Here is a 57,671-nt window from a genome sequence, read left to right on the forward strand (position 1 = left end):
TCGGTAGCGGTGAAAGCAGCGAGTCCTTACCGTTCGGCTTTGGAATTGTCACCTAACAGCCGGGTTGCGTCTAAGTTTGTCCACTGCGCCCACGATTATTTCCAAAGTTTAGATTTGCCCGTAGAGATCATTCCGCTGTACGGTTCGGTAGAGCTAGGACCGATTACAGGCATGTCTGAGGCGATCGTAGATTTGGTTTCTAGTGGCAAGACGCTGCGCGAAAACGGCTTAATTGAAACTGATATTTTGTTTGAGAGTACCGCCCGACTGATCGCCCATCCTCTCAGCTACCGCACCAATACAGGCAACCTCCACGATTGGATTGAGAAGTTGCGGGCTGCCAGCTTAGTTAGCGCTTAGCCTCTGGGTTCATTGCCTCGGCTAAATTTGTGGCAGGCTCGACCGCGCTACATTGGAGGGACTTGCCCTTTTCTGGAACTTAACGTTTAGGTCTTAGCATGGCTGGTTCATTGCCTCGGACGGAACAGCGGCGATCGCGCGAAAATGACTGGCGGCTGTTTCTCAGATTAGTGCCTTATGCTCGGCGCAGTGGTCGCTTGCTTGCCACCTCTACGGTGCTTTTGGTGCCGCTGGCGATCGCGGGAGCCATTCAACCCATCATTATTGGGCAGGCGATTTCCTTTATTAAGCAAGAACCAGCAACTTTTGATTTTCTGCAAAACCAGCCACTTCTGGATGGCATCAATATCCTGGCGGGTTTGCTGCTCCTGACGATTGTGGTGCGCCTGGTTTTGGACTCGATCCAAGGCTATTTAGTGCAGAACTTGGGCCAGCAGATTACGGCTGATATCCGGAATGACCTGTTCGATCATGTCACATCGTTAGCGGTGCGCTTCTTTGATCGCACTCCCGTAGGTCGCTTAATCACCCGTCTTACTAGCGACGTGGAAGCCTTGGGTGACGTGTTTGCCACTGGAGCCGTCGGCATTGTCAGCGATCTGTTCAATATGGTCGCGATCGCGATCGCCATGTTCAGCTTGCAATGGCAACTAGCAGCAATTTTGGTGGTGATGCTGTTGCCTGTGACAGGACTAATTATTTACTTCCAGAAAGAGTATCGCCAAGCCAACTACAAAGCCCGGGAAGAACTCTCAGCCCTCAACTCCACCCTACAAGAAAATATTGTCGGCATCGGCGTGGTGCAACTGTTCCGCCGAGAAAAATTCAACTCGGAGCTGTTCCGCAATATTAACCAGCGATACGTCAAAGAAGTCGATCGCACCATTTTTTACGACTCGGCAGTTTCGGCCACCTTGGAATGGGTCTCACTCGTGGCGATCGCGGCAGTGCTTTGGTTGGGTGGCACCTTGATTCTCCAAGGCAATTTAGCCCTAGGTACGCTTTCAGCTTTCGTGATTTTTGCCCAGCGCCTCTTCGACCCACTGCGACAATTTGCCGAAAAATTCACAGCAATTCAATCGGGTTTTACTGCAGTTGAACGGATTAGCGACATCTTGAATGAACCCATCGAGATTCGCGACCCCGTCGGAGTCACGCCCAAGCTACCGGATGCCGCCACTAAAGGGGAAATTCGCTTCGAGCATGTCTGGTTTGCTTACAAAAATGATGAGTACGTGCTCAAAGATCTGGACTTCACGATTCGTCCTGGAGAGAAAATTGCCCTAGTCGGACCAACAGGAGCCGGGAAAAGCTCGATCATTCGGCTGCTGTGCCGCTTGTATGAACCCACTCAAGGCCGAATTTTGGTCGATGGCATTGACGTTCGGAATTTGCCTCAACACGAGTTGCGACAGCACATTGGCGTGATTCTGCAAGACGGCTTCCTCTTCGCCGGAGATGTCAAAGGCAATATTTCCCTGGGCGAAGATTACCCCTTTGCAGATATCCAAGATGCCGCCGAGCGAACCAATGTCGCAAAACTAATCGAGCAATTGCCTCAAGGCTACGACACCATTTTGAGGGAACGGGGCACCAACTTATCGGGAGGCCAGAAACAGCTCTTAGCCTTTGCCCGCGTCGCTATTCGGAGCCCTCAAATCTTGGTGCTAGACGAAGCGACTGCTAGTTTAGATGTCAGTACCGAAGCTTTGATTCAAGAAGCACTAGACCGTTTGCTCGTAGGCCGTACCGCCATTATCATCGCTCACCGACTGTCCACCATTCGCAACGTCGATCGCATCTTTGTACTCAAACGTGGCCAGCTAGTAGAATCCGGTAGTCATGATGAATTACTCGAACTCAGCGGTTTATACGCTAGCCTCTACCGACTCCAAATGCTGGAGTCCTAACACTATTGATACTCTTGAAGATTTTGTCTGAGTAATGTGTTCCCTAAGAGTTGAGACGGTGTAGGGAAGTGGGTCGGTGCGGCGGCGATCGATCGCGCTGGGGGAGCAAGAAACTCCAACTCACAGGCCGCAAAAAGCATCAGCTTGGAGTTATAAGTACTAGAACAGGTTACTAGTTCCGCTTCCCAGGTCTTTCCTGGCAGAGATAGGTCTTCTAGGCCAGTCGAGCGCTGGCTAACTGCGGTCGGTTCTAAGGATTGAAGCCAATCCACATCAACCAAATCGTCAATTTGCAAAGGTTCTAGCGCTACCGTAGCGGTCTCAAGCTGAGTGACTGCCCCTGCCTCTACTACAGGCAACCCCAACGAAAGCGAAATGCGCTGAGGGGCAATATCAGATTGGAGAGCGATCGCGAGCATGGCAGTGATTGAAACGGTGCAGCCGAGACAAGCTCCGACTGTTAACCACTGCTCCAATTTCATGTTCATTCTGACTTCCCAATCGCAGGTTGATATCTATTGTAGATACAACACCCGATCCGAGAATTCTGTATTCAAACGCCTTAATTTTGTAAAGTTTTTGCCAGTCTAGCGATCGCGCTTGCGTTACAATGTTTTTTCACTCGCCGAGGGATAGCCCAAACCCTGACGGAGCAAAGGTCAGCAGTCATCTAACCTCGGTGTTTCCGGCTCTGCTTTTCTGCTTCACCGATGAGCCAGTAACCATAGGAAGTGGTAGCAAAGAAGGTAATCAACAAGAGCCAGTTGGTCGAATTAAATGCGAAGTCCATAGGATTTTCCTAGAGTTTAAGTTTCGGAGAGAACGACCGCTCATTGCAGTAATGTCTGTAAGCCTGCTACTCATCGTTAAGCAAAGTTAACTGCCTCAGTCTTTTCTCGACCTGCCTCTAACAGGTATTCGCCTGCAACACCCAAAAAGTCTAGGCTGACGGGTGCAACTAGCATGACTGCTTCTAGGATTAACTCCACAAATAGCCGTTTCCAATGCTTACGTTGCAATTTCATGGCCTACCTACCTTCTGGGGGTTAGAGTGGGTGGGAGGAGAGCAGGCTTGAGAAGATCGTTATCTGCATCAAGTTGGGTTCATAGTAAAAATTCCAGCTCTGGGTTAAATGCGAGCCTTTACTGAAATCTTTGTCTCCCCCAAATTAGCTCCAGTAAAATCACGAGCCGTATTCTCCGCAGCCTTCACTCAAGAAAAATACCAAAGGCGATCGCTATTACTGAAATACCTTGGATAGCGAAGCCCTTAATTAAGACAACAAATGGGCTGCCAGAATTCCGCCTACAAAACCAAACAAATGCCCCAGCCAAGACACACCACGGCGTGAGGGCAAAATGCCCCAAATCAAACCACCATAAAACAGGCCCACAAACAGCGAAACCATACCAGTCCAAAGACTGCGCTCAAAGTAGCCATATAAAAGTAAAAACCCCAAGTAACCAAAGATTAAGCCACTCGCTCCTAGATGCACTGAGCGGGTGGCACCAAACAGCCAAACTCCCAACCCACTGACGAGAACCGTTACGGCACTCACCACAAAGAAGTAGTGAACATCTTGGAGCATCACCAGCCAACCTAGAGTCACAAGGGGCATGCTGTTAGCCGCTAAGTGCTTAAAACTGCCATGCAAGAACGGAGCTAGAATAATGCCACTTAGTCCTCTGAGGCTACGGGGTCGAATGCCAAACCGATTCAGGGCTCCTTGAAAGATCAAAAAGTCAATAATTTCCAAGGCCCAAATTAACAGCAGTAGCCCCCCCAGAATGGTGGCTTGAGTTTCAAAGTTCTGTTCTAAGTCAGGCAGTTGTTCTGAGATTTGATTAATCTCCTGCGCCCAGGCTGGAAGATTGGTGTCAGTAGTAATTAAGTTCAGTTTTAATTCCATGCCATCCGCTGCCACTCTACCTCTCCATAGGTTCTACTAATATCCCGCCACGTTAATTTCGTACCTAGGGCTGCTGTGCGCAATGTAGCCCTGCAAACTTAATCTGGTTCAGGGTTAGGGAACTCCGCCTATCGACCAATTTCCTTAGGTGGAAGAAAACAGAAACCAGCCAAGCTAAAGTGTATTCAACAAGGGAACGGGAAGCGAGCCCAGTCCTCCTCTTACTAGATACTCAGTTAGCCAGATTTCTCCAATACAAAACTTATTAGCCTCTAGACGCCAATCTAGAGGTTATTTTTTGCTTATTTCTGCTGCAACGGGCCGACTGTATCAAAAGAAAAACCCCGGTCCCTACCGAGGTTTTAGAGAGGAGAAAGGTCCGAAATATTAAATGCCCTATTAATTGATACAAGTTCCGTTTGGTCAATTCCTAGACAATTTTCTAAATTGAGTGATTAACATAGAGCTGCCTAGGTTAATCACTCTTACGTCAGAAGTCGATAGATTAGGAAATCGGTGCAGCAAAGCTTTACAGTCTTTTTGTTCTGACTTCGTAACTTCATCCGGATTGACCCACTGAAAATCAGATCCTTAAAGTGAAGATGAAGAATTTACCTAGCCCCGGTTCAGCCTACAGGCTCGGGGTCTTTTTACCAATTGATAATTGATGATTAACCTGTCAGGGAATCCGAGATCAAGCTAACTCCGCAAACGCTGTGATTAAGTTGAAGTAAAATCCCTTAAACAGCGCAAAGAGGTCTTGATAAGTTTTAGAGAGACTAGGAGCAGAGTCGTATTATTGTGTTACCTGGATCGGGGACTGCACCTCATTTAAGCTATCAATTGCTCGGATCACCTGCATTGCTAGCACAGCCGTACCAAAATTGCTCGCTTTATACACTGCTGAAAGCAACACACGACAGTTGAGTACACCTACAATCATTTGTCGCAAAATAGGCGATCGCACATCATCTAGGTAGGCTAATAGATGGGCTTAACTCAACTACTCTGCGCTTTCAGTGCAGAGGTTGAATGGGACTGAAAGCCGAAGTTAACTACTCCACCAAAAAGTTGTCGTTATTCTGATTCGATGGTTGCCGATGGTGCTCCAGATACTCAGCTAGGAGTTCCTTGAACTCCACACTCCATAGGCAATTACCCAAAAATGTTTCCCCAGTAGCGCTTCTCTAACTCTGGGTTACTCCTATTGCAGATGTTGCAGAGGACGCGAAGGTCTACGTTGAAGCCGTTTGACGATTTTACTCATCAATTTCGACGGAGGATGCGCAATGTGTAGATGAACGTGCTCCTAACTAACTGCTCCTTTCAGAATCTTGATGTCCTCCGCATCGCAGATTTGAATGATCAGTTCTCGACGCCGTTTCTGAATCTCGCCTTTGAGGAAGTGGTAGAGGTATTTGGCGACCCAGACAAAGTGAACCTTGAATCAGGTAACACTGTGACTTCCTTTTCGTTGTTCAGCCACGACATTTTACATCAAAGCTACCGTCTTTAGGAAACGTCAGATCTGGCCCAGGATTGTGTAGGAGCTAAGGCTTCTCACTAAAGTGGGCAATTTTGGACTAGCGTCTTGAAACAATAAGAGGTCACTTATGACGATATTCCTTGTGCGATCGTTTGCTGAGCATAACTTTCGTGCACCAATCGAGATATTCAATACCTCAATGTTTTAGAAAAGGTAGTAGTTTCATATAATCTTTTCGATATCCTAGATTCAAATCCTAGATCTTTGAATTTTTCATGAAGTACTACAAGGCTAGTTGATAAAAATATATAGTATTACCAAGTAAATCAGAAGGAATACTGAGAAACAAAGCTTTGGTTAAGCAAATTTTCAGTTTATAGGATTAGTGATTTAAGAAACAGCTTCTTAAGTTTCTTAGAAGATCTACACCTTCCTTCAACTAGTGAAATGAAGGTAAGAGGGTTTGAGAGCTTTGCTCAAGAGTACAAGATGTACTTATGAGGATAGAAAATGCTATGGCCGGAAGTATTTTATTAGAAGCAGTGCACTATTCCTGTCGGTGAGGTGATCTCTATTTCCCATTTGACTCTCTTGCTCAGGGAAAGACGAATGGGTATGCTTCCGGTAATTTCTTGAATCCTCATAGCAATTCGTGTCCTAGTCCAAAGTTGTTTTGATATAAAAGGGTATCTGTTATGTCTGTATCGGAGCCACAGGTTACTATTCTCGTAGTACAACGTGAGCGTTTCAGTTTAACTCAGCGCTCTTTAGAGAGCATTTATGCAAACACAACCATTCCCTTCAAATTAATTTATGTAGACGGAAAGTCTCCCCGTCCTATTAAGGATTACCTGGAAGACCAAGCTAAGCAGAAAGGATTCTGTTTAATCCGCGAAGAAAAGCTGCTTGCTCCTAATCAAGCCCGAAACCTGGGCTTAGCCAAGGTGGATACTAAGTATGTTGTCATCATGGACAATGACGTTTTGGTGACACCAGGTTGGCTAAAAAATTTAGTGAAGTGTGCAGATGAAACAGGGGCTTGGGTTGTAGGACCAACATATCTTCAGGGAGAAATAGAAGATCAAGTCATCCACATGGCCGGTGGTTTAGCCCACTATAAGCAAGCAGGTGAGCGACGCATTTTCTTTGAGCAACATAGTCTCGCAGGCAAAAAGTTACCAGAAGTTCGTTCTCTGCTAAAGCGTTCACCAACCGAACTTGTAGAATTCCATTGCCTTTTAATTCGGGTTGAAGCTTTTGAGCAGCTTGGTCTATTTGATGAGAAACTACTAAGCTCGCCAGAGCATGTTGACCTCTGTCTTTCAGTGCGTGAGCTAGGACAAAGTGTGTACTTCGAGCCAAATGCAATTGTGAGCTACGTCCTGCCAGTTTCATTTAAGTGGTATGACCTGCCCCTGTACTTCTTGCGCTGGAATGATGTATGGAATAGAACCAGTCTTGAGCATTTTCGAAAAAAGAGAAATTTGTTGGAAAATGATCCCTTTATTGCCGGGCATTATCGATGGTTAACTCGCCATCGGCTTATACTTTTTAGACCCATTCGTAAATTTATTCAGCGCTTGTTTCCTAATAGAAGCGGTCTCAAGGTTGTACAACTACTAGACACAATCGCCAGCTATCTTTTCGTAGATGAAGTTAGAAATAAAACTAAATCCTCTGCCAATGATATGGCCTCAACCAGCGAGACAAGTGCTCGTTCTCCCGTCACGCTCAGCTAAGATCTTGGATCTTGTTTTGACTTAGGGTAGGGTTTGCTTAAGAGCCGTAGTTCAGGCGTGCCTGAACTACGGCTCAGCCAAGTTAAGACAAATAATTCTCGGAGGTTTAAGTTAGAGACTGACGTGCCAGCTAGGTACATTACCCATAAAATCTCCCCTTCTCAAGAAATATATGACCAGCATTGAGGCTACAGGAAGCTTTTTGAACCAAGATGTACCCGAGTGTTTTACTAAACTCAAATAAAGCCTGAACTCTTTGTAGCGAGGCTCAGGAATTGTTTTAAACTCATAATAAATCTGCTCCCATAGGTTGAATTCGTTTTGATAATTTTGAGATAAAAATTGAAATAAACGCTTCAAATGCTCTAGGTTTCTTTCTTTTTTGACGCCATAAAAATTATTTTTTCCATGTACTCTATATTTAACTAGAGACTGGGATAGGTAAAACTTCCTGGCTCCTACAATTGAAGCCCCAAATACCAAACAATCATCTGCACGGGTTCGCCAATCCTCTAAATAAGGAATGGGCAAAATCTTTTCAAGCGTAGCTCTACTCATTGATAAAGTTGAAGTGGGGGAACCCAGCCATCTTCTACGGTGAAGAGTTGAAATGGCAGAACACCCTAAATCACGATCGCGTTCATAATAAAACACGAATTGGGTCTCTCCGCCAAAGCGCTCAAACGCACAGAACAAAAAATCACACTTTTCGTTCTGCTCGTAAAACTTTAATCCTTCTTCAATGTAGTTTTCTTCGTAAATATCATCGGCATCCAAGAAAAATATGATGTCACCTGTGGACACCTCAAATCCTACATTAAAACACGAAAGTTGTCCTTGATTTTTATCTTTCAGGACTAACTTAATATTATTATGATTCAAAAAACTATTTTGTAGGAGTTGCTGAGAATTATCGGTTGAACAATCATCCACAACAATAATTTCATCAACTTTTCTGGATTGTTTTAGAACACTTTCTATAGCGTTTATCAAATACTGTTGATAATTGTAATTACTAATCAAAACAGAGATTTTCATGAGAAACAATTTAATTGCTTGACCCAAAAAGCTTGCTCTCTTCGTAATTGACTGACTTAAATATTATGAGATTGGAAAAACATTCTGCAAAATTTTTTTAGCTTTTTTTCTCGCCCGCAAAATCAATCCAGGTTGGGAAACTTCTGCAAGCCTCCTTTGTATTAATCTGTCTGTTTGTGCATCCCGAATCAAAAACTCTGGATGCTTAAGCGGAAAAATCATTTCTTCAAGGGAAACTTTAGCACGCCAGTCATCACTGTTTCTGGTGTTAGTTGCTTCAGGACCAAACCCAATATTTCTGATCATGTTGCTATTAGGGAGAATGCTAAGACCACTTTGAATCCAGCAGGCGAATCGCCACTGATAGTCCCATGTCGCTCTATACTTACCATCTACACAGGATTGAAAAACTTTGGTCCAGAACTTCACAGTTTCTGGATCTTGAAGTAAATCTGTCAACCAGTCCGAATCTCGAATTTCTGGCCACAGTTCCATATCGATATCTGAAAACTGGAGCCAAGCACGACGCCACGAAGCCCATCCCCAACAACTGCCGTAACGAGAAAAGCGGTAGCTATATCCGCCTCGCTCACTTTTAACTTGTTGGTTATTTCCAGAAATAGTCATAACCCGCTCATCGTCCCGGTATCGTTCGAGAAGATCTTGACAGAAACGGAAAAATGTTGGGCTTGGTAAAGTGTCATCCTCTAAGATGATCGCTTCCTCTACCGTTTGAAAAGCCCAATTTAAACCTGTTGTAAATCTCTCTCTTAAACCTAGATTAGTGTCAGAGTAGTTTTTCAGAACTTCACAATTCCAATCAACTTGATCGACAATAGCGCGAGTCAAGGCACATTGCTCTGCTTCCTCCGGACGATTGTTCCGAGGACCATCCGCAATCACCAAGAGTTTGGGCGGCTTCGCTTGACGAATGACTTCAAAAACTTTTTCACTAGTATTGGGCCGCTTGAAGATAATAAAGACAACTGGAGTTGTTAACTGCCAATCCATTAAGTCGCTCCTCACAGTTTTCGATCGCTACAAAATAAGTTTTTCAAGGCCTAATTCTTTAAAGTTAGCTATTCTAACCTTTAGATTACTGCCATATAGTTCGTAACGTAAACTGCTTTACTGAAATACATTCACGCAACTCTCAATCAATATTTTTCCATTGAAATTTGAACTCACGTACCATAATCTATACTTGGAGTTTTTTGCAGTTAAGCCCTAACTCCCACATTTATGGGGGTTTTAGTCATGCCAAAGTATTCGCTTTGCTCAGTCCGCAGTTTATCGCCCAGTCTTCCTCTAGGTAGCTCAATGTCGTCGTAGGTGAGCGCTTGGTCTTTGGGCACATCCCGCTTCAAACGGCAGCCTTCGGCCAAGCCCATTGGTAAGAGGTTTTGGGCTTGGGTAACATCGGAGTTCTCGCACTGGCCGTAGGTCATGTAGAAGCCAATGCCATCCAGGGTTTCTCCCGCTTTCAGGTCAATCTTGGCAGTGGTAACCACATCCACGACAGGACTGCCCAAAGGAGCCATGACGGGATCTTGGAACAGCACGGCGCGAGCCACCGAGAGAGGAACTTCAAAGTGGCAGAGGTGGTAGGGCGTGTAGAAACTGTAGAGAGGGCCTTCACCCAACTTGTACAGGTTTAGGTAGTGCTGCTGTTTGGGGTCATCGTGGGTGCCGAAGACAAACACTCCTGGGCCTGGTTTAGTGCCAACTACATAGTCCACAATGCCGCCCAGCTCTTTCAGTTGATCTACGTCGTACATGTGGGTCATTTCATCAACATGACCAGTGTAGTCGTAGCCCAACATACCCCGCTTGGCAACTTTCATGCTCGTTGCGTTGGCAACGATCGCCTGCTCAAAGGAGATCTTGCTCCCATCGGCGAAACTAGTCACCATATGAGCTTTTTGGCCCCAACGCTTGGCAAACCCTTCTTGAGTGGTGGGGTTGCGGTAGGGGTCTTGCAAACCTTTGATGTTGCCGCACAGCAGGGGAGTTAAGCCAATGCTCTTGACGAAGCGGTACAGGTTCATCTGCACGCCTGGTTGGTCGCCATCACAGGCGGAGAGAATCACACCTTCCCGGTCAGCATAGACTTTGAGGATGGGGCCGATGGTGCCGTCGAGCTCGGCATTCATCAAGATCACATGCTTGTGGTGGGCGATCGCTTCCAGCACCACTTGAGCGCCAAATTCGATCGTGCCTGTAACTTCGACGAGTGCGTCAATACCTTCGGCTTGGCACAACAGCATCGCGTCATCAGTAACCGCATACTGACCTTGGGCGATCGCAGCCTCTAAATCAGCGACCGTGTTCACCACACGAACATCGGTGATGCCTGCTTCGGTGTAAGCCCGTTTGGCTCCATCCAGGTTGCGGTTAAAGATGGCGACCAACTCCATTCCTGGTACCGAGTTAGCAATTTGGTTGGCAATGCCTCGGCCCATGAATCCAGCGCCGATCATGCCGACTCGGACGGGGTTGCCTGCTTCAGCGCGGGCTTGTAACGCGCGATCGACAATAATCATGCCTGTGCTCCTACCATTACCGTTTCAAACAAGGGCCAAGATTGGTCTTTTTCCGAAATTTCTGTGACGGGCAAAGGCCATGCAATTTTGAAAAATGGGTCGTTATACCGCAAACCCCGCTCGTAGCCAGGAGTGTAGAATTCTCCTACTTGGTAAATTACTTCTGCCCCATCAGTCAGCGCCTGATAGCCGTGAGCAAACATTTCAGGCACATACAGCGCCCGACGGTTTTCTGCGGTTAGCTCAATGCCAAAGTGTACCAAATAGGTGGGAGAGTCTGGACGCATATCAATGATCACGTCATAGATTCCCCCCTGGGTGCAGCGAATCAGTTTGGTTTCAGCGGCGGGAGGAGTTTGATAATGCATCCCGCGCAACGTCCCCTGCTTATGGTTGTAGGAGAGATTGCACTGTGCCACAGTGGGCTTGAGGCCGTGGTCTTCAAACTCTTTGGCACAGAAGGTACGAGCAAAGAAACCGCGATGGTCGTTGCGGTGTTCTAGGTCAATGACAAAGGCACCCTTGAGTGGCGTTTCGGTGAATAGCATTACTGTCTCCAGAAGAAATCTTGGTCAATTTGCTGCGTCCGCAGGAGATATTCCAACTGTTTTAGGCGGGTGAAGCCTCTAGATAGGAAGGTGGCTTCATCCATGTCGATTTGGTCAAACAAATCAAACAATTGTTGAGCACCGCGTCGGGCATCCCACTCACACTTAAAGCCAGGCAGGATGGTGTTGATCTTCTCGAAAGAAACGCGATAGCTGCGATTATCCGCCACATTCGCGCCGAAGCTGAGCTGACATCCAGTAAAGATATCCGCAACGATTTCCGCAATCTCTTTGACGCGATAGTTATGCGCCGTATCCCCAACGTTGAAGATTTGGTTGTGGATAATATCGCGGGGAGCTTCCAGGACGCAGAGAAGAGCTTTAGCAATATCTAAAGCGTGAACCAAAGGCCGCCAAGGAGTCCCATCGCTGATCATCTTGATCTCTTTGGTCGTCCAAGCCAGACCCGCCAAGTTGTTCAGCACAATGTCGAAGCGCATCCGGGGAGAAGCCCCAAAGGCGGTGGCGTTCCGCATGAAGGTGGGAGAGAAGTTGTCGTCTGCCATCGGCTGCAAGTCACGCTCTACCAAGGTTTTGCAGATGGCATAAGCGGTTTGTGGATTGACTTCTGACTCCTCCGTGACATCTTGACCCGTTGCCACGCCGTAGACGCTGCAAGAAGACATATAGACAAAGCGGCGCACGCCAGCGGCTTTCGCCAATTCTGCCAGGCGTACCGAGCCTTTGTGGTTGATGTCGTAGGTGATGTTGGGGGAGAGCTGTCCGGTGGGATCGTTGGACAGTTCCGCCATGTGAACGATCGCATCGACGCCTTGCAAATCTTCAGCGGTGATGTGACGAATATCTTTGTTGAGGGTTTTAGCGGTAAGGTCAGTGGCGTTGTAGAGCCAGCCAACTTTGTAATATCCAGTGTCTACCCCAATCACCTCGTGACCGTGCTTCATCAGCAGCGGCGCAAACAGAGAGCCGAGATATCCTTCTGTGCCAGTGACCAATACTTTCATGGGTGTGAAAATCCTATACGCTTAACGCTGCCTGAAGATGTTGCGGTTGAGGAATTTGAGCGGCGATCGCTTTGCCAATTTCTAAAGAAGAGGTGGCTGCCGGAGAAGGAGCATTGCAGACATGGATGGAATTGGGACCAGGGACAATCAGAAAATCATCCACTAGTTTCCCGTCATTCATCAGGGCTTGTGCCCGCACGCCTGCATGGGTAGGAATCAAATCCTCAGAGCGCACTTCCGGAATTAGCTTTTGCAAACTGCGAACAAAGGCAGCTTTACTAAAGGAGCGAATAATCTCCTGGATGCCTTCGTCCGCATGTTTAGCGGCGAGCTTCCAGAAAGCAGGATAAGTCATGACTTCGGCAAAGTCTCGCAAGTCAAAATCGGTTTTCTTGTATCCTTCGCGCTTGAGGCTGAGAACCGCGTTAGGGCCAGCATGGACGGTGCCGTCGATCATCTTGGTGAAGTGAACGCCCAAGAATGGGAACGCTGGGTTCGGTACAGGATAGATCAGCGTTTTAACCAAGTAGCGCTTTTCGGGCACCAGTTCGTAGTACTCACCCCGGAAGGGCACAATCTTAGCTTTCGGATCAGCTTGGCCCATTTTGGCAACGCGATCGCTGTGCAACCCCGCACAATTCACTACAAACCGTGTTTCAAATTCGCCTTGATTGGTTTCGAGCACTTGGCGATCGCCTTTCTGGACAATTTTGGTGACTTTCGTATTCAGCCGCAAGTCACCGCCCTGAAGCCGAATTAGATCGACATACTTGAGGCAAACCTGTTTGTAGTTGACAATACCCGTCGTGGAAACGCGAATCCCAGCGATGCAGCTCACGTGAGGCTCAACTTCCCGGACTTCTTCAGCGCTGATTTTGGTAACGTTCAAGCCATTCTCTAAACCGCGCTGATAAAGATTTTCCAGGCGGGATAGTTCGCTCTCGTCTGTTGCAACAATGACCTTGCCACAAACTTCGTGAGCGATGCCGTGTTCTTGGCAAAACTCCACCATCGAGCGACTGCCATCACGGCAGAATTTCGCCTTAAAGCTGCCTGGTTTGTAATAGATACCAGAGTGGATAACTCCACTATTATTGCCCGTTTGGTGGAAGGCCCAATTACTTTCCTTCTCTAGGACCAAAATCTTGGCATCTGGATATTTGCGGCCTAACGCCATCCCAGTGGAAAGGCCAGCAATACCGCCGCCAATTATCGCGAAATCATACATAAAGCTATTTGCCCCTGAGCTGAGCCTTTAACGTTTGCATCTGTAAGGTAAGGAGTGGCTACCACACTTTCCAAGGAGCCTTACCACTCTTCCACAGCTCTTCTAGATATTGCTTGTCTCGCAACGTATCCATCGGCTGCCAAAAGCCATTGTGTCTATAGGCCGAAAGCTCGCCATCGGAAGCTAACTTCTGAAGCGGCTCTTTTTCCCAAATTGTCGAGTCGCCTGCGATGTAGTCAATCACTTCCGGCTCTAAAACAAAGTAGCCACCGTTGATCCAAGCGCCATCCCCTTCCGGCTTTTCTTGGAAATTTTCGATTTTGTTTTGCTCTGAGCCCAAGCAAATGGCACCAAAACGTCCAGGTGGTTGGGTTGCGGTTAGAGTCGCCAGAGTTTTCTGAGATTTATGGAACTCTACTAACTCCTGAACATTAACATTACTAACGCCGTCGCCATAGGTAAAGCAAAAGGTTTCGTTGCCAATATGCTCTCTCACCCGTCTTAGCCGACCGCCCGTAAGGGTGTCTTCTCCGGTATCTACTAGGGTCACCCGCCAAGGCTCGGCATAGCCACAATGCACGTTCATTTGGTTAAAGCGCATGTCAAACGTGACATCAGACATGTGCAAAAAGTAGTTAGCAAAATATTCTTTAATGACGTAGCCTTTGTAACCGCAACAAATAATGAAGTCGGTGATGCCATGAGCCGAGTAAGTCTTCATAATGTGCCAAAGGATCGGCCGACCGCCAATTTCCACCATTGGTTTAGGCTTAATGGTCGTTTCCTCGCTGAGACGAGTTCCGAGTCCGCCAGCCAAGATCACGGCTTTCATAGGGTAACCCCGTAGTTTTCAAGAAGACCAGTTGGTGCGTTTTTGTGCTTTCACGTAGACCGATGAGCGTTGATACGGGAACACGAACCGAAGCACTATACCTCTGCGTAGTAATACTAACCAAAGGTGAAGCGATCCACTGTAAAAATCTGATAAATCAGGCTAGGGTTTCTGTAAAAACTCAAAGAAACCATTTACATGAGCTTGTGATTCTATGTACAACCTATAAGTAAAGTAGTCGCTCCAACTTGAAACACTGTCACAAGGTGATTGTTGAATGCTAATTGATGCGCGTACCCTGCCTGCAGGCACAACGATTGAGTCTGATGTCTGCATTATTGGTGCTGGACCCGCAGGGATTACACTGGCACGCGAATTTATCGGACAGGACTTTCGAGTTTGTCTACTGGAGAGTGGCGGCGCTGAGCCGGATCAAGCCACGCAGTCCCTTTGCGAAGGGGAGAACAGTGGTGACTTATATCAAGACTTGTGTAAATCGCGCCATCGCCAGTTCGGCGGGACGGCCAATGAATGGCATATCACCATTACGCCAGAAGAAATTGGGGGGCGTTGCGGCCCTTTAGAAGCAATCGATTTTGAAAAGCGGGACGGCATTCCCTATACTGGTTGGCCTTTCGATCGCGCCTACTTAGACCCCTTCTACCAACGGGCTCAGCAGTTCTCTAAGATGGGGCCGTTTGCTTACCAGGCTGAAGACTGGGAAGAAGCCCAAAGTCCTCGCTTGCCTTTTCTCGAAGGTAAGGTAGCGACCGCAATTTATCAATTTACCCTTCGTGGTGTATTTACGCAGGAATACCGGGAAGAGCTGCGACAAGCCGACAATATCACCACTTACCTGAACGCCAATGTGTTGGATATTGAGACCAATGAAGTCGCCAAAACCGTGACTCGTTTGCAAGCTGCTTGTTTAGATGGCGATCGCTTTTGGGTGACAGCAAAACTATTTATTCTGGCTACAGGCGGTATTGAGAATGCTCGTTTAATGCTGCTCGCCGACCAGAATCAGAATGTTGGATTGGGCAATCAAAACGACTTGGTGGGACGATTTTTTATGGATCACCCGGGTCTCAGCTATATGTTTTTCCCTAAGCAACGGCAAATCTTTAACTCCACAGCTTTATACGATCTTCGAAGGGTAAAAGGGTCTGCGATTAAAGGCAAGCTAGTGCTAACTGAAGAGGTCAAACGGCGGGAACACCTGCTGAACAGTGGTGCGTTGATCCACCCCAGACCTAAAGGTTTCCGTTCTCAGGCGGTGAGTTCCCTGAAAACGCTGCTTTCCTCCGCGCGGCAAGCCAAAGTCCCCCCCCAACCTTTCAAACACTTAGGAAATGTTGTTAGCGGAGCTGATGAGCTAGCCCTCTCTGCTTATCGGCGCTTCAGGAAGATTCAGCCAATTCTACCGAATGATATTGAGGGCGGTTGGTCACATCTTCCGAATAAAGAAAAACAATTTGCGTCTTTCCAGATTAGCCAGATGATCGAACAGGCTCCGAATCCGGATAGCCGCGTCATGTTGAGTGATGAGCGCGATCGCCTAGGCCGCAGAAAGGTAAAACTGCACTGGACCTGGCATGAGCTAGATGTCTACAGCGTCAAGCGTACTTACGAAATTCTAGATGCGGAGCTAAGAAGGTCAGGCATTGGCAGATTAGAAAGCGATTGGCAGTTTGAAGGGAAAGACTTAACTGACACTAGTGCCCACCATCACATTGGTACGACCCGCATGCACAATGACCCCAAGCAAGGGGTTGTGGACGAGAATTGTCAAGTGCATGGCATTTCCAACCTGTTTGTCGCAGGTAGTTCTGTGTTCCCCACCGGCGGTTACGTCAACCCCACCCTGACGATTATTGCGTTAGCACTGCGTCTAGCCGACCACGTCAAGCAACAAATGGCTGCCAGAGTCGCCAGTATTAACTAAAGGGCTCCAGAACTTAGTCGGGTAAGTGAAGCTGAGATGCCTGATGGTACCTCAGCAAAACTCCCTATGCATGAAATAGCAGGGTTTCTAAACCGCGATCGATTATCAGTTCTGCGTGATCTCAGGTTGAAACTATGAAGGCTCAATAAAACGTGTTGGGCGATCGCGAAGAAAGAGTAAATTTACACCACACCTACTAGGCATAATCGCGTACGCAAAAGTAGCATGTAGCAGTTAAACAACGCGCTAAACAAACGGGGTTTCAAAAACGTACAGTACAGCAGTTTCAAACTAGCCATACTACAAAATCTTCCGAAGTCGCTGTATCAAATTTACGCGGCAAGCTATAAGGCTGGGTGCAGTCTCCATACATACCAAATTACGAGCTCTAGAGCCTAGCCGCACTGAAACACAGCATCAGATTCTCAGCCATGCTCTTGGATGTGATTGGAGCATCTTGGGTATAGCAGTTAAGCACGTTTAATGATGTGCGTCTTAATAAGTCAAAAGAGAAAATTTTAAGCTTATGGCATCAGGTTCTTGGACAAGGGCAAATAGTGCAGCCACTTCAGCAGGGCAGGCCGGGGCCCCTCTTTACCAATCTTTTATTTGACGCGGCCCTTCACCTCAAGCAAAACCCAGATTTCAAAGCAGCCCTAGGCACTAATCAATTCACCCTGATTGTCTAATCCGGTCAGTCTGATGTAGCCCTTCTGAGCTAGCGATTTGGGGAGCACTACCATCCTCGTTGCAATTTTTTACTCGTCCTAGATAGCTGCTGTTTGCTCTACAACCTCCCCTGCTGCTAGAGGGACAAGCAGTCACGACTCAACTTTGCAGATTTTGGAGAAATTCTATGCCACCTATTCGGATCGAAGCTGAAACCATGTCCTTGAGTACCTACCGGATTGAGGCGAATAGCAGTGCCTCTGGAGGGTCTCTGATCAGCTTGGTCGCTGGAGATAGTGCCGAAGTCGGGACTGCTTCCTTTACCTTTGGTGGCCCCGCAGGTCTCTACGACATTGTGATCGGCTATTACGACGAAACGGATGGCACCAGCAGCGCTTCTGTCTATCAAGAAGGAACATTGCTAAGTTCTTGGAGCTTTAACAAGAATTTAGGCAGTGGCTCAGCTACTAATCAAACTCGTACTCAGCGCACCATTGCTACAGGGGCCACCATCAATTCGGGTGAAACTTTTCTCATTCGAGCAGCAGAGAGTAGTGGCGAACCTGCACGCATTGACTACATCGAATTCATCCCCATCATACCCCCTGCCGATACAACCGCTCCCACTGCTAGCTTGACCGCAACGAATATCACCACTGCTGACAGCACGACTTACCAGTTCACGGTTACTTATGCCGACAACGCTGGAGTGGCGATCGCTAGCTTAGACTCTAGTGACATCCGCGTCATTGGCCCTAATAACTTTGACCAAATCGCCACCTTGATCAATGTGAGTGTCAACAGGGACGGCACCCCCCGCACAGCCACTTACCAAATTACTGCTCCGGGTGGCACTTGGGACTTAGCCGATAACGGCACCTACAGCGTCTCCATGCGAGCGAACCAAGTGCAGGATATCAATGGTAACTGGGTTGCCAGTGGCGCGATCGGCAGTTTTCAGACCAACATTGCGGCTCCACCACCACCTCCATCCGCAGAACCCAACTTTACTCCCATTCGCATCGAAGCTGAAAGTATGGCCTTGAATACTTTTCGCATCGAAAACAACAGCTCCGCATCCGGTGGTAGCATTATCAGCCTGGTAGTGGGTGCATCCAGCGAAACAGGAACTGCCTCCTTCAACTTCAACGGTCCTTCCGGGTTATATGACGTGGTAATTGGCTACCATGACGAGAGCGATGGCAGCAGCACAGTCAGCGTCAGCAAGCAAGGTACAGCAATAGGTTCGTGGACATTCAACCAAAACCGAGGTGATACCGGCGCGAACGCTCAAACTCGCACTCAGCGAATGGTAGCAACTAGCATCACCGTCAATCAGGGAGAAACCTTCCAGATTACAGGCAAAGAAAACAGCGGAGAACCTGCCCGCATCGACTACATCGAATTTATCCCTCGAACTCCTGGCACCATCAACGGCACCAGCAGCAACGACCTCTTGATCGGAGATGCCAAAGACAACACCATCAACGGCTTTGGCGGCAACGATGTCCTCAAAGGCAATGCTGGCAAAAATATCCTCAATGGTGGAGAAGGCATTGATACCGCAGACTACTCCCAACTGACACGAGGCATTATTGCCAACCTTAGCACAGGCACCGTTCTGGCTCCCCTGTTTGGCACTGCCTTACCCAAAATCATGCCCTTAGGCGACTCCATTACCGAAGGCTTGCACCGTGTCGATCCTTATCCTGGCGCTTACCGAATCAAGCTTTGGCAGAATTTAGGTGCCGATAGTCTAACCACTGACTTTGTGGGGTCTCAAGTCAATGGACCAGACAGCTTGGGCGATCGCGACCATGAAGGACATGGAGGTTGGACAATCAACCAGATTCAAGATTTAGTCAACGGCGGTATCCTCAGCACCCATCAACCAGATGTGGTCTTACTGATGATTGGAGCCAATGATGCCAACAGCAGCAGCTCCTTGACCACCATGTACAACAATCTCAGCAACCTGATCGATCGCATTACCACACTCGCCCCTAATACCCAATTGGTCGTATCCTCCCTGACCCCCATGAATTCAGTGGTCAAAGGAAGCAGCAAAGCCAATCTAGTCAAAAACTTTAATGCCCTAATTCCCGACTTAGTTAGCGACAAAGCCGCCCAAGGCAAAAATGTCATGTTTGCCAATGCGGGTGGCAGTCTCACCGTCAGCGACCTAGTTTCAGACGGCCTCCATCCCAGTGCCGCAGGATACAGCAAACTAGGAGATGCTTGGCACAACAACATTGTTGATCGTGACACCCTCACCAGCATTGAAAACGTCACTGGCACCGGACTTAGTGACAAATTAACTGGTAATGGGGCAGCCAACGTCCTCACAGGTGGTGGCAGCGGCGATGTCCTCACAGGTGGCGGCAACACAGACATCTTCATTTACCAAACCTGGACAGAAGGAAACGACACCCTCACCGACTTCGACACCACAGACATCTTTCGCATCTCCGCCGCTGGTTTTGGTGGGGGTCTCCTCGCTGGCACTGCCCTTACCACCTCCAATTCCAACACCGGAGTTTTCGTCAGTGATGTGAGTCCCACCGCAGTAGGCAGCAGCGCCAACTTCCTCTACAACACCAGTAACGGTCTCCTCAGCTTCGATCGCGATGGGAGTGGAGAAGGTGCAGCTGTTGCGATCGCCAACTTGGTCGGAGCCCCTACTCTCAGCGCCAATCAATTTACCATCATTGCGTAAATCAGTAGGCATGATTGGGATCAACGCTTTCACTTCAGATCAAAGCAGGCAGGGGTATTACTATCATTCACCGCAAACAAAAACCCACAAAAGCCGTTGCTGTCGGTTCTACCACCAATCATTTTGCTAGAGCCGGGAAGCAACAGTAGCCAAACTTTGTACATGGCTGGGGAACTCCTATAGCCCCCTTTGGAGCGAAGCTGAAACCATGCCTCTCATGCCCCTGAGGACCTACTACCGCATTGAGGCCAAAGACAGCGCCTCTGAGGGGTCGATGATCAGCTTTGGTAGACCAGCAGGCATCTATGACATTGTGGTGGCCTACTACGATGAAACCGATGGCACCTAGCAGTGTCTCGACTCGTGAGTTAAGTTTTATCTAAACCTGATCTGCATAAAATCAAGGAGAGTTTGTATGATTGAGTGGCTGGTCTCTTCTGTATGTACAATCTCTATTCTCATAAATATTCTGTTTTCTTTGTCAGGAATTTATCTCTTGACAAAGAGAGGAAGCCTACACTGTGCAATCAAAAAGTTAAGTCAAGGTATAAAATTAAATTTCTTCTTACATAAAGAACCAAGAAATTCTGTAGTATACCCGCCACGCTACTTTCATCAAAAAAGCATTTTCAGTATCCTAACTTTATCCAAAAATAAGATTATATTTTTAGGTGATAGCCATATAGATAATTGTGGATGGTCAGAACTATTTAATAATACAAACTTGATAAATCGTGGTCTAGGAGGTGATACAACTGATGGAGTTTTGCAACGCTTAGACGAGGTACTAGAATCCTACCCTCGCCAGATATTCTTAATGGTTGGCATCAATGACTTAAATGCTGCACGAACTGTAGAACAAGTAGAATTTTACTACAAGGAAATTTTGAGCCGGATTCAAATAAAATCACCTAGAACTCAAGTATTCATACAAAGTGTTTTACCTGTAAATAAAGATTTCGATCATAAAGCATTTAAAGCCAATAATAAAACTATTAGAGTGCTAAATTCTAAGCTTCAGATTCTGGCCAAAGATTTCTCTTTTCAGTATGTAGACTTATTTTCTCACTTTATAAATTCTCATCAGAAATTATATGCGTGCTATACATTTGATGGAATTCATTTGAATGGAAAAGGATATATTGTTTGGAAACAGTTAATTGAAAAGTGCATAGCAGAGTAGGAAAAAGTCACTTCACCTCAACTTACTAGAACAAATACTCTCAGATACCATTTTAGTTACTGTTCCTATGTCTACCGAGCGTTGTCCTATCACCTTAGCTGGAACGCCTACAGCGATCGAATAAGGAGGTATATCCTTCGTTACCACTGCGCCAGCCCCAATCACACTGCCTTGGCCGATCGTAACTCCATCCACAACCTTCACCCCCGCCCCTAGCCAACAATCATCTCCAATCACAATTCCCTCACAAGTCAAACCTTGTTCACGAATTTTATGATTCGGATCGGCAAAGATATGATTGTTCGCATAGATACCCACATGTGAGGCAATCAAACAATCCTTGCCAATGGTGATCGGGCCAGGACCATGAATACAGGTATAGAGATTCACAGCGGTATGTTCGCCAATCTCAATCTGGCAGTTATCGCCAGTTGTGCGGATGTCTACCCCTCTGTCTAGATGAACCCAATCTGCTAAAGAAATGCGGTTATTTTGCCCTTTACTATCGATCCGTACACCCCGTTGAATACTAACTTGGTTACCTACTTCAATGCAGTCCGCTCCCAAAAATTCGGCCCCTGGTCGAATGAAGACTGGACTGCCCAGTTTAGCAAAGATAGAACGATAAAGTTTTTGACGGAGCACAAAACCGGGAGATAACGGCACCCAACCCACAAGCGTGGTGATAAGAGCTTCTTGACGGCGCGGTCGCTGAGCAGTTAATGGAGCAGAGTCGAGGCTCATAATCCTTGCTTTCAAGTTCTAAAAAGCTAGATGTACGTGAGAGAGGCAAGTTGGGCTACAGGCTAAGCTACTCCCGCATCAACTGAGTAATTAGCGATCGCATATCGCCTTGGGTTTCTCCTTGGCGGAAATCTTGCAAGATTTTCCTGGCACGTCGAACTTTCCGTTTGGCCCGCTCCACTAACGTGCGTTGCTTGGCCAACCAGTTATAGTATTTTTCTTGAATGGCTTTATCCGCCTGAACATCTCGAATCATAAATTCTGGATGCTTTAAAGGAAACGACATGGGCTCCACAGGCATTGCCGCCCGCCAATCAAAGCTGTCTTTGGTATGCGTCGATTCATTACCAAAACCAATGTTAGAGACTAGATTCACATGAGGAACGATGCTAAGACCGCTTTGAATCCAACAGTTCAAGACCCATTGATCATCCCAAGTATCAAACCCGTTGTAGGTTCGCTCAAAGGCTCGGCTCCAATGGTCTGCCATCTGCTCATCTCCTAGACAATCCACTAACCAGCCAGAATCGCGGATTTCTGGCCAGAGTTTCATGTTCACATCGTAGTGCTGCCAAACGCGCCGCCAAGTAGCCCAGCCCCAAAGCAAGTTGTAGTGGGAGAAGGAGTAACCATACTGCGATCGCTGTCGCTGCACTTGATAACTGGTACCCGCAATACTGGTTACTCTTTCGTCGTCTTGATAGCGCTCTAGCAACTCATCACAGAAGCGGAAAAAGGTCGGATCTGGCACACAATCATCTTCTAAAACAATAGCGCGGTCGACTGTGCCAAAAACCCAATCTAAACCGCTGGATATACGATCTTTACAACTCAAAAAACTATCTGCGTAGTTTTTGAATACCTGACAGTCCCAGTCAACTTGATCAATGATGGCGCGAGTTTCAGCGCATTTCTCCGCTTCACCAGGTTGGTCGGGACGAGGGGCATTAGCAATCACTAATAGTTGAGGTGGCTTCGCTTGGCGAATTGCCTCAAACACCTTCTCCGTCGTACTAGGCCGCTTGTAAATTAAGAGAGCAACGGGTGTTTTCAAAGACCAGTCAGCCATTGCAAGTTCCACCAATCATGATTCAAGACAACTGAGTTTACACAACCAATCGATACCGAAGAAACATCGCTGAGATCTAAATGCCCTTCTCAGAAGAATCAACTTCCTGAAATCTAAACCTTCCCTACCCACTTTTAGCTAGGACGCTATCATAAATAGCCTCTAGCTTGGCTGTATTATGCTTCAAGTTAAAGTGTTGGATCATGCGCTGTCTACCTGCAGCTGCAAAGTTCTGCCGCACTTGAGGTTCTTGCAACAAGGTCAACAGATACTTAGCTAATGTCTCCCAGTCTCCTTCTGGAGCAAGAAACCCTGTTTCGCCGTGGGCGACTGCTTCAGGCACACCTCCCGTAGCAAAGCTCACCACAGGCAACTCCATCGCTTGAGCTTCGGCAAACACCATGCCAAACCCTTCTGCATCTCCGGTGCGAGCCGTAATACTAGGCACGCTAAACACTGCTGCTCGGTTCATCCAGCCTTGAACTGCTTCTGGAGACTGGGCTCCCAAAAAGCGATGGTGTTTAAGGGAGCTGACAGCTTGCTGCTCCAAAGTAGAACGCAAAGGGCCATCGCCAATCACCACGAGTTCCACATCGGGCAGGATAGTTTGGACTTGAGCGATCGCTCGAATTAGATACTCACAGCCCTTTTTCTCCACCAAGCGACCCACAAATAACACTATAGGTTCACGGGCGATCGCTGGGTTCGGAGTAAATTTGTTTATATCTACACCAATGTAGTGAACTGTGACTTTATCGGCTGGGCACCCTTTTTGAATCAATTGCTCGCGGATAAACTCCGAGACGGCAATCACACAAGTCGCTTCGGCAAATAGCTGACCGCGCCTGCTTACGTAGAGGTCTCGGAAAAATTGCCCACGCTGAAATAGAAAGTCCAATGGATTAACTCGCACATGGCCTGAGGAGTAGCGATCCATGCCTGTAGCATCGTTGCCGTGAAATGTCACAACTAGAGGTAACCCTAACTTTCTGGCTAGAAATAGACCCCAAATACCATCAATACCAAAGTGGGCATGAATGAGCTCAGCCGATAACTCTTGCAGCGATCGCAACCATTGCGACTGCACTACCCCACCCAATTTAAGAACCATCTTCCAAACTGCGGGAGAAGCAACACGATCGCTTAAGGTGAGACTTCTATCGACTGGAATTAAAGCTGCTGCATTGGCGGTGCGCGAGGTGCCTACGTAGAAACCTGTATAAGCAGTCAAACTTTCCACTTGAGCAGGAATGAAGGTTTCCGAATAAGGAAGTAGCAGATCCCGATAGATAATTACTCTTCGCTGCATGACGTGGGCTCCAAGTCGCAGGCTCCTCTTCTGCCATTAAATCGGTAATCTTGAGCAACTGGCTATGACTCGACCCGTCAACCTGGCAATTTTTAACAAAAATGCCTCTCTCTGTCAGATTTGTATGAAGCGAGTTAGCAATCGTCCCTTCAAAACTGCCTAAAGCGAGCGTCAAGTTGTTAGCTTAGGCTAAGCAGCACCACTTTACCGCTTCACAGAACTCTGTTGAAGCAGATTAACCCCCTTCACTTTGAAGTGTGGCTTCAGTTAGACCGAGGTAGAAAGAGAGTTAGGGTATCTACTCGCTGCTTTCACCTCTAAGTACTTTTCCCGCCAAAGGAAGAAAGGACTAATCAGAATTCCTAGCAGTAGCTCCATTTCGCAAGCGGCAACCACATCAGTTTTAATCACTGAGTAGTACTTGATGAAGTGCAGCAGCACCTTACGAACATCATTCGCTAGGTAGATTGGAAAGGCGAAGGGTCTTTGCCACGGCTTGAAGCCAATCATCCGAATGTGGTGACGACCTAGCCCCGCGCCTCGACACAAGTTGAGCAAATAAGCTTTTTCTAGACGGGACTTGGGAATTTCGTGATAAATACACATGGCTGGGTTATGCCAAATTTCCCAGCCTCCACGCTTGAGGTAAGCCAAAGCTTCAATATCTTCACTTTTGGCAGATAGGGACGTTCCGACAGGGCCCCGTAACAGAAGGCGAGAAGGCACATTCTCCAACCAAGCTTGCTTACGGACCACCAGGCCTGCACCAGGAGGCAGTACCTTGGTGTCATACCGGAATACCTGCTGACCGCGATCAATAATTGCTAGGAATGCAGCAATTCGCTCAAAGTTCTGGGGGGGTGCAACTTCAAAGTTCCCCCGAATCTGACTACCATAAGCCCCTGCTTCGGGATGCTGTTGGCCAAAGGCACAGGCTTTCGCAACCCAATCTGGAGTGGGTAAGTTATCGTCATCTAAAAACCCAATGAAGGTACCTTGGGCCTCGCGAATCGCCCGCTGTCTGGCAAACGCTGCCCCTTGCTCCCCTTCAAAGGTGTATCGGATGGGATAAGCTTGGGGCCAGTTGGCTTGGTAAGCTTCAACAACCTTTTTGGTGTTATCAGTGCTTTTGTTATCGATAATCAGCACTTCCCAAGAGAACCCCTCTGTTCCCACCTGCGATCGCAACCGATCCAAAACAGCAGGTAGACGTTTTTCCCCGTTATAAGTACGTATGGCGACAGTAAAGTCAATCATATGTTTGCGATCGCTCTCAGTATTCCTGTCTTGGACGTTGCTCCCCAAAACCGTGACCCGAAGTAAGAATGAATTAAGCCTGTGTAATTAAATACGGATTTGCGGGAAACACGAAGCTAGGGTTTACCGTTGGATGGTCCATTCGGCTAAACAGATTCTAGATCTGTTTAAATTACTCAAGGTTCCTCTAAAAGTAAAGTCGAGCTTATGTAAATTTGCGGAGCATAACTGCACTATATTCCGGATATCTTAAGCGCTGCTATTCCTAGGCTGGCATCTTCATACCAACTTTAAACTAGGTGCAGGGTTCCAGTAGCCATATAAAGCTTAAGTAAAATTCCTTAGCTTAGCGCGTGTTATTGGTTCTTATAGTAACCAGTTCCTGGCAGATTTTCAGTCATAAATATCTGTAATGAATGCTCCTCTGAGGCAAGTTGCTAGCTGTACAGAGCCTACCCCGAGGGGGTGAGAGTTCTTTAGACGCGATCTAAAAAACTCTCATCGGGACTACTGAGATTAACTGGAGTTTAGCGGGGGTTTGAATAGCACTCGGCATTCCAGACTGCGCCTAAAGTAGCCAGGTTAAGCAAGGTAGCCAGGTTAAGCAACGACCCAGTTGACTAAGGTGCGGACCCCGTAGCCCGTGGCTCCAGCACTGTTATAGCCATTTTCCTTGTCTGCCCAAACTGGGCCAGCGACATCGAGATGAGCCCACGGCGTTTCTTTCACAAACTGTTTTAAGAAGAGGGCCGCGGTAATGGAGCCGCCAGGACGAGGGCCAGTATTTTTCATGTCTGCGATCATCGATTTCAGACCGTCAAAGTATTTTTCTTCCATTGGCATTTGCCAGAGCTTTTCGCCTGCGGATTCAGCCGCGTTGAGTAACTCCGCAGCCAAGGTATCATCACTACTCCAGAGACCCGCAATATCATCACCTAAGGCAACGACACAGGCTCCGGTGAGGGTGGCCAAATCTACGATCGCATCGACACCAAGTTTTTCGGTAAACACTAGAGCATCGGCCAAGGTAAGACGACCTTCTGCGTCGGTATTGTTCACTTCAATGGTTTTGCCGTTGGAAGCAGTCAGTACATCGCCAGGACGCAAGGCTCGACCGCTGATCATGTTCTCAGTTGCGGCACTGATGAAATGTACTTCCACATCGGGTTTAATTTGCGCGATCGCCTTAGCAGCACCCAAGGTTGCAGCGGCACCCCCCATGTCGGTTTTCATCATCTCGATGCCGCTGCCTGCTCCTTTGATGTTGAGGCCACCAGAGTCAAAGGTGAGTCCTTTCCCCACGATCGCAACTTTGCGCCGGGGAGTGCCGTTGGGCTTGTAAGTGATGTGGATAAACTTGGGCGGAATATCAGAAGCTCTAGCCACGCCCAGGAAAGCTCCCATGCCCAGCTTTTCGCAGTCTTCTTGCTCCAGAATCTCAATTTCTAAGCCGTGTTCTTGGGCGATCGCTTCAGCCGTTTCTGCCATCGTCAGTGAAGTGACCACGTTGGGAGGAGCAGCAACCAGTTCTCGCGCCAAAATCACTCCCGAACAAATCTGCCGCGCCCGCTGAATGGCAACGCTTTGGTCGCCGACACCTAAAATTTCAATTTGTTCTAGCTGGGAGTTTTTGTCTTCCGACTCCGACTTGAAGCGGGTGTCCTGATAGGCGGCTAACTCTGCCCCTTCGGCGATCGCTTGCACAGTAGCTTCAGGCTGGCTATTCCATACGGGGAACTGAATAGCCAAGGTCTTGCCTTTTTCTTTTTTCGCTTGTCGCATACTCAAAGCTGCGGCCCGTCTTAAACTTTCTAGTTTTAGCGAGTCGGGTTTGCCTAAACCAACTAAAAGCACTTTGCGGATAGCGCTGCCACCGCCTACACGGGCAAGGGCGCTGCTGCCTTCTTTCCCCTTAAACTCAGCCTCAGCCATTAACTCTTTTAAGGTGCCTGCGAGTTTCTCATCCAAGGTCGCTAGATCACCCGTCAGTTCCACCCCATCTTCAAACAACCCTAGAGCTAAAATGTCTCCCGCCCAGTTTAGGCATGAGGTATCTGTCGCGCGAACATCCATCCCTTCTTGTCCTTCTAAATCAAAGACTTCTCTATTTCTTCAGGCTACTAGTTGCAAGAGAAAATTTTTCGGATTAACTCCAAAAAAGTGACGATTTTTCGCTGATTCTCTCCTACGAACTAGCGCACTAAATGGAAGTACCAGCCTGATCACTTTTCAACTATTGTCGGATCTAGGTAGAATTCCCTGTTTAAAGGAGCAAGACCTAGGGCGGAAACGGAATTAAAAATGCTAGAGTCTCATGGGATTCGGTCCAAATCTTCGAGCGAGGACGCATGCTGAAGCGACGAGGCACGCAAGTTTCTTTGGCCATTGGAGCAGGGCTGTGTGCCTTACTCTTAGGGGCAACGTTGTCGGTTACAACCAGCGGTTTTACTCGTAAATGGCAAAGCTGGATTCAACCACAGCCGTCATCTCTGTCCAGCCAAAGCCAAGCTGCTGACTCTGCCGTTGCGGCTTTAGCAGACCTATCTCCCGAGCAACGAGCCACTAAACTAGCAGCGATCGCCCAAGGCAAACAGGGGGCAGACCGCAACCGCGCTCGCTATTTGCTAGCAAGTGATGCAATTCGGCAACGTCAAGGAGAAAAAGCGCTCCAGTGGCTCAAGGGTTTAGAGTCAGATTACCCGGAGCTTGCTGCCTACGTTGCTTTTAAGCAGGCCCAAGCCTATACGATTAGCGGCAAAACAGCCGAGGCCGCCGCTGCTTGGAAAAGTCTGCTGCGACAATATCCTGATCACCCGATCGCTGCCGAAGCTTTATTCGTGCTAGGTCGCCAGGATCGGCAGTACTGGGATCAAGCGATCGCCAAATTTCCGACTTATCCTCGCACTCAAGACATCATTCGGCAACGCCTGCGCCAGAACCCAAATCAGCCAAAATTGCTCTTAATTTTGGCTAAGTATGGCATTAATGCTCCAGGCATTGTCCCAGTGCTGAATCGGCTAACCGAAAACCCCAGCTTTACCGCTACACTCCAGCCCGAAGATTGGGAAGCGATCGCCTTTAACTACTGGGAGCACCAGGAATATGGCAAAGCCGCAGAAGCTTATGCCCGTGCCCCTCGTAATTCCCTCAACACATATCGGATTGGGCGCGGGTTGCAACTCAGCGGTTTAAACTCTCAAGCTTACCGAGCTTACCAACTGTTAGCCACCGCTTTCCCCCAGGCTGAGGAAACGGCCACGGCGCTAATTCGCATGGCTCAGCTTACGCCTAAACCGATTAATGGCATTCCTTATCTAGATCGAGTCATTAGCCAATTCCCCGACCAGGCAGCAGAAGCCCTGATGGTCAAGGCTGACATTCTAGAAGGCTTAGGTAGCGGCAAATCAGCCGCGCAATCTCGCCAATCGGTTTTGAGCCAGTACCCCAAATCAGATGCTGCCGCCGAAATTCGCTGGAAACAAGCCCAGCGTCAAGCTAACACCGGAAACTTTTTGGCTGCTTGGCAGTGGGCAGAACCAATTACCAAGCAAAACTCCGAGAGTGAATTCGCCCCAGAAGCCGCTTACTGGGTGGGTAAATGGGCAAGCCAAATTGGGCGCGAGCAAGATGCCACAAGTGCCTTTGAGTATGTCTTGGCAAAATATCCAGAGTCTTATTATGCTTGGCGATCGGCTGTACAGCTAGGTTGGAACGTAGGCGATTTTGATAGCGTCCGTCAACTCCAGCCTCAAGTTGTGCGCTCTGGTCACTCCAGCCCATTACCCACGGGTTCTGCCACCTTGCAAGAGCTGTATCAGTTGGGGCAAAGCCAAGATGCTTGGGCGCTCTGGCAAGTAGAATTCAAAAATCCCACTAAGCCAACGGTAGCGGAGCAGTTTACCGATGGGGTGTTGCGCGTGGGAGTGGGCGATCATCTCGATGGCATTTTCATGTTGTCGAGTCTGGCTTGGCGCGAAAAAACTGAGGAGCGATCGCAATACCAAACCCTTAAGCAACAGCCTGCTTTCTGGCAAGCGCTGTATCCTTTTCCCTTTCTGCAACCTATTGAGGCTTGGTCGCAAGAACGGCAACTCAATCCCCTACTCGTCACAGCTTTAATCCGCCAGGAATCCCGGTTTCAGCCACAAATTCGCTCTGTTGTAGGAGCAACTGGGCTGATGCAAGTCATGCCCGAAACAGCTTCTTGGATCGCCTCGCAAATTAAGCTGAAGCAGTACAAACTGGACAAACCTGAAGACAACATCAAGCTTGGCACCTGGTATTTAGCCTACACCCACCGCGAGTACGACAATAACTCTCTCTTCGCGGTTGCCAGTTACAATGCAGGTCCGGGTGCTGTAGCGGGTTGGGTAGATAAAAACACTTTCAGCGATCTTGATCAATTTGTGGAAGCAATCCCCTACGGCGAAACCAAAGGCTACGTGAAGTCGGTGTTTGAAAACTACTGGAACTATCTACGCCTCTACAATCCAGAAGTTTCCCAACAGGTCGAACAGGTCGCCCAAGCTTCCAACAGTTACCAATCCGCATTCAAGTTTTAATCCAGTTCTAATTGGGATACCTAGCATAAAAAAGACACCTCTGTTGAAATACTCAACAAAGGTGTCTTACAGCCATGATGGACGAGGGTTGTTTTAGAAGTTCATTTCAGCAGCTTGCACTTTCTCAACCTGCTTCTTCTTCAGGACAAGCATGATTTGAGAGAGAGTGATCGCAGCGAAGAAGGCAACCAAGCCTTGGATGCGAGCAGGGCTTTGCAGCACGATTTCTGTATCAACCTGACCGAAGCCACCCACGTTAGGATCAGTCGTGAGCGCTTCACCCGCTTTCACTTCTTGGCCTTCCGCGACTACTAGCTCAGGACCCGCTGGAATGTTGTCTACAGCGGTGCCACCGTCAGCAGATTGAATGGTGACAGCATAACCACCACTTTCGGCTTTAGTAATTTGGGTAATTTTCCCAGCAGCAGAAGCGTTGTAAATCGTGTTGTTGCTCTTGTCACCAGTAGGATAAACCTGGCCACGACCACGATTACCGCCCACGTTGATTGGGTATTTACCAAATTTCACAGACTTATCGGCGTTAGGGTCGGGGGAGAGGACTGGGAAGGTCAGCTCTTGATACTGCTCTCCAGGTAACGGACCCACTACCACAATATTGTCCTTGTCGGCACTGTAGGGTTGAAAATACAGACCGCCAATTTTTTCCTTCATTTCTTCAGGAATTCTGTCCTCAGGAGCGATCTTAAAGCCCTTAGGCAGGATCAGGACCGCACCAACGTTCAGAGGACCTTTTTCACCGTTGCCCAACACCTGCTGTACGTTGGTGTCGTAAGGAATCTTGACGACTGCTTCAAACACCGTATCTGGAAGAACGGCTTGAGGTACTTCTATTTCAGTCCGCTTAGCGCCTAAGTGACAGTTGGCGCAAACAATCCGACCTGTGGCCTCACGAGGATTCTCGTAAGCTTGCTGAGCATAGACCGGATAAGCAGCAGCAGATTGAGGCAGCATTAGATCGCTACCGAGCAAAATGGCGATCGCGCTGATAGCGGCAAGCGTAACGCGCCAGAGGTATCGCGGAGCGAATATCGCTGACAAAAAAGTTTTCTTCATCTGTAATGAGTCTTCAATAGCAAAGGATCAGGCAGTCAATACACAAGACAGGATGCAACGTCTCACGATTGGTAAAAATGATCAATTCCTAGGACCACCAAGGGTCATCACCTGTGCGGAAGTCAGTTTCAGTCCAAGGTGTAAAGGAGACTTTGTCCTCTTGGACAGTTGCGTGAACTAGGGCGAGGGACAGCGGTGCTGGACCCCGGACTACCTTGCCAGTGTTGTCATACTGCGAACCATGACAGGGACAGATGAACTTATTCTCGCCACTATTCCAGGGCACGACACAGCCCAAGTGGGTGCAGACCGCATTAATGCCGTAGCTGGCAAGGGCTTGCTCGCCTTCTACCACGATGTAGGTGGGGTCGCCTTTGAGCCCCTGAGCCAAAGAGCGCTCGCCAGTTTTGTGACTGGCAAGGAAGTCACTCACGAGGATGTCATTACCGAGCGCATCCTTCGCAGTAACCCCACCGCTACCGCTTCCACTAGACGGCGGGATAAAGTATTTGACCACAGGATATAGTGCGCCCAAGGCTGTGCCTGTGACCGCACCAAACGTGAGGAAATTCATAAATTGGCGACGACCCATGCTAGGTACGTCTGCAGATCCAGAGACTTGAGCCATGACCTATGCTTACGTATGTGTTAAGTTATGTGTCTTAGCCAACAGTTTGGGCTAATCTTAGAACCCTGTTAACCCCGCATATTTAAGTCTGTACGCCTAGACAGCAACCATAGCTAAAGTGAGTCTAATGCAACAGGCAGGGCGTTACAGTCCCTTGAAAGAAGCGGTTTTTAGCGCCTCATGGGTATTATTACATTTCTTGACGCTAGCATCATATCTGAGTCGGGGAGCCTGATAGCTATACGAAATGTAAACAAAATGCTTGATTTCAAATCGGTTGATCCAGAGTGAGTCATGACAGGACGAGACTTACATCAACTCATTCTCCGCAAATGGGGCCGTTCCTACGATGTTCAAGTGCGACGGACCCAGGGCAAAATCTTTGTTCAAGTCATGTGGAAGTATTTGGAGCAGGCTTCTTTTCCCCTCACGGAAGCCGAGTACTTCGCCCATCTAGAAACCATCAGCAGCTACTTAGAGGCTTGGGGCGGCTTCAGCCAAGTGCAGCAGTTTGTTGAGCAGACTAAGGAACGGCCTCGCTTAGGTAAAGCTGTGAGCATCCCGCTGGATCTGGGCGATCGCGCTTCCGAGTGGTTGCTAGAAGAGTTTTAAGGTCACTGGTTTAATCTCCCCCCTTTGGGTGATATTCGATCGCTCTCTGGACAGATGGCTGATTTGGGCGATCGCGGAACACTATAAGCAAATAGTAGTTGATGAATATTGGTTTGTATTCTCAATTACTAAGGGCTAAGTGTTGAAAGTTTCTAGAGTTTTTTTGAAACCAACATTCTAGGTATTGGGGCAGGTTTTGAGCTTGGAGCTTAAAGCTTTAGACTGCCAAATACTTCAGTTGGCTTCAGTGAAATACAACTTCTTTTTAGCCGTTATTATAGTTATTTAAATTACAACTAGTGCTAATAAGAACCTCGGTATTAGTAGAGTACCAATTCTTACATAGCTGCATTATTTTAGTTTGGATAAAAGACCAAGAGATAACCTGAAACTGCTTTTCAGCAAGCATTTCAGGAAATGGTTCTATTTGCATCACAATCACTTTAGGCTCGATTTCATATTCGTAAATTCACACTTCCTTTAAAGATTAGGCTCTACACTTTATCGGCTCTATACGAAAATTTACAGGCATTGCCGTTAGAGTTTGTAAATAGTAAATCTTCTCTTCAGCAAATAACCCTAAAGTCTAGATTTTCAAAACTAAGCAATCCAGGCTAATCAGCCACCATCTTTCTGAGATCAAAACTTGACCCAATTTCAGCCAACCTCTTTAGGTTTAGCTGCCTGTTTCTGCTGCCCAATGGTGCTATCTACCTCACTTCAGAACCAACAAAAGCCCCTGTTGATTTGTGTTTCGAGCTACTTACGGACAACCTGAATCCTTACACTCAGGACCCCTTGGTAGTCGTTTGCTCCCCCAGTCCTGCCCTTTCGTCACTCAAAGAGCCTCCATGGTAAAGACCCCAACTAAGCCCCTTGGCTTCCAAGAGTTTGTTGCAGTTCCCCCTGAAGCTGACTATCGGTTGCCCGATTTTAAGAAAAAGCAGATTTGGCAAAGATTACTTGTCGGGATGACTTGTCTGGGGTTAGGAGGGGCGGCGATCGCCTTTGGCCTGTCCTCCGTCACCTATCGACTGACCCATGCCACTGTAGATGGTGGGCTGATTAGCGGTCGAACTGTGCGGTTACGCGCTCCCATTGATGGCAAATTGAAAGCTTTTTACGCTCGTCCCGGTGCTCCAGTTAAATCAGGCCAGATTCTGGCTCGGCTGGAAAGCACAGCCCAGGTAGAACAAAATTTGTTGCAGTTGCAAGGTGAAGTCCAAACCAAGACGGCACAGTTGGTTGCGGCTAAACAATCCTTAGTCTTTTTGCAGCAACAGCTAAGCAGCTTAGAAATTCAAGATAAAACCTTACAAAGAGTCAATACAGGTCTCTCTGCGAAGGAGGTTACGCACCAACAAGCAGCCGTCGAGGCAGCAATGGCCCAGGAAAAAGCGGCTCGCCTGGATTATCAGCGCTACCAGCAGTTATTGCAGGAAGGTGCGATTTCTCGTCAGAAGGTGGACCAACTAGAGTTCATCTGGAAATCGGCTGAAGCAGAAGTCAAGCAAGCTCAAGCCGAGTTGTCTTCAGCTCAAGCTTCCTTAGGTGCTTTGCAAGACGGCGTGGCGCTGACTCCTGGTGCAACCTTGGCCGACCAACGCATGAACTTGATGCGGAGCGTTCAAGGCCAAGCGGCTCAAATTGAAACCCTCAAAGCTGAGCTAGACAGCAGCCAAAAACAATTGAAAAAAGCCCAGGCAGAGTTTAGCGATCGCCAAGACATTGAAATTTCGGCTCCCTTTACAGGTGTGGTCTACAGCACCGAGCACGACCAAGGAGAGCAAGTGAACCGCCCCGATACTCTGATTACCTTGTTGGACTGTAATGACCTCTGGGTAGAAACTTTGGTCTCTGCTCAACAAGCCAATCAGATTGATAGTACTAAGCCAGTGCGAGTGCAACTTGCTGGAGCTGAAGACACCTTCGTCGGCGAAGTGGAGCTGATTGAGGCAGTGAACCGCGCTGAATTGGCAAAAGACCAGGCCCAGGCTTTAGTGCCTGCGGTCGCCTCTAATTTAGTTGGCCAACCCTTAGCCAAGGTGACTGTACGCATTCCTCCTGCGCCTCAGCAGTCTCAGACCAACCAGTTTTGTGGCGTGGGCCAATCAGCTCGCATGACCTTTGGCACCAAACTGTTCGCAGGTAAGTAGTTTTGGGTTGCTTCGGGTTGCAATGGCGATCGCCTGCTGTCGCAACTTTCAATTCCTTCCGTCCAGGCATCAGGGTGCAACGAGTCAGTCTCTCTCATGCTTTGTGCTGCTTACTCAGGAATTATTTGAGTCATTATGAAATCTACTGCATCAGCCACTCCTCAACCCCTGAGCGCCCAACTTAACTTGTTGGCATTCCTGTTTTTTCCAATCTTGGGTTTGACAGGTCTCTACGTCCTACAAAACCCTGGCAACCTAGCCATTTGGGATGTGTTTGGCCTAATTAGCTTGGGCGTAGTGGGTGTATGGCGCTGGGCTTGGTTTCTCTTACGCCTGTTGCGATCGCGGATTTACCTGCACTGGGTCTTTCCTAAGTGGCGGCGCTGGGCCAATAAAGTTCCGGTTGAGCATTTGCCCCACGTTTGTTTGCTCGTCCCGACTTATAAAGAGAAACCCTGGATTACCGAGCGAGTGTTTCGGGCGATCGCGCGAGAAGCTAGAGATTTGGTGCACCCGATTACTGTTCTAGTCAGTAGCAGCAGCGACGAAGAAAATGCCTCGATTGTAGAGATCCTCAAAGCCGAAGATCCAGAACTCAAAACCGTTCGTCTGGTTTTAATGACGCAGAAAGACGGTAAGCGCAAAGCGATGGCCGATGGTCTGCGGGAACTCGCACAACTGAACTTGCCTGCGGATACGATTGTGGCGTTGATGGATGGTGACTCAGAACTAGCTCCCGGCACGCTGCGGCAGTGTCTACCCTTTTTCCTCATGTTCCCCAAAATGGGAGCCTTAACCACCGACGAGTTACCAGTGGTTCAAGGTTCTTATCTGTTTTCTGAATGGTTTCACCTGCGGTTTGCCCAACGCCACAGCCAAATGTGCTCGGACTCGCTGTCGCGCAAGGTGATGTGCTTGACAGGGCGATTTTCTCTATTTCGAGCAGAGGCGGCGTTGCATCCCACATTTGCGATGCAGTTGGAAAACGACACACTGGATGATTGGCTCTGGGGACAGTTTAAGTTTCTGTCTGGAGACGATAAGAGTACTTGGTTCTGGCTGCTGCAACGTGGCTATGAAATGCTCTACATCCCCGATGTAGTTGTCTACTCGATTGAGACGATTTCGGGTTCCTTTGTCGATCGCGCTTACCAAAACATGCGGCGCTGGTACGGCAACATGCTCCGGAACAACAACCGCGCGATCGCCCTTGGCCCCCATCGCATCGGTTGGACTGCCTGGTACAGCTTGCTCGACCAACGCATTAGTATTTGGACTTCTCTGATTACGCCTGGTCTACTAGTCATTTCGTTTCTGCAAGGCAATTGGGTCGCGGTTGGGATCATTTCGTCCTGGATTTGCTTTAGCCGTCCGCTGATGTTGCTGCTGATTTTCTGGGGTCGGAGTTCTGAGCTGCGCCCAATTCACTTCCCCATTTTGCTGCTGTCGCAGTGGGCATCGGCTTTAGTCAAGGTGTGGACACTGATGAATTTGGCCAAGCAGAATTGGTCTAACCGGGGCAATCAGAGCATTTCGGCAGAAGGCTCTGGTTTGGAAAGAGCCGCCAAGCTGGGCACTTCTCGATTTTTGCTGGGGGCTCAAGCTTTTAGTTTCATTATTTTCCTCCTATGGCTATCTGGCTCCCTTAGCCCCATTTGGGATTTGGAGGGCTGGTGGCTCAACCGCCAAGTGGTAGCGCAGCAAATGCCGTTGGAAATTGTCGAGGCGATCGATCGCGGGGTGATTCCTAACGATAACCGAGACGATTCTGCCGCTTTACAGGCGTTAATTGCTCGCTTGCCGCAATCCAGTCAGGTACAGATTAATTTGCCCATTGGTGAAATTGATTTATTTCAACCTGTAGAAATTAATCGCAGCGACATCAAGCTCAAGGGACAAGGGATGTCACGGACGATTTTGCAGGCTCATTTCGATCGCGAAGCTGGAGAAGCGGTGCTTTCTATTCAGCCTAAGGGACAAGGCGATCGCGTCACGAAAGCTACAGCTCAGCCAGTCTCTCACACCGCTAAAGCCGTTGTAGACAAGCTAAGAAATGTGGAGTTAAGTGGCTTTACGATGCGGCAAATTCTGCCCAAGTCTGCGGTTGTTGCCGAATATGCGATCGATAGTATTTACTTACGCCAAGTTGAGCAAGCCACTGTGAAGAATCTGCATCTGGAGCGGAGTGGTCGCAATCCCCTAGTGCTGAACTCAACGCAAGATGTAACGGTGGAATATGTGGCAGTAGATGGCAGTTTGAACCGGGGTGAGATTGTGATGGAGGATGCGGTCAATACCCAAACGAAAGGGGTGACTTTGCCGACTTCGTTATCTCAGGGGGCTTAGATTTCATTTGCTAAAACCAAGTCCTTGAGGGCGCTTGCCCCCAAACCCCCGCTGAGGGACGGTTGCGTCCCTCAGACTCCCTCCAAAAGTAGGTTTAGTTCAGTAGGTTAGCGATCGCTTCGCCCACTGCTTCAAGAGCGAAGGTTAGTTGACGGCTGCGACTGCAAAGTCGGCGAAGTCTACATATACATCTTTGCGGGTGGCCCAGGAGGGGTCGTTGCCGCCGAAGAAGGTGGAGAAGAAGATACCGTCAATTTTAAGTTTGTCGGTGGAGCGGAAGGTAAGCCCTTCCTGGTCAAGCACTTGTTGACCATCGAGCCACACCCGGACTCGCCCATCTTGTTGACCAGGTTGATTCAGCACCACTTCTTGCTCTAGGCGATACCAAACTCCTGGCTTAAAGCGCCATTGGCCGCGCCCGATGGAGGTGCCATATTCGTCGCTGGTTGGGAGGTAGGCGTACAGTTCTCCCGCTCCGTTTTTGCGCCACATAAAGCGGGTGGAAAAGCCATCGGTACCATCGGGAGTATCGCCACCGCTGTTGCTGTCACCCCCAAATAAACCGGGAAGTTTGCCTCCCCGAATGTAATCGAAATTTTCTGAGAAGCGGACGTAGTAGCTGAGCCGCAAGGTGTCTCTAGGTTGCAAGTTGAGATCGGCAAGAAACTGGCAACCACCCAACGGAGCTTTGTATTTGCGGGCGACGGTGGGGCTGGCAGAACGAGCAGGATAGTTCACGCGCAGCACTTTGCTAAACTTTCCGGTTGGGTCTGGAATAATTTCGACGTTTTCGAGTCCCCAATCTTTGCGCTTGCTGGTGCCCCAATGCTGCTGCCAGTCGGCTTCGTCAAAGCTACTAGACCAAAGAAGATTGCTAGAGTTTGTGGCAACCTGCTCTGGTCTGGTTTGAGCAATATCGGTTGGTACGGGTGAGGAGTCTACTTGGATGGGGTCGAGGATAGCGCAACCGCTCAGTACGGAAATGGCTAAGACTGTACCGAGGGTAATGGGTCGTTGGGAAAGGCACAGAAATGTCAATTGTCGGTGTAGTCGCTGAGCTAGCTGCTCTAATTTATGAAGCTGAGATAATTTTGAATTCAAAACGATCGCACCAATAGAATCGACGGCACAGTGCTAACTCATCAATTCCGGGTTAGTCAAGGGTAATGCCGCTGCTTTAGGGGCGATCGCGCTTACTCAAGCTTCACAAATCCACCCCTAACGACCAAGCAGTTTCACGCAACCGATGCCACCAAAGTAAAGCCCCACAACTGCTCCTCCTAAGAGGCTCTGAGTCAAAGGGTCGGTGGAAGGAGTCAGCACAGCACCGAGAACGGCAGCGCCTAGAATGACATATCGCCAACCGGAGAGCATTTGAGCTGAGGAGACGATGCCGATTAGACCCAGCAGCAATTGAATTACGGGAATCTGAAAGGCTAGGCCAGTGCTAAACAGAAGCAGCAGGACAAACTCGAAGTAGCGATCGATGGACCAAAGCTGCTCAACTACATCTTCGCCGTAGGTAATGAAGAAGTTAAGAGCAGCAGGGATGAGGGCAACATACGCAAAAGCCAAACCCGCAGCAAATAGGACACTGGAACCCAGCACAATGGGTCCAATGAATCGGCGTTCACGTCGCGTCAAACCGGGCAGAACAAACTGGATGATTTGGTAGAGGATGAAGGGACTCGCAACCAGTAGCCCGCTATAACCCGCGACTTTGATGGAGACAAAGAAGTATTCACCTGGGGCCAGTTGCAGAAATTTAACGCCTTGGGCGGGAACTTCTAGTAGCTGGACGATGGGTTTAACGAAGACGAAGCAACCAATAATCCCGATAACTGCTGCAATTAAGGAGTAAAAGATCCGTTGCCGCAACTCTTCTAAGTGATCGAACAAGGACATTTCGACTTCATCGGGTAACTCGTCGAAATATTCGGTTTCGTCTTCACTAATAGGAGTTTTGGGTGCAACGCTCAGATCCTGTGAGGCTGCGGGGTCTGAATTAAGGTCCAAACGCTGCTCGGATGCAGTCTCTAGTTCTGAGGGAGCCGTCATGGGTTTGCGTCAGTTCAGGGTTTGTTGACTATTGTATCTGGGGATTTGCAGGGTGGAACTTTGGGGTGCTAGGTGTTGAATTTGCTGAAATCCGAGCCTTGGGGGCACTCGCCCCCAAACCCCCGCTGAGGGACGGTTGCGTCCCCCAGACCCCCTCCAAACGAGTTTAAGTGTGGGTGTTTCGAGTTTTGGGGTGGGTAGTTGGCTATTAGCTTTTGGCTTCTCACTTTTCATCCCTCCTCCTTCCTCCTTCCCCTCAACTCCATCGGATCGTGAGCACAAATAATTTCTACTGTTCCTGCTTGTTGCTGTTTCAGTTGTCGTAGGCGCTCTTGGTTCTGGAGGCGGGCTAGGTTATTGACTGCGCCGACTCGCTGCACTACGGCTAGGCCGAATGGGCAATGAGGATGGGTGGGGTGCATTTCTTGGTGGAAGTAGTAAGCGTCGCCTGCATGTAATAGCCAACCTGTGGGGGTTTGGATTGCTACGCCTGTATGGCCGTGGGTGTGGCCGAGGAGAGGCACAAGGAGAATTTCTGGGGGTAATCCGGTGAGTTGTTGGATGCACTCGAAGCCGAACCAGCGATCGCCTTGCACTTGATAACGCACCCAGTCTGGCTCATGTTGCCATTGCAAGGGGCGGTAACGATAGCGATCGCGTCTGCTTTTGGAGTGGGTGGCGGCGCGATATTCAGCGTCGAGTAGATGCACTTTGGCTTGAGGAAAGTCTGCGATGCCACCTGCATGGTCGAGGTCTAAATGGGTGAGGATGATATGCCGCACGTCATGGCGGGAGAAACCTAATTGCTCTACTTGATAGACTGCTGTTTCTTCTGGGATGAGCTGTGGGCCTGCTAGGAAAAGGAAACCACTGCTCAGTCGCTGTTGAGGTTGGGCAATGTCTTGTAAGCCTAAGCCAGTATCGACTAAAACTAAGCCAGCCTCAGTTTCGATCAGCAGGCAGTGGCTCACAATGGGAACCCGGTGGAATAAACTGCCTTTGCCACCGACTAATGCCCCACCCAAGATACATTGCGTGGCACAGTTGAGGTGATGGATCTTCATGCTTTTAACCTAGCGTTTTGTGGATAGGTCGGTTCAGGTTTATAAGGATGGCGGGTAGTCACGATTCTGGTGTTGAGTAGACAGAATGGCTTGGGCAACCGCTAGACTATGAGACAGTGCAAATGTACTCTGACTCTCCAGTAAATGAGTGTTGCATTGCCGTTTGAATGATTCCGCTGCAACTTAGCCTCAAAAACTTTCTCAGTTACCGCGAAGCGACTCTGGATTTCCGGGGTCTGCATACGGCTTGTGTCTGTGGCCCCAATGGGTCGGGGAAATCGTCGCTATTGGAGGCGATCGCTTGGTCGCTGTGGGGTCAGAGCCGTGCTAGCTCTGAGGATGACATTATTCACTTGGGCGCGAAGGAAGCTCAGGTGGATTTTACGTTTCAGAGTCATCAGCAGATCTATCGGGTGATTCGGACGCGATCGCGGGGGCAGGCGAGTTCTTTAGAGTTTCAGGTGGCGATCGCAGGGCTGAATGGGGGCAGTGCCGCGCCGACGTTTCGGCCTCTGACGGAACGGGGGATGCGAGCGACGCAACAGTTGATTTTGGATCACCTGAAGCTGGACTATGAGACGTTTGTCAATTCAGCTTATTTGCGTCAGGGTCGAGCCGATGAGTTTATGCTGAAGCGGCCCAGTGAACGCAAGCAGATTTTGGCGGACTTGCTGAAGCTGGATCAGTATGATGAGTTAGCCGAGCAGTCGAAGGATTTATCGCGGCAGGCCAAGGGGCAAATTGACCTGCTAGAGCGCAGTTTGGAGTCGATTCAGGAGCAGGTGCAACAGCGAGAAGCGATCGCGCAAGAACAAGCATTGCTAGAGGCAGATTTAGCGGCGATGCAAACGACGCAAACGGCCAGTCAAGAGCAGTTGCAGCAATTGCAAGCGATGCAGCACCAGCGGCGCACTTGGGAGCAACAACTGACTTGGCAGCAGCAGCAACAGCGCAACCTCAGCCAGGATTATCGGCGGTTACAACAGGATCTAGCCAGTGCTCAGCATCAGGAGCAGGAGTTGGCGGCGCTTCTCGGGCAAGAAGAGGCGATCGCGGCAGGTTACGCGCAGTTTCAAAGTTTGCAGGCGCAAGAGGAGGAGCAATCAACTAAGTTTCAGTCGTACCAATCGGCTCAGACCCAACGGCAACGGTTGCAGCAACAGCAAGCGCAGCAGATTGGTGAAATTAAAGACCAATTGCGCCAAGTAGAAGCGCAGCTAGAGGCGTTGCGGCAACAAGAGCAAGATGTGCAGCATACCTTGAGTAAAGCGGCTGAGGTGGAAACTGCGATGGAGCGGTTACGGCAAGCTCGTGCTCGGTTGACAGAAATGGATCAGCTACAAACTCAAGTGGCACCGCTGCTCCAGCGCCAACACCAACTCCAAAGCCAGGTCGATCGGGCGCAAGATCGCCTCACCGCGCGTTTAGAAGAACTGCGAACCACAGCACGACAACTGCAAGCTCAGCAGGCTCGCCAACCCAAGTTGCAACAGGCAGCGGTGGAAGTGGCTGAGCAAATTGAGTATTTAGAGAAACGCCAAGTTTACCAGCAGCGAGTCCGAGAGAAGGGACTGGAACGGCGCAGTTTCTTGGAGCGGCTGCAGGTGCATCAGCGCGACTACGAAGCGCAACTGGCAGAACTAGAAAACAAAGTCCAACTGTTGCAGCAACCCAACGCAGCTTGCCCTCTCTGCGATCGCCCCTTGGATGAGCATCACTGGCAGTTGGTGCAGCAGAAAAACCAAGCAGAGCATCAGGAAATTATTGATCAGCTCTGGGTAGTGCGGGAGCAGCTCGCCGTCTCAGACCGTGAGATTCATGTGCTTCGTCAGGAATATCGCGACTTAGATCGAGAATTGGCTGAGCACAAGAGGTTGCTAGAGCGGCGGGGCCAATTGCAAGAGCAATTGCAGGTCAGCTTAGAGATTCAGGAAAAGTTGCAACAGGTGCTAGCGGAGCAGGAAAAGCTACAACAAGCCCTCAGTGCTGGTCACTACGCCACGGAACTTCAGGAAGAATTAGCGACATTGGTGCAGAGTTTACAGCAGCTTAACTATGACGATCGCAACCATGCTTTAGCTAAAGGAGAGGCAGAACGCTGGCGTTGGGCAGAAATTAAGCAAGCCGAGATTAAGCAAGCCCAACGACGACAGGCTAACTTAGCGGCTCGCCAACCAGAGCTAGAAGCCCAAATTGCGGCCATACAACAGCAACTAGAGCAACAGCAAACCGACTCGCCACTACAACAGTTGATTAATGACCTCGATCAAGCGATCGCGGAAATCAATTACAACTTGGATCATCACAACGCCTTGCGGACTCAGGTGCGCCAAGCTCAAGCGTGGCAGTTTCGCTATCAATCTCTGTGCCAAGGGCAGCAGCAGTATCCCCAAGTGCAGCAACGCATTGCCGAATTGAGCGAATTGCTAGAAGTGCGATCGCAACATCTCCAGCAAGCCACCACGCAACTAGAGCAATTGATTCAGCAACTAGAACAGATGGCCGATCCAGCAGAGCAAATTCGCAGCCTGGAGCAACAAATTCAGCAGCAGCAAGCTCAACTCAATGGTCAATTGGCGAGATTGGGACGTTTACAACAACAACAGCAGCATTTAGAAACGCTGCAAGTGCAGGCAGAAGCGCAACAACAGCAACTCCAAACCGCGCGACGGCAATATCGGGTCTATCACGAGCTATCCCAAGCCTTTGGCAAGAACGGCATTCAAGCGTTGATGATTGAGAATGTCTTGCCGCAATTGGAAGCAGAAACGAATCAGATTCTGGCTCGCCTCAGCGCCAATCAGCTACACGTGCAGTTTGTCACCCAGCGGGCAGGACGCGGTAAGGGCACCAAAGCTAGCTCTAAGCTGATCGATACTCTAGACATTCTAATTGCTGATATTCGGGGTACGCGCCCCTACGAAACCTATTCGGGGGGTGAAGCATTCCGGGTCAACTTTGCGATTCGCCTCGCCCTCGCAAAACTGCTGGCGCAACGCTCTGGCACGGCTTTGCAGATGTTGATTGTGGATGAAGGCTTTGGCACCCAGGACAGCGAAGGCTGCGATCGCCTAATTGCCGCAATTAATGCGATCGCCTCTGACTTTTCTTGCATTTTGACCGTCACTCATATGCCCCACTTCAAGGAAGCCTTCCAAGCGCGGATTGAAGTCCACAAAACTGAGGCAGGCTCTCAATTACACTTGTCGCTCTAAGGATCTGACATCCTCAAGGGTGCGGCTATTGCAACAAAGGCTGCCTACGCAGCCTCGGTAAATGTGGTTCTATGAGTTGGCGATCGCATCGGGTAGCGCAAAGATGCCATCCGGTTCAGGTGCCCAGGATACAACTTGGGCGACAGCATCTAAGTTGAGAGGTCCGTAGATGTGAGGATAGGCTTCATCCCCAACCAGCGCTTCGTATTTGATTTCGGCTTGAACTTGCTCAGAATTAATGCAGAGCAGCAGTAAATCAGTTTGTCCTGCAAAGTAGCGATTTGCCACTCCTACAACTTGCGAAAGCGTAGAGCAATGGATAAATCCTTCGGATGCTAAGGTGTCCCCTTGGTAAATTCCGGCAAGTTGCGCTTGCTCCCACTGAGGTGCTGAAGTGATGTGAAAAATCAATGGCATCGCGATCGCGGCTGAGCGCTTCCCTAAACGATTGGCCTAAATATTATCCACCACAACTAAAGCGCCATATCCCAAACCCAAAACTCCCACGAGCAACACCACCAGGGTGAACAAGGGGTTGAAAATCCACAAAGAATTCACCAACCAACACAGCAAACAAGTTAGCAGGAACAGGACCACTAGTTCCATGAGAAATGTGAAATACACCATGACTCGAATTCCATACCAGCGAAAAATGCTGGAGAGAGAACTATCTCTGATCCTAGGAATTCGTTAGGGGCAACGCCTTCATCTAAATGGGGGAATTACTTGGATCATTCGGGGGATGATTCTCAGATAGATACTCGGGTGGAATTGGCTTGTCGCCCTGCTCATCGTCCCAAAGCAGGTTCGTAATCCACCAGCGATCGCCATAGCGCATTAGTTGAATGCTATGGATGCCACGAGCCGAGGACGAGCGGTAATCGGTGACCAAGCGGGTTTCAAACGTACTGAAGACTTGAGCAATATTGCCAAAGCTTTTAGTGTGACGAGCTAGCTCTGCTTCGATAAACTCAGTCAAGATGCCAGCTTGAATCTGCTGAACCAAGCGATCGATAAAGGTTTCCACATCCATCGTGTCCGCAGCATCCGTTTTGACGTGAATTAGGTGGGCTCCAGGCATAAACAGAGAGCGTAGCCGATTCGAGTCAGGCTGCTCTCCAGCCCCAAAAGAAATCGAATTGTAAAGTGCGCTAATGATGCTGTCCACGGACTCAACATCAGCAAACTCAGAAGTTGGGATCGGCTGTGGTTCCTGCACCATAGTTTTGGCCCACACTCGTAGGTCGATAGGTTGGTTAGTTCTGTTCTATCTCTTCTGCGGACAATTAGCCAAACCGCACGCACGAAATTAGCTATATCAGTAGGGAGTAGGCAGGCTCGGAAACAGAGTATAGCGATCGCCTTCTGCAACAGATCGGTAGGCTGCGGCGATCGCGCAAATCCGTTGACAGAGCTTGATTTCCTTCCCCTCAAGGCAGAATAAAGTCAGTCTTCCAGCATCTAAAAGTGAGCCTGCTTAAACTAAAAGTACTGAACTGGAATATGAGAAGCGGTTGCAAATTCTAGTGGTAGCTATGTGTCTCCAGAAGCCTATTTGCTAGGAGAAGGCAATAGCTCTGTGAAACACGAGTATAGAGACGGTCAGATCTACGCAATGGCAGGAGCGAGTAATGCTCATGTCCTGATTGCTGTCAACTTCGCCACAGCTTTAAGAACGCATTTGCGTGGAAAAGGCTGCCTCACCTTTGCTTCGGATACCAAAGTGCATATTGAGGCAATCAACGCGTATTATTACCCAGATGTAATCATTACTTGCGATGAGCGCGATCGCGCCTTCAACAACTTTGTGCGCTACCCTTGCTTGATTGTGGAAGTTCTATCAGACACGACTGAAGCTTTCGATCGAGGCGATAAGTTTGCCGATTACCGCCAGCTTGAGAGCCTTCAGGAATATGTTTTGGTGAGCCAAAAACGGATGAGTGTGGATGTGTTTCGTCGCAACCAAGCCGATCAGTGGGTGCTAACTCCTTATACTAATAGCGCCGAAATTCAACTGGCTAGCGTTGCTTCCCAAAGTGCGATCGCAACTCTCTATGAGGACGTGGCGTTGATGGGCAATAGCGATTAAGCGCAGGATTTTATTCAGTGGTAGGGAGGATGAGCTTGCCTGATGCGATCGCCACCGTAATAATTTGGGCATCAATCAAACGGGTTTCGGCAGGAAAAGCACCTGTGCCAGGGTTGACTGGATAGGCGGGGAAGCAAGCTCCACTGATGCTGAGGCGGAGAGCATTACCTTGAGCGATTTGCACACAAGTCGCTTGCAGCGGAATCGTGAGGGGAGCTATTGTTTGGCCTGGATTCACTCGCATGTAGCCTTGAGTCAAGTTGTATACACTGCCATTCGGTTTGACTTTCGAGAGCACGACACACAGATCAAAACTGGGTTGGTCTGCGGTGCAATGAATTTCTGCGATCGCCTCACCGACAATATGCAAATCTTCGATTAGCGGGGCAGAGGTATAGGTGACGATATCGGTACGGCAATCAAGAGCAGAGCGATCGTAGGAACCCGCAGGCAACGAGGCATGACCCCCTAATGCTGGGACAGGTCGCCAAGGATCATGCACAAAGACATCGGGGGCGATCGCTTCTGGAGAAGTTTCTACCAGAGTTCCTGTTTGGTCATCTAGGCTGGCAAGACCATTGCTAGCGAGAAAATAGGCTTTGGGTTTGCCTTCAGGCCATTGCTCAAAAAAGCTCCATTCGTTGCTGCCCATCTCGAATAGGCGGACAGGCAGTTCGTCCTGTAATCCTGTGTTGATGCCTTTGAGAAATTGGTCGAACCAGCGAATTTGTAGTGTGTCAATCGGGCTATTGGCTTCTGGGCCATAATCGATCGCGCCCAACTTGCGGCCCCAAGGCAAATGTGCCCACGGCCCCACGACCAAATGCTGAGGATATTGACTGCGAGCCGCTAAATCTTGATAGAGATGCAGCGTCCCTCGCAGGTAGGGGTCAAACCAGCCACCAATATGCAACATCGGCAAATCAATATTCTGATTTTGCATATAGTTTTTCGGCGACACCTTGGCCCAATAATCGTCTGGTGTGGGGTGCTCTAACCAATCGTGGTAAAAAGAATCTGACGCTAAGTCTTTCAAAATATGGGGACGCGCTGGAATCGGATCATGCAAAGGTAAATTACGAGCTGCTACGTAAAGCTTTTGGAAGGCTGCTTCATCTCCTCGCAATCGGGCAGTTTCGGCAGCGAGTTGAATCGCCCAGCCTAGGTTTGCCTGCAAGCAAAATGCCCCATTTTCATAGGCCCAATCGCTGTAGAGGTCGTAACCAATCATGCTGGGGCAAAGCGCTTTCAAGGCAGAAGGACGGGCGATCGCGGCATACAGCTGGGTCATCCCTTGATAGGAAAAGCCATACATCCCCACGTGGCCGTTACTTCCAGGCAATTCCGCCGCCCAATTGACGGCATCAAAGCCATCCTCGATTTCGTGGGCAAACAAATCAAAATCACCTTCCGATGTGCCTCGCCCCCGCACATCCTGAATTACTGCAATGTAGCCGTGAGCCGCGTACCAAGTAGGATGGGCATACACCACGGTTGAAGCGATCGCCCGTCCATACGGTTGCCGCATCAATAAAACCGGAAACTCACCCACCGCATCGGGTCGATAGACATCCGCATCTAAACGGACACGATCGCGAGTCAGCATTGAAACGGTTTCTTTAGGACGCACAGAAAACATAGAAAGCCTAACGTGCGCCCCACCCATCCGATCGCTGCAAAACGGCCAAATCCTCCTCGTCCAATTCAACCGAGGTGCCGCTACGAATCAGTTCGGCAAAGTCTTCGTTGGGCACCATAACGCAGAGGGCGTACAGACGACCCATGCCTATATTTTCAATGGCGTGGGTACCTGTCGGTGGGACCAATATACTATCGCCCGTCCGAATCGCTACAACTTTGCCATCACAATGGGCCAGCCCTTCCCCTTTCAAGATAAAAAACATTTCCACGGCAAATTGATGTCGGTTAGGTGGGGTTTTGCCACCAATATCAAAAATCTCGACACACATAGTGACCGATGCGTTGGCAATATTGGGATCAAATACGATCGCCAATCGATTGGTATCTTGAGGGCTGATGCGAAAAGCTTGATAATCGTTGGGAGTTTTAGCAACCGGAATCACACAAGCATTCATGACATTAGACTCCAAGGTTGAGGGGAAAGGTAGCTATTGACTAGTTGCTAGGGCTAATGGTTTTAATGCCATCAATCAGGGCATGGGAATTACTGACAAAACCAAAGCACTGCTTGACGTTATAGAGTGTGGCTTGCCAGCAAAATTCTGGAGAGGTAGTCGCGGTACAGTCTTGCAGCAAGATGCAATCGTAGCCGAGGAAATTGGCATCTTGCAGCGTCGCCATGACACATTGGTCAGCATTGACGCCAGTAAAAAATAGAGTAGTTCGACTCAAGTTTCGCAAGATACTATCGAGCGGGGTATCCCAAAAGCCACTCATGCGGTACTTATCAACGGCAATATCTTCTGGCTTTAGTTCTAGTTCATCAACGACTGCTGCGGCCCAACTATCTTTCCTCAGCACTGGGGCACCATTTGGCAGGCGATCGCCCAAACCCACCCCATCACCCGTGGGATTGTAGACGTGTCGAGTCGCAGGACTGATGTTCATCAAGTCAGGGCGATTGCCCCAGTTGAGCCAAATGACCGGAACCTGAGCGTTGCGTAGAACAGGCAGCAAGCCCTGCAACGGTGCGATCGGTTGCCGCGCTGGGCTGACATCGACGCCAATGGAAGCCAACCAACCGTCTGGATGACAAAAGTCATTTTGCATATCGATCACCAAGACTGCTGCTTTAGCCAGGTCTAGGCGTAAAGTTTTGGTTTCGGTAGCTAGTGTAATGAGTTGGGGATCAAGGGGTGGACGGGTAAGGTCGGCGATCGCAGCGTCTACATACCAAGCATTGGGTGGAACTCCGAGCGATCGCAACGAGGGATGATTCATAAAAAGCTATCAAAATAGTTTGCCAACAGTTCAAGCAACCTAGGATGAACCAAGTGTTTACAGCTTCACCTTAAACGGCTTTTGCAGTTGAGACAGCACTTTTTAATACAGCTTCAAAGCCTCAATCAGCAGTGAGAACGATACATTCCCACCCCTCATTCCCTAAGATCAAGGCAGAGTCGAGCCCCCTCAAAACATCACTTGGGTCAGGTTTGTGAGCTTTACAATTCAGAATGTTTTAATCCCGGTTGACCAAACTTACGAGACGGTTGATGTCCAAATTAACGCAGGACAAATTGCAGCGGTCGGTTCTCAGCTAGAAGTGGTTGGGACAGCAGTAGACGGTCAGAATAAGCTGCTGTTACCAGGTTTTTTCAATGCTCATACCCACTCCTCGGAAATGTGGCAGCGCGGCATCATTCCGCCCGTTCCCTTAGAGCTGTGGATTGCTGAACTGTACGAGTTTTCGCCGCTCAACCCGGAGCAAATTTATCTCAGTGCGTTGGGCACTGCGGTAGAAACCCTACTTTCTGGCGGTACTAGTGTGGTTGACCACCTAGTTTTAATTCCGGGCCAAGAACTAGAAACCGTAGCTGCGGCGGTGCGAGCCTATCAAGAGATTGGCATTCGCGCCTTTGTCGCGCCTCTGATTCAAGATGAAGCTCTCAGCGCTGGGGTGCCTTCTGGTGGTGCAGCCATCAACCATGACCCCTACCTGCGCTCAACTACAGCTACTCTGAACCTAGTTGAGGAGATGGTGCAGCAATTTCACCGTCCTGCTGAAGGGATCAATATTTTGGTGGCACCAACCGGAATCCAACTTTGTTCGGATGCCTTGTTTAAGGGCTGTATTGAGCTGAGCGATCGCTATAACCTCTGCCGCCATGCTCACTTGCTCGAAACCAAAGCCCAAAAGCTATTAGCCCAAGAAAAATACGGCTGTAGTGCGGTCGAACATTTGCAACAGATTGGTTATCTCAGCGATCGCACTTCTCTGGCCCACTGTGTCTGGCTAGACGATGCTGATATTGAAATTCTGGCCGAGACGCGATCGACTGTGGTGCACAACCCTTTGAGCAACTTACGTTTAGGTAGCGGCATTGCCCCCCTGCTGAAATATCGTCAGGCTGGGGTCAACGTCACGTTTGGTTGCGATGGTGCAGCCAGCAACGACTCGCAAGATTTGTTAGAAGCAATCAAAATTGGTTCACTTCTACACAACGTCACCGATCTGGACTACCAACACTGGATTACCCCCCGTCAATCAGTGGAAATGGCTTCCTTGGGAGGTGCCAAAGGCTTGAATGTCAGTGATCAATTGGGTTCTCTGACTATTGGTAAACAAGCAGACTTAGTAATGTATGACCTCACCAGCTTGTCTTTACTACCCCGCACTGATCCCGTCGGTTTATTGATCTTAGGGCGACCCACCAATGCAGTGGATAGCGTTTGGGTGAGAGGCGATCGCATTGTGGCGGCAGGTCAAGTTACCACCATTGACGTGAACAATCAACGGCAACAGTTGTTCCAGCACAGCGAATGGGTTACTCAACGGCGATCGCAGGAATTGCGGCAGGTTGAAGCTCGTTATCGCTCTGTTATGGGATTACCAAATATGGCATTACTAAAGCAGTCTCCAGGCTACTCATAACTTAACGAATGACTCCATAAGTTTTCAGCAAACTCTACCTTTTGGTGGTGTCAACAACCGTGCAATTAAGTTATCTAAGAGGCGTTTGGTACAACTAATTCCGTATTTTCGCGTACAGTTTCGAGTTAGCTCTCTCCGGAAGTCACTCCCTAAAAGTGTGTATCTATAACTAGGCTGGAACCGAAATTCAGTTGGGACCAAATCTGTTTAGCTGAATCCCCTTAAGGCTGCTAAACACTAGAGACAAGGAACTATAAGCATGCCAATGGCACTTTAGGGATCGAATCTCTCTGCGTGTAGGTGTATTCGTAAAGTATCCTAAGGCATTCTAAATCTGGCAAAATTACAGATCAGCCCAGCTGTGACTTCTCTCAATTTCAGGCTCCTCTGCCAACCTTTGCGTAAATCATATTAATCATTACTTTTAATTTGCTCTTGCAACTTATGATTACTTGTCCAAATTGTGCTCATCCTAATCCAGAGGGAGCCACCCAGTGCGAGGCCTGCTACACACCCTTACCTGAAACCGTAGCCTGTCCCAACTGTAAGGCTGCTGTTTCGGCTGGAGCTGAATATTGTGGTCAGTGTGGCTATGCCATGCAAAGTGTTAAGTCTGTCCATAGCCCTGTACCCCAAACCATCGTGAATCCTCCTACCCCAGCCTCCAACCTCCAAGCCGAAGTGCAGTCCAGCCCTATTGGGCCTGCCATAACGCCACCGCCACTGATCGCCGTCATGCCGGATGCAACCGTAGCACCCACCCCGCTACCACCATCGCCAACCGCAGCTAAAACGCAGTTACAGCAATTTACAGCTCGCCTACTACATGTGCAAAGCAATACGGTTCTGGAACTACCCCCGCATTTGGATGTGATTCATATCGGTAAACCCAATGATCGCGTGCCTCCGGATCTGGATGTGTCAGGTTTTGCAGATTCTGATATTGTGTCCCGTATTCATGCGGATATCCGAGCTGAAGCGGGTGCCTACTATATAGAAGATATAGGCAGTTCCAACGGTACTTATGTTAACAACCTGCCCTTGCGTCCCGGCGATCGCCATCGGTTACGTCCCGGCGATCGCATCTCACTAGGCAAAGGAGATAAAGTTACTTTCCACTTTCAAGCGTAATATTTCTAACCATAGGGGTTGTAACCCAGGTAGGAAGGGTTAGAAATTTTAGGTACCCTATACACAAGTCAACTTGCTAAGAATTCGTCACCCGCCTTAGCTCCAAGTTTGGTTCCTTAACAACTTTTTCATTCAACCTTTGAGGATCACTGATAGCAGGTCTGGATATTGATAGAGCCAACGGAAACTTGACTTAGACCACTGAGTTCGCAATTACAATCACGCCATCCTAGGGCTTGGCAGCAATGACGGGAATTTGAGGCAGTTTGATCATGCTTGTTTGTCCCCAATGTCAATTCGAAAATTCAGATACCAATAATTTTTGTCAGAAATGTGGCACTTCTCTGACCCAGAAAATTTGCCCAGACTGTGGTAATTCAGTGCCATTTGAGCTTAAGCAATGCCAAAGCTGCGGCGCGACGACGGCAACCGTGTGGCAAGCGATTGTTTGTGGGCAAACAGCGATTAAAGTAGATAGCGTTTCGACTTGGGGCTACTTAGACTCCAACCAGCGTTACCAATTGCTAGAGCCTTGGCCAACCCAAAACGGTGCTCAGCAGGGCGTAGCGATTAAAGTGTTGGATTGTCAGCCGTTTCAGATGTCGCTTTTGGAGACTCTCTTCTATCAAGTCTACAGCGGCAGTGATGCCCAGCCTCCTTCAGAGACGACAGCAGAGATAACAGCCTCGTCCCCAACTACTGCTGAAGCAACTTCTGAGACCACTCCTGAGGAAATGGTAGATCCAGAGGCGATCGCAACAAGTGCCGCAATCAATGCAATTCCCTCAGAGGACACAACGGCACTAGCCATTCCAGCGATCGCGGAGCCTTATTTAGCTTTGCAAGCAGAGTTTTACCACACGTTGCCAGGAGTTCACGATGCTTGGCAACAAGACCACCAATCGGTGTTACTGCTAGAGGACCGCTCTCACTTGCCACTGCTGGCTGATTTATGGCGGGATAGTGCAATTTCGCCATTGCAGATTTTGTATTGGCTCCGAGAAATCTCCGAGATTTGGGATGTCTTAGCTGCTTGGAACTGCTGTCAAAGCTTGTTAGAGATAAGCAACTTGCGGGTCGATGAAGACCAAGTCTTTTGTTTGCAACGCTTGTATGGAGACCTTGAAGGCTCGTTGCCTACCTTGCAGGATTTGGGCAAACTCTGGCAAGGGTTGTTCGAGCAGTCACAACGGACCCAGATCGCTGCACTGGCCCTGCTAATTCGCGATTTACAGGAAGGTAGTATTCAGACGACAGATCAGCTCCGTTCTCGCTTGCAAGCGATCGCCCAGGAACTTCAAAGCACTTTCACAGCCCCTATGATGAATCCTGAATTCTCTGACCCTAACTTCATGGAGGCTGGCAAAGTGGGTCCAGTGAGTCACGCCCCAGCCCAAACTACAACTGTAGCGACCAACAGTTCGTCAGAGAGTTCTAGCAATCCTCTTGTCCAGCTGTCAACTCTGTCAGATACAGATGACAGTAGTGCCGACGATGCGCCCACAGTTGTCCTACCAATGCAGTTAGTCAATCTCGAAGATGCGGGTCGCACCGACATTGGACGACAACGCGAGCACAACGAAGACTATTTTGGCATCCACACCGAACTCAAGAAGATTGAAAGCCCTCAGGGACGAACGATGCAGGGGAAAGGGCTATATATTCTCTGCGATGGCATGGGGGGTCATGCAGGCGGTGAAGTGGCTAGTGCGATGGCTGTAGATACGCTACGGCATTATTTTCAAACTCGTTGGCTAGAACCGCAGAACTCAGACAACTCAGAGCGGCGCGAACCGCCTCTCCCTTCAGAAGCAGAGATTCGGGAGGCCGTCCGTCTAGCCAATCTAGCCATTTACGACATCAATCAAGAAGATGCTCGTTCTGGTAGTGGACGAATGGGAACCACCTTAGTCTTGGTCTTAATTCAAGGCACCACTGCTGTCGTGGCCCATGTTGGCGACAGCCGCCTGTATCGTCTCAGCCGTCGTCAAGGTTTAGAGCAAGTGACGGTTGATCATGAAGTCGGCCAACGAGAAATTCAACGAGGCGTTGAACCCGAAATTGCTTATGCTCGCCCAGATGCTTATCAACTCACCCAAGCGCTAGGGCCACGGGACGAAAACTTTATTAATCCCGACGTGCAATTTATCGATTTGACTGAGGATACGCTGCTGCTACTTTGCTCTGATGGCCTATCAGATCATGACTTGCTAGAAACCCATTGGCGTACTCACTTAGAACCCTTACTGAGTTCTCAATCCAACTTAGAGCGGGGCGTTAATCAACTGATTGATTTGGCAAACCAATACAACGGGCACGACAACATTACGGCGATCGCAATTCGAGTCAGAGTACGGCCCAATTTAGCCCAACTGCGCCAATCTGCTGCTTAAGTGGCAAGCCGAAAGCCCAACTACTCCCTTACAATAAAAGGCTAGATTGATACCTATCGTGGCAAGGATTTCCCGATGTGGTTACCTTGACCTTATTAGACCCTCAAGCCCTGATTCCCCCTCAGCGTTGGTGTTTCGAGAACGAGCCAATTATTCGCATTGGTCGCTCTCCTGACAACCACATAGTGCTCAATAGCACCCTTGTCTCTCGCTACCATGTAGAACTGCGACAGACCGATGCGACCGATCTCGAAAGTCCTTGGGAGATGGTGAACCAAGGTAGAAACGGTACGTTTCTCAATGGGATCTTGGTTACCCAAGGGTTGCTGTTGGACGGAGCCTTGTTGCAGTTAGCTCAAGGTGGTCCTACGCTCAAGTTCCAAGTTCAAACCACCATAGTTCAGAGTTATCAACTTCCAGTAGTGGGATGCCCACATCTGGGCAATCCACCAGACAATCTCTTTTGCCTTCATTGTGGTCAACCCTTAAGAGTGGAGCGGCAGATCCGTCAGCACCAAATTCTCCGGGCTTTGGGTCAAGGCGGCATGGGCACAACTTATTTAGCTTGGGATGCGGCCCACGCCTCAACAGCACAAACCGCTCCGCAGCAGCTAGGAAGGTCGCCACTCCGGGTGTTGAAAGAAATGAATGCTGATATGGCTACAGTGGCAAAGGCGCAAGAATTATTTGAGCGGGAAGCTCGAATTTTGCAGACTTTGCAGCACCCTGGCATTCCTCAGTTTTTTGACTATTTTGTTGAGGATGGCAAGAAGTACCTGGTGATGGAAATGATCCAGGGTCAGGACTTGGAAAAGCGGATTTACCAGCAAGGCCCTGTGGGACTTAAACTAGCTCTGGAATGGATGGTTCAAGCTTGTCAGGTGCTAGATTACATGCATAGACAACACCCTCCGGTGATTCACCGAGACATTAAACCCGCAAACTTGATGGTGCGCCACCGCAATCAGCAAATTGTGGTGCTGGATTTTGGAGCAGTCAAGGAATTTGGCACTCCGTTGGGCACCCGCATTGGGGCAGAAGGATATAGTGCTCCTGAGCAAGAGCAAGGTCAACCTGTCACGCAGTCTGATTTATATGCGATCGCCCCTACTTTAGTATTTCTCGTGACTGGGGAAACTCCTTATAAGTTCTATCGAAAGCGGGGGGCTGAGTATCGCTTTCGCCCAGAAGGAATTCCCACCATTACACCAAGGTTACAAGCGGTGCTAGAGCGAGTTACCCATCCGCAAGTGGGCGATCGCTACCGAACAGCCCAAGAATTAGCCCAAGCGTTGGCTAGTTGTCTTTAATTCAAAGTCTGAGCTTACACGTTGGTGAACGAGAACTATAAGGGCAATCGCCCAGGATTGCCCTCAAGCTATAGCTGTTTTCGTGAATTACTCTTCGTCTTCCCAAGCCTCAACTTCTAAGAGGTCAATAACCGGGTCTTGCATTGTGAAATCGTAAGCTTGCAGTTCTTGCTTCCAATGGGGCCACTCGTCGCCATATAGAAAGGCAATTTTCCAGATGCTGTCGGTTGGCTTGATCAAATTTGAGTCAACCAGCGATCGCACCTGACGCTGCAGCTTCACCATTGGGTGAATAACCTGTTGGTTCATAACAACTTTCGTCATCGATAAATTTTGCAAATACTTCTACTGACCAACTTCCCAGGTAGATTCAGCACCTACGCGTAGATCTCTGTGCTGACGGGAAATCTTGTTCCAACTTCTTAATATAGCACAAGTGTTTGAAAGCGCCAGTCCCCAACAAAAATTTCTGAGTTTGAGCAACATTTCAAGAGGTCGGTGATTCTAGAGGTGCGATCGCAGAGCTATCTGAGTAAGAACGAGTGCAAGGAGCCAACGTGATTAGATCTTCGATGTTGCGGAGCATAGTGCTGCAAATGGCATCCAGCGGTAAATCGTTGGGATCGCGACCAAAGGGATTTTCAATTTCAATTCCAATTTCTTCGATGCCAAACAAGGTAAAGCTAACCAGCGCTACCACTGGTCCCGTAAACCAAGCGATTTCAGCTACCAGGGGAAAAGGCAATAGGAGGCAATAAATCAAGAGCAACTGTTTAAGGTGAATAGCGTAAGCCATCGGCATCGGAGTTTTGAGAATCCGCTCGCACCCACCCAAAGCGTTGACCATTTCATCAAGGAGGTGGAGCATGCCTGAGAGTTGGTAGGGATTGACGCGATCGCGACTATATTGCTCCTGTAGATAATCCCCAATCCAGAAAGCGATTTCTAACGGCGGGTGATTCATTTCCTGGAGCTTGAAATATTGCGATCGCTGCACCAAAGGTTCGAGTTCACTACTAACGGGTTCTTGGCGCAGATGCAGCTTGGTAGCAACCGCAAAAGCAACGAGTAAGCGTAGGGCAGCAATTTTATTGGTGCGCTCTTGGGGACTTTGCTCTACGACCCCAATCCAAATCTGGCGGGCGAGGTTCCGTACCGTGTTAACTAAGTGCCCCCAGCACTTACGACCTTCCCAAAAACGCTCGTAAGCGGTGTTGGTCCGAAAAACGAGCAGCAAACCTAGGACGATACTAGGAATCACGTTCGCGAAAATCGGCTGCGCAACTGGTAAGCCGAAGTAGAACAGAATGGAAATAAAAACGCCAAAAAAACCACATAACAGGGTTCGAGGAAATACAGACGGAATGACTGAGCCTTTTAGCTGCAAAGCCATTTGTAGCCAACGTCGTTTTTCCATTACCATGCAGCTTGAATATTTGAACGTTACTTGCAGCTAGTCTACCCGCTCTAGCTGCCAGAGGATCTGGTTGCCTTCACGGCGCACTCGCGAGACGACCCAGTTGCGCCAAACCCAGTTGTCACCTCGGCTGGTCACGGCGCTGGCGTTGACATCCATCAAATCAGCTAATTCGGAACTACTAATTAAATATCCCTGCTTGGCAATCTCATCCGAGATGCGGAGCGTTTCAATTAAGTTGCGGAGTTGGGCAACACGAACCTCGCGGGGCAAATTATCGAGGTTTTCTAAAGGGGCGGGGGCAATGGAATCTGTCATAGTCACATCCATCGTGGAAAGCTCAGCAAGATTGACACTGGATTGTACGGCGTTGGTGCTAGCAATGTCAGTTGTGTCTGATTCAGATGTGGCAGTTGTGGGCAACCCTGAGGGTGTAGTCGCGACTAAGTCTAACTCTGGCTCTAGGGAATTTTTAGAGTTTGCTGTTTGGGGCGAGCGTTGCTTCAAGGCTATAGGTCTGCTCAGGGAAAAGCTACGAGCGATCGCATCGCAGCGTTCGTTTCCCACATCTCCCGCATGGCCGCGAACATATCGCCACTCTACCTGTTTCGAGTTCAGTTCATCTAGGGTTTGCCACAAATCTTGGTTCAAAACGGCTTTGCCCTGCGCGGTTTTCCACCCTTTTTTTTTCCAACCCGCGACCCATTTGGTTACGCCATTTTTGACATACTCGCTGTCGGTGTAAAGGCTAATCGGTTCGCTTTGTTTAGCAGTGGCAAGAAACTCTAACGCAGCGATCGCGGCTTGCATTTCCATGCGGTTGTTGGTGGTTGCCGCTGCGCCACCGCCTAATTCCTGCCTGGAACCATCGGTGAAGTAAACGACGACTCCCCACCCACCGGGGCCAGGATTGCCAGAGCAGGCTCCATCGGTGTAAATGCTTTGAATTTTGGCAGAATCAGGCATGAGTCATTGGTGCAAAGAGAGACGCTGCATCACTCTAGCAGGTTGTGTTTCCAATGGGTTTTGAGAGACTGCTTAAAATAAACATAGGTCCAAAAAATTTACGATCGCGTGGCCCAAGAAACCCAAAGATCAACTCGCCGCCATTCGTGATCTACTCAGAACTAATGGTGGTGAGTGGACAGTAGAGCAAGTTGTGGCGCAATTCAAAGGAGTTGCCCGGAAAAAACAGGCGATCGCCGACCATCTCGAAAGCCTAGAATCTCTCGGCATCTTGGTCAGCCACACCGAAGCGAATGTTACCCGCTGGCACTACGCCGAACTGCAACAAGCGAGTTGAAAGAGCGATCGCCTTCATCACACAATCTCGAAATCACTACGATAAAATAGACTGAAACGCTTGTACTATTCACCCCTTCAAACGATCTTCTGTGGCATAGTGTTTTGCTACATGGAAAACTTGCGTTCAAACTATAGGATTGCAGTGGTTAGAGTATAGAACTCTATACTGATATCTGCTCTGCCATTGCCGCAGATTTTTTTGACTCCAGTGCTTTGGGACTGCCCTT

Annotated in this window: 46 protein-coding genes and 2 pseudogenes (1 of these 48 only partly in view); 18 read left to right on the forward strand and 30 right to left on the reverse strand. The window is 49.0% G+C overall.

Features of this window, described 5'->3' with window-relative positions; genetic code table 11:
- Positions 1-360: the 3' portion of an ATP phosphoribosyltransferase gene (hisG, locus tag H6F68_RS02920; RefSeq protein WP_190556313.1), read on the forward strand. 285 nt of this gene lie to the left of the window's left edge; only the last 360 of its 645 coding nucleotides appear in the window; the start codon falls outside the window, past its left edge; it ends in the stop codon at positions 358-360.
- 98 nt (positions 361-458) lie between these two features.
- The gene (locus H6F68_RS02925; protein WP_190556315.1) at positions 459-2,270 is read left to right on the forward strand and encodes an ABC transporter ATP-binding protein; all 1,812 of its coding nucleotides are present in this window, start codon (positions 459-461) and stop codon (positions 2,268-2,270) included.
- Between the two features lie 2 nt (positions 2,271-2,272).
- Here H6F68_RS02925 and H6F68_RS02930 read toward each other — a convergent pair whose 3' ends face one another.
- From H6F68_RS02930 to tnpA, 4 genes and pseudogenes are all read right to left on the reverse strand, one after another.
- Positions 2,273-2,758, reverse strand: coding sequence for a hypothetical protein (locus tag H6F68_RS02930; RefSeq protein ID WP_190556317.1), 486 nt, complete (start codon positions 2,756-2,758; stop codon positions 2,273-2,275).
- A gap of 378 nt (positions 2,759-3,136) precedes the next feature.
- Positions 3,137-3,295: a hypothetical protein gene (locus H6F68_RS02935; protein WP_190556319.1), complete on the reverse strand. Its 159-nt coding sequence runs from the start codon at positions 3,293-3,295 to the stop codon at positions 3,137-3,139.
- Between the two features lie 249 nt (positions 3,296-3,544).
- Complete coding sequence (locus tag H6F68_RS02940; RefSeq protein ID WP_190556321.1) at positions 3,545-4,180, reverse strand: rhomboid family intramembrane serine protease; 636 nt, start codon at positions 4,178-4,180, stop codon at positions 3,545-3,547.
- A gap of 1,055 nt (positions 4,181-5,235) precedes the next feature.
- Positions 5,236-5,666: pseudogene (tnpA, locus tag H6F68_RS02945) on the reverse strand (IS200/IS605 family transposase).
- Between the two features lie 695 nt (positions 5,667-6,361).
- Here tnpA and H6F68_RS02950 point away from each other — a divergent pair.
- Positions 6,362-7,405, forward strand: a complete 1,044-nt coding sequence (locus tag H6F68_RS02950) for a glycosyltransferase family 2 protein (RefSeq protein WP_190556323.1) — start codon at positions 6,362-6,364, stop codon at positions 7,403-7,405.
- A 111-nt stretch (positions 7,406-7,516) separates the two neighbouring features.
- Here the strand turns inward: H6F68_RS02950 and H6F68_RS02955 are convergent, their stop codons facing one another.
- The 7 genes from H6F68_RS02955 to rfbF all read right to left on the reverse strand — a co-directional run bounded on the left by H6F68_RS02955 (position 7,517) and on the right by rfbF (position 14,619).
- Positions 7,517-8,470 carry a glycosyltransferase family 2 protein gene (locus H6F68_RS02955; protein WP_199299860.1) on the reverse strand — a complete coding sequence of 318 codons (954 nt, stop codon included), beginning with the start codon at positions 8,468-8,470 and terminating at the stop codon, positions 7,517-7,519.
- A gap of 36 nt (positions 8,471-8,506) precedes the next feature.
- Positions 8,507-9,454 (reverse strand): glycosyltransferase family 2 protein, encoded by a 948-nt coding sequence (locus H6F68_RS02960; RefSeq protein ID WP_190556325.1) that lies wholly within the window; start codon positions 9,452-9,454, stop codon positions 8,507-8,509.
- Between the two features lie 209 nt (positions 9,455-9,663).
- Positions 9,664-10,986 carry an NAD(P)H-dependent oxidoreductase gene (locus H6F68_RS02965; RefSeq protein ID WP_190556327.1) on the reverse strand — a complete coding sequence of 441 codons (1,323 nt, stop codon included), beginning with the start codon at positions 10,984-10,986 and terminating at the stop codon, positions 9,664-9,666.
- On the reverse strand, positions 10,983-11,534 hold the full coding sequence (rfbC, locus tag H6F68_RS02970) for a dTDP-4-dehydrorhamnose 3,5-epimerase (protein ID WP_190554055.1): 552 nt from the start codon (positions 11,532-11,534) through the stop codon (positions 10,983-10,985). Before rfbC ends, H6F68_RS02965 begins: the two co-directional genes overlap by 4 nt.
- Complete coding sequence (locus tag H6F68_RS02975) at positions 11,534-12,559, reverse strand: NAD(P)-dependent oxidoreductase (protein ID WP_190556329.1); 1,026 nt, start codon at positions 12,557-12,559, stop codon at positions 11,534-11,536. The genes rfbC and H6F68_RS02975 overlap by 1 nt, the downstream gene beginning before the upstream one ends.
- Positions 12,560-12,572: 13 nt before the next feature.
- Positions 12,573-13,787 (reverse strand): L-2-hydroxyglutarate oxidase, encoded by a 1,215-nt coding sequence (lhgO, locus tag H6F68_RS02980; RefSeq protein ID WP_190431309.1) that lies wholly within the window; start codon positions 13,785-13,787, stop codon positions 12,573-12,575.
- Between the two features lie 58 nt (positions 13,788-13,845).
- Positions 13,846-14,619, reverse strand: a complete 774-nt coding sequence (gene rfbF, locus H6F68_RS02985) for a glucose-1-phosphate cytidylyltransferase (RefSeq protein WP_190554056.1) — start codon at positions 14,617-14,619, stop codon at positions 13,846-13,848.
- 277 nt (positions 14,620-14,896) lie between these two features.
- Here rfbF and H6F68_RS02990 point away from each other — a divergent pair, with 277 nt between their 5' ends.
- The 4 genes from H6F68_RS02990 to H6F68_RS03005 all read left to right on the forward strand — a co-directional run bounded on the left by H6F68_RS02990 (position 14,897) and on the right by H6F68_RS03005 (position 21,132).
- On the forward strand, positions 14,897-16,564 hold the full coding sequence (locus H6F68_RS02990) for a GMC oxidoreductase (RefSeq protein WP_190556331.1): 1,668 nt from the start codon (positions 14,897-14,899) through the stop codon (positions 16,562-16,564).
- 856 nt (positions 16,565-17,420) lie between these two features.
- On the forward strand, positions 17,421-19,949 hold the full coding sequence (locus H6F68_RS02995; protein ID WP_190556333.1) for a GDSL-type esterase/lipase family protein: 2,529 nt from the start codon (positions 17,421-17,423) through the stop codon (positions 19,947-19,949).
- A 208-nt stretch (positions 19,950-20,157) separates the two neighbouring features.
- Positions 20,158-20,298, forward strand: a complete 141-nt coding sequence (locus tag H6F68_RS03000) for a hypothetical protein (RefSeq protein WP_190556335.1) — start codon at positions 20,158-20,160, stop codon at positions 20,296-20,298.
- A 66-nt stretch (positions 20,299-20,364) separates the two neighbouring features.
- Entirely contained in the window at positions 20,365-21,132 is a 768-nt protein-coding gene (locus H6F68_RS03005; protein ID WP_190556337.1) for a GDSL-type esterase/lipase family protein, read from the forward strand.
- Positions 21,133-21,144: 12 nt separating this feature from the next.
- On the opposite strand, the gene H6F68_RS03010 is transcribed toward H6F68_RS03005, so the two are convergent.
- The 5 genes from H6F68_RS03010 to H6F68_RS03030 all read right to left on the reverse strand — a co-directional run bounded on the left by H6F68_RS03010 (position 21,145) and on the right by H6F68_RS03030 (position 27,584).
- Complete coding sequence (locus H6F68_RS03010; protein ID WP_190556339.1) at positions 21,145-21,876, reverse strand: DapH/DapD/GlmU-related protein; 732 nt, start codon at positions 21,874-21,876, stop codon at positions 21,145-21,147.
- 67 nt (positions 21,877-21,943) lie between these two features.
- The gene (locus tag H6F68_RS03015) at positions 21,944-22,945 is read right to left on the reverse strand and encodes a glycosyltransferase family 2 protein (protein ID WP_190556341.1); all 1,002 of its coding nucleotides are present in this window, start codon (positions 22,943-22,945) and stop codon (positions 21,944-21,946) included.
- A gap of 124 nt (positions 22,946-23,069) precedes the next feature.
- Positions 23,070-24,254, reverse strand: coding sequence for a glycosyltransferase (locus H6F68_RS03020; RefSeq protein WP_190556343.1), 1,185 nt, complete (start codon positions 24,252-24,254; stop codon positions 23,070-23,072).
- Positions 24,255-24,521: 267 nt separating this feature from the next.
- Positions 24,522-25,511 (reverse strand): hormogonium polysaccharide biosynthesis glycosyltransferase HpsE, encoded by a 990-nt coding sequence (gene hpsE / locus H6F68_RS03025; protein WP_190556791.1) that lies wholly within the window; start codon positions 25,509-25,511, stop codon positions 24,522-24,524.
- Positions 25,512-26,111: 600 nt separating this feature from the next.
- Positions 26,112-27,584 carry a leucyl aminopeptidase gene (locus H6F68_RS03030; protein WP_190556345.1) on the reverse strand — a complete coding sequence of 491 codons (1,473 nt, stop codon included), beginning with the start codon at positions 27,582-27,584 and terminating at the stop codon, positions 26,112-26,114.
- A 275-nt stretch (positions 27,585-27,859) separates the two neighbouring features.
- Between H6F68_RS03030 and H6F68_RS03035 the strand changes: the two genes are divergently transcribed.
- Positions 27,860-30,073, forward strand: a complete 2,214-nt coding sequence (locus tag H6F68_RS03035) for a transglycosylase SLT domain-containing protein (protein ID WP_190556347.1) — start codon at positions 27,860-27,862, stop codon at positions 30,071-30,073.
- 93 nt (positions 30,074-30,166) lie between these two features.
- Here H6F68_RS03035 and petA read toward each other — a convergent pair whose 3' ends face one another.
- Positions 30,167-31,147, reverse strand: coding sequence for a cytochrome f (gene petA / locus H6F68_RS03040; protein WP_190554064.1), 981 nt, complete (start codon positions 31,145-31,147; stop codon positions 30,167-30,169).
- Positions 31,148-31,235: 88 nt separating this feature from the next.
- Positions 31,236-31,775 carry a cytochrome b6-f complex iron-sulfur subunit gene (gene petC / locus H6F68_RS03045; RefSeq protein ID WP_190431298.1) on the reverse strand — a complete coding sequence of 180 codons (540 nt, stop codon included), beginning with the start codon at positions 31,773-31,775 and terminating at the stop codon, positions 31,236-31,238.
- Between the two features lie 294 nt (positions 31,776-32,069).
- Here petC and H6F68_RS03050 point away from each other — a divergent pair, with 294 nt between their 5' ends.
- The 3 genes from H6F68_RS03050 to H6F68_RS03060 all read left to right on the forward strand — a co-directional run bounded on the left by H6F68_RS03050 (position 32,070) and on the right by H6F68_RS03060 (position 36,889).
- A complete protein-coding gene (locus H6F68_RS03050) occupies positions 32,070-32,387 on the forward strand; it encodes a DUF3067 family protein (RefSeq protein ID WP_190431297.1) in 318 nt (105 codons plus the stop codon).
- Between the two features lie 851 nt (positions 32,388-33,238).
- Positions 33,239-34,543, forward strand: a complete 1,305-nt coding sequence (locus tag H6F68_RS03055; protein WP_190556349.1) for an HlyD family secretion protein — start codon at positions 33,239-33,241, stop codon at positions 34,541-34,543.
- A gap of 135 nt (positions 34,544-34,678) precedes the next feature.
- Positions 34,679-36,889 (forward strand): glycosyltransferase, encoded by a 2,211-nt coding sequence (locus H6F68_RS03060; RefSeq protein ID WP_190556352.1) that lies wholly within the window; start codon positions 34,679-34,681, stop codon positions 36,887-36,889.
- Between the two features lie 144 nt (positions 36,890-37,033).
- Here H6F68_RS03060 and H6F68_RS03065 read toward each other — a convergent pair whose 3' ends face one another.
- From H6F68_RS03065 to H6F68_RS03075, 3 genes are all read right to left on the reverse strand, one after another.
- The gene (locus H6F68_RS03065; protein WP_190556354.1) at positions 37,034-37,990 is read right to left on the reverse strand and encodes a polysaccharide lyase; all 957 of its coding nucleotides are present in this window, start codon (positions 37,988-37,990) and stop codon (positions 37,034-37,036) included.
- Positions 37,991-38,107: 117 nt separating this feature from the next.
- Positions 38,108-38,947, reverse strand: a complete 840-nt coding sequence (gene tatC / locus H6F68_RS03070) for a twin-arginine translocase subunit TatC (RefSeq protein WP_190556356.1) — start codon at positions 38,945-38,947, stop codon at positions 38,108-38,110.
- A gap of 230 nt (positions 38,948-39,177) precedes the next feature.
- Positions 39,178-40,011 (reverse strand): MBL fold metallo-hydrolase, encoded by an 834-nt coding sequence (locus H6F68_RS03075; protein WP_190556358.1) that lies wholly within the window; start codon positions 40,009-40,011, stop codon positions 39,178-39,180.
- A 167-nt stretch (positions 40,012-40,178) separates the two neighbouring features.
- Here H6F68_RS03075 and sbcC point away from each other — a divergent pair, with 167 nt between their 5' ends.
- Positions 40,179-43,226 carry an exonuclease subunit SbcC gene (sbcC, locus tag H6F68_RS03080; RefSeq protein WP_190556360.1) on the forward strand — a complete coding sequence of 1,016 codons (3,048 nt, stop codon included), beginning with the start codon at positions 40,179-40,181 and terminating at the stop codon, positions 43,224-43,226.
- Positions 43,227-43,295: 69 nt separating this feature from the next.
- Here the strand turns inward: sbcC and H6F68_RS03085 are convergent, their stop codons facing one another.
- From H6F68_RS03085 to H6F68_RS03095, 3 genes are all read right to left on the reverse strand, one after another.
- Positions 43,296-43,643, reverse strand: a complete 348-nt coding sequence (locus H6F68_RS03085; protein ID WP_190556362.1) for a DUF952 domain-containing protein — start codon at positions 43,641-43,643, stop codon at positions 43,296-43,298.
- Positions 43,644-43,679: 36 nt separating this feature from the next.
- Positions 43,680-43,853, reverse strand: a complete 174-nt coding sequence (locus H6F68_RS03090) for a hypothetical protein (protein ID WP_190556364.1) — start codon at positions 43,851-43,853, stop codon at positions 43,680-43,682.
- A gap of 82 nt (positions 43,854-43,935) precedes the next feature.
- On the reverse strand, positions 43,936-44,448 hold the full coding sequence (locus H6F68_RS03095) for a hypothetical protein (RefSeq protein WP_190556366.1): 513 nt from the start codon (positions 44,446-44,448) through the stop codon (positions 43,936-43,938).
- Positions 44,449-44,763: 315 nt separating this feature from the next.
- Between H6F68_RS03095 and H6F68_RS03100 the strand changes: the two genes are divergently transcribed.
- Positions 44,764-45,315 carry a Uma2 family endonuclease gene (locus H6F68_RS03100; protein WP_190556368.1) on the forward strand — a complete coding sequence of 184 codons (552 nt, stop codon included), beginning with the start codon at positions 44,764-44,766 and terminating at the stop codon, positions 45,313-45,315.
- Positions 45,316-45,325: 10 nt separating this feature from the next.
- On the opposite strand, the gene H6F68_RS03105 is transcribed toward H6F68_RS03100, so the two are convergent.
- The 3 genes from H6F68_RS03105 to H6F68_RS03115 are packed head-to-tail and all read right to left on the reverse strand — an operon-like array spanning position 45,326 to position 48,237.
- A complete protein-coding gene (locus H6F68_RS03105) occupies positions 45,326-46,954 on the reverse strand; it encodes a CocE/NonD family hydrolase (RefSeq protein WP_190556370.1) in 1,629 nt (542 codons plus the stop codon).
- Positions 46,955-46,961: 7 nt separating this feature from the next.
- On the reverse strand, positions 46,962-47,411 hold the full coding sequence (locus tag H6F68_RS03110) for a cupin domain-containing protein (protein WP_190431286.1): 450 nt from the start codon (positions 47,409-47,411) through the stop codon (positions 46,962-46,964).
- Positions 47,412-47,451: 40 nt separating this feature from the next.
- Positions 47,452-48,237: a cysteine hydrolase family protein gene (locus tag H6F68_RS03115; protein WP_190556372.1), complete on the reverse strand. Its 786-nt coding sequence runs from the start codon at positions 48,235-48,237 to the stop codon at positions 47,452-47,454.
- A 214-nt stretch (positions 48,238-48,451) separates the two neighbouring features.
- Here H6F68_RS03115 and H6F68_RS03120 point away from each other — a divergent pair, with 214 nt between their 5' ends.
- The 4 genes from H6F68_RS03120 to H6F68_RS03135 all read left to right on the forward strand — a co-directional run bounded on the left by H6F68_RS03120 (position 48,452) and on the right by H6F68_RS03135 (position 54,722).
- Positions 48,452-49,888, forward strand: a complete 1,437-nt coding sequence (locus tag H6F68_RS03120) for an amidohydrolase (RefSeq protein ID WP_190556374.1) — start codon at positions 48,452-48,454, stop codon at positions 49,886-49,888.
- Between the two features lie 444 nt (positions 49,889-50,332).
- Complete coding sequence (locus H6F68_RS03125) at positions 50,333-51,019, forward strand: FHA domain-containing protein (RefSeq protein ID WP_190556376.1); 687 nt, start codon at positions 50,333-50,335, stop codon at positions 51,017-51,019.
- Between the two features lie 272 nt (positions 51,020-51,291).
- Positions 51,292-53,412 carry a serine/threonine phosphatase gene (locus H6F68_RS03130; RefSeq protein WP_190556378.1) on the forward strand — a complete coding sequence of 707 codons (2,121 nt, stop codon included), beginning with the start codon at positions 51,292-51,294 and terminating at the stop codon, positions 53,410-53,412.
- Positions 53,413-53,489: 77 nt separating this feature from the next.
- Complete coding sequence (locus tag H6F68_RS03135) at positions 53,490-54,722, forward strand: protein kinase domain-containing protein (protein WP_190556380.1); 1,233 nt, start codon at positions 53,490-53,492, stop codon at positions 54,720-54,722.
- Positions 54,723-54,809: 87 nt separating this feature from the next.
- Here H6F68_RS03135 and H6F68_RS03140 read toward each other — a convergent pair whose 3' ends face one another.
- The 3 genes and pseudogenes from H6F68_RS03140 to rnhA form a co-directional block, all read right to left on the reverse strand.
- Entirely contained in the window at positions 54,810-55,046 is a 237-nt protein-coding gene (locus H6F68_RS03140) for a DUF4327 family protein (protein ID WP_242016726.1), read from the reverse strand.
- Positions 55,047-55,209: 163 nt separating this feature from the next.
- Positions 55,210-56,139, reverse strand: a complete 930-nt coding sequence (locus H6F68_RS03145) for a bestrophin family protein (protein ID WP_277875999.1) — start codon at positions 56,137-56,139, stop codon at positions 55,210-55,212.
- A 537-nt stretch (positions 56,140-56,676) separates the two neighbouring features.
- Positions 56,677-57,105 (reverse strand): annotated as a pseudogene (gene rnhA / locus H6F68_RS29725) (ribonuclease HI); the annotation flags it as partial.
- 193 nt (positions 57,106-57,298) lie between these two features.
- Here rnhA and H6F68_RS28375 point away from each other — a divergent pair.
- Positions 57,299-57,442: a hypothetical protein gene (locus H6F68_RS28375; RefSeq protein WP_199299861.1), complete on the forward strand. Its 144-nt coding sequence runs from the start codon at positions 57,299-57,301 to the stop codon at positions 57,440-57,442.
- The last annotated feature ends 229 nt before the right edge of the window (positions 57,443-57,671 follow it).

The sequence above is a fragment of the Trichocoleus sp. FACHB-262 genome (assembly GCF_014696035.1).
Classification (GTDB): domain Bacteria; phylum Cyanobacteriota; class Cyanobacteriia; order FACHB-46; family FACHB-46; genus Trichocoleus.

What these genes read in the sequence shown, in the direction of transcription:
- H6F68_RS03020 (WP_190556343.1), bottom strand. Translation starts at nt 24,254, where the DNA reads ATGCAGCGAAGAGTAATTATCTATCGGGATCTGCTACTTCCTTATTCG.
- H6F68_RS03145 (WP_277875999.1), bottom strand. Translation starts at nt 56,139, where the DNA reads ATGGAAAAACGACGTTGGCTACAAATGGCTTTGCAGCTAAAAGGCTCA.
- H6F68_RS03010 (WP_190556339.1), bottom strand. Translation starts at nt 21,876, where the DNA reads ATGAGCCTCGACTCTGCTCCATTAACTGCTCAGCGACCGCGCCGTCAA.
- H6F68_RS03075 (WP_190556358.1), bottom strand. Translation starts at nt 40,011, where the DNA reads ATGAAGATCCATCACCTCAACTGTGCCACGCAATGTATCTTGGGTGGG.
- rfbC (WP_190554055.1), bottom strand. Translation starts at nt 11,534, where the DNA reads ATGCTATTCACCGAAACGCCACTCAAGGGTGCCTTTGTCATTGACCTA.
- tatC (WP_190556356.1), bottom strand. Translation starts at nt 38,947, where the DNA reads ATGACGGCTCCCTCAGAACTAGAGACTGCATCCGAGCAGCGTTTGGAC.
- lhgO (WP_190431309.1), bottom strand. Translation starts at nt 13,787, where the DNA reads ATGTATGATTTCGCGATAATTGGCGGCGGTATTGCTGGCCTTTCCACT.
- H6F68_RS02995 (WP_190556333.1), top strand. Translation starts at nt 17,421, where the DNA reads ATGCCACCTATTCGGATCGAAGCTGAAACCATGTCCTTGAGTACCTAC.
- H6F68_RS03005 (WP_190556337.1), top strand. Translation starts at nt 20,365, where the DNA reads ATGATTGAGTGGCTGGTCTCTTCTGTATGTACAATCTCTATTCTCATA.
- H6F68_RS03130 (WP_190556378.1), top strand. Translation starts at nt 51,292, where the DNA reads ATGCTTGTTTGTCCCCAATGTCAATTCGAAAATTCAGATACCAATAAT.
- H6F68_RS03050 (WP_190431297.1), top strand. Translation starts at nt 32,070, where the DNA reads ATGACAGGACGAGACTTACATCAACTCATTCTCCGCAAATGGGGCCGT.
- H6F68_RS02940 (WP_190556321.1), bottom strand. Translation starts at nt 4,180, where the DNA reads ATGGAATTAAAACTGAACTTAATTACTACTGACACCAATCTTCCAGCC.
- H6F68_RS02965 (WP_190556327.1), bottom strand. Translation starts at nt 10,986, where the DNA reads ATGATTATTGTCGATCGCGCGTTACAAGCCCGCGCTGAAGCAGGCAAC.
- H6F68_RS02935 (WP_190556319.1), bottom strand. Translation starts at nt 3,295, where the DNA reads ATGAAATTGCAACGTAAGCATTGGAAACGGCTATTTGTGGAGTTAATC.
- H6F68_RS03030 (WP_190556345.1), bottom strand. Translation starts at nt 27,584, where the DNA reads ATGGATGTTCGCGCGACAGATACCTCATGCCTAAACTGGGCGGGAGAC.
- H6F68_RS03125 (WP_190556376.1), top strand. Translation starts at nt 50,333, where the DNA reads ATGATTACTTGTCCAAATTGTGCTCATCCTAATCCAGAGGGAGCCACC.
- petA (WP_190554064.1), bottom strand. Translation starts at nt 31,147, where the DNA reads ATGAAGAAAACTTTTTTGTCAGCGATATTCGCTCCGCGATACCTCTGG.
- H6F68_RS02925 (WP_190556315.1), top strand. Translation starts at nt 459, where the DNA reads ATGGCTGGTTCATTGCCTCGGACGGAACAGCGGCGATCGCGCGAAAAT.
- petC (WP_190431298.1), bottom strand. Translation starts at nt 31,775, where the DNA reads ATGGCTCAAGTCTCTGGATCTGCAGACGTACCTAGCATGGGTCGTCGC.
- H6F68_RS03110 (WP_190431286.1), bottom strand. Translation starts at nt 47,411, where the DNA reads ATGAATGCTTGTGTGATTCCGGTTGCTAAAACTCCCAACGATTATCAA.
- hpsE (WP_190556791.1), bottom strand. Translation starts at nt 25,511, where the DNA reads ATGATTGACTTTACTGTCGCCATACGTACTTATAACGGGGAAAAACGT.
- H6F68_RS02960 (WP_190556325.1), bottom strand. Translation starts at nt 9,454, where the DNA reads ATGGATTGGCAGTTAACAACTCCAGTTGTCTTTATTATCTTCAAGCGG.
- H6F68_RS03085 (WP_190556362.1), bottom strand. Translation starts at nt 43,643, where the DNA reads ATGCCATTGATTTTTCACATCACTTCAGCACCTCAGTGGGAGCAAGCG.
- H6F68_RS02930 (WP_190556317.1), bottom strand. Translation starts at nt 2,758, where the DNA reads ATGAACATGAAATTGGAGCAGTGGTTAACAGTCGGAGCTTGTCTCGGC.
- H6F68_RS02990 (WP_190556331.1), top strand. Translation starts at nt 14,897, where the DNA reads ATGCTAATTGATGCGCGTACCCTGCCTGCAGGCACAACGATTGAGTCT.
- H6F68_RS03090 (WP_190556364.1), bottom strand. Translation starts at nt 43,853, where the DNA reads ATGGTGTATTTCACATTTCTCATGGAACTAGTGGTCCTGTTCCTGCTA.
- rfbF (WP_190554056.1), bottom strand. Translation starts at nt 14,619, where the DNA reads ATGAAAGCCGTGATCTTGGCTGGCGGACTCGGAACTCGTCTCAGCGAG.
- H6F68_RS03035 (WP_190556347.1), top strand. Translation starts at nt 27,860, where the DNA reads ATGCTGAAGCGACGAGGCACGCAAGTTTCTTTGGCCATTGGAGCAGGG.
- H6F68_RS03055 (WP_190556349.1), top strand. Translation starts at nt 33,239, where the DNA reads ATGGTAAAGACCCCAACTAAGCCCCTTGGCTTCCAAGAGTTTGTTGCA.
- H6F68_RS03015 (WP_190556341.1), bottom strand. Translation starts at nt 22,945, where the DNA reads ATGGCTGACTGGTCTTTGAAAACACCCGTTGCTCTCTTAATTTACAAG.
- sbcC (WP_190556360.1), top strand. Translation starts at nt 40,179, where the DNA reads ATGATTCCGCTGCAACTTAGCCTCAAAAACTTTCTCAGTTACCGCGAA.
- H6F68_RS03095 (WP_190556366.1), bottom strand. Translation starts at nt 44,448, where the DNA reads ATGGTGCAGGAACCACAGCCGATCCCAACTTCTGAGTTTGCTGATGTT.
- H6F68_RS02950 (WP_190556323.1), top strand. Translation starts at nt 6,362, where the DNA reads ATGTCTGTATCGGAGCCACAGGTTACTATTCTCGTAGTACAACGTGAG.
- H6F68_RS03060 (WP_190556352.1), top strand. Translation starts at nt 34,679, where the DNA reads ATGAAATCTACTGCATCAGCCACTCCTCAACCCCTGAGCGCCCAACTT.
- H6F68_RS02975 (WP_190556329.1), bottom strand. Translation starts at nt 12,559, where the DNA reads ATGAAAGTATTGGTCACTGGCACAGAAGGATATCTCGGCTCTCTGTTT.
- H6F68_RS03000 (WP_190556335.1), top strand. Translation starts at nt 20,158, where the DNA reads ATGCCTCTCATGCCCCTGAGGACCTACTACCGCATTGAGGCCAAAGAC.
- H6F68_RS03105 (WP_190556370.1), bottom strand. Translation starts at nt 46,954, where the DNA reads ATGTTTTCTGTGCGTCCTAAAGAAACCGTTTCAATGCTGACTCGCGAT.
- H6F68_RS03115 (WP_190556372.1), bottom strand. Translation starts at nt 48,237, where the DNA reads ATGAATCATCCCTCGTTGCGATCGCTCGGAGTTCCACCCAATGCTTGG.
- H6F68_RS03140 (WP_242016726.1), bottom strand. Translation starts at nt 55,046, where the DNA reads ATGACGAAAGTTGTTATGAACCAACAGGTTATTCACCCAATGGTGAAG.